49 protein-coding genes, 2 tRNA genes and 1 pseudogene (1 of these 52 running past the window's edge) are annotated in these 57,671 nt (G+C 72.6%); 11 read left to right on the plus strand and 41 right to left on the minus strand.

Annotated elements, in window-relative coordinates; translation table 11 throughout:
- Positions 1-98: 98 nt before the first annotated feature.
- The 3 genes from ACIHCM_RS03425 to leuA all read right to left on the minus strand — a co-directional run bounded on the left by ACIHCM_RS03425 (position 99) and on the right by leuA (position 3,984).
- The gene (locus ACIHCM_RS03425; protein WP_399888347.1) at positions 99-1,298 is read right to left on the minus strand and encodes an exo-alpha-sialidase; all 1,200 of its coding nucleotides are present in this window, start codon (positions 1,296-1,298) and stop codon (positions 99-101) included.
- Positions 1,299-1,394: 96 nt separating this feature from the next.
- The gene (locus ACIHCM_RS03430; RefSeq protein ID WP_399888350.1) at positions 1,395-2,090 is read right to left on the minus strand and encodes a TerB family tellurite resistance protein; all 696 of its coding nucleotides are present in this window, start codon (positions 2,088-2,090) and stop codon (positions 1,395-1,397) included.
- A 172-nt stretch (positions 2,091-2,262) separates the two neighbouring features.
- A complete protein-coding gene (gene leuA / locus ACIHCM_RS03435) occupies positions 2,263-3,984 on the minus strand; it encodes a 2-isopropylmalate synthase (RefSeq protein ID WP_399888353.1) in 1,722 nt (573 codons plus the stop codon).
- Positions 3,985-4,350: 366 nt separating this feature from the next.
- Between leuA and ACIHCM_RS03440 the strand changes: the two genes are divergently transcribed.
- The 4 genes from ACIHCM_RS03440 to ACIHCM_RS03455 all read left to right on the plus strand — a co-directional run bounded on the left by ACIHCM_RS03440 (position 4,351) and on the right by ACIHCM_RS03455 (position 8,341).
- Entirely contained in the window at positions 4,351-5,406 is a 1,056-nt protein-coding gene (locus ACIHCM_RS03440; RefSeq protein ID WP_399888356.1) for a M4 family metallopeptidase, read from the plus strand.
- 48 nt (positions 5,407-5,454) lie between these two features.
- Entirely contained in the window at positions 5,455-5,721 is a 267-nt protein-coding gene (locus ACIHCM_RS03445; RefSeq protein ID WP_399888359.1) for a protealysin inhibitor emfourin, read from the plus strand.
- Between the two features lie 71 nt (positions 5,722-5,792).
- A complete protein-coding gene (locus ACIHCM_RS03450) occupies positions 5,793-7,097 on the plus strand; it encodes a GH1 family beta-glucosidase (protein WP_399888362.1) in 1,305 nt (434 codons plus the stop codon).
- Positions 7,094-8,341, plus strand: coding sequence for an MFS transporter (locus tag ACIHCM_RS03455; RefSeq protein WP_399888365.1), 1,248 nt, complete (start codon positions 7,094-7,096; stop codon positions 8,339-8,341). Before ACIHCM_RS03450 ends, ACIHCM_RS03455 begins: the two co-directional genes overlap by 4 nt.
- 4 nt (positions 8,342-8,345) lie before the next feature.
- On the opposite strand, the gene era is transcribed toward ACIHCM_RS03455, so the two are convergent.
- The 10 genes and pseudogenes from era to ACIHCM_RS03505 all read right to left on the minus strand — a co-directional run.
- Positions 8,346-9,299, minus strand: a complete 954-nt coding sequence (gene era / locus ACIHCM_RS03460) for a GTPase Era (protein WP_399888367.1) — start codon at positions 9,297-9,299, stop codon at positions 8,346-8,348.
- 110 nt (positions 9,300-9,409) lie between these two features.
- On the minus strand, positions 9,410-9,886 hold the full coding sequence (locus tag ACIHCM_RS03465; RefSeq protein ID WP_399888370.1) for a hypothetical protein: 477 nt from the start codon (positions 9,884-9,886) through the stop codon (positions 9,410-9,412).
- Positions 9,887-10,185: 299 nt separating this feature from the next.
- Positions 10,186-10,539: a cytidine deaminase gene (locus ACIHCM_RS03470; protein WP_399888373.1), complete on the minus strand. Its 354-nt coding sequence runs from the start codon at positions 10,537-10,539 to the stop codon at positions 10,186-10,188.
- A gap of 31 nt (positions 10,540-10,570) precedes the next feature.
- Positions 10,571-10,930 (minus strand): MmcQ/YjbR family DNA-binding protein, encoded by a 360-nt coding sequence (locus tag ACIHCM_RS03475; protein ID WP_399888376.1) that lies wholly within the window; start codon positions 10,928-10,930, stop codon positions 10,571-10,573.
- Positions 10,927-12,234, minus strand: coding sequence for a hemolysin family protein (locus ACIHCM_RS03480; protein WP_399888380.1), 1,308 nt, complete (start codon positions 12,232-12,234; stop codon positions 10,927-10,929). The genes ACIHCM_RS03475 and ACIHCM_RS03480 overlap by 4 nt, the downstream gene beginning before the upstream one ends.
- Entirely contained in the window at positions 12,231-12,728 is a 498-nt protein-coding gene (gene ybeY / locus ACIHCM_RS03485) for an rRNA maturation RNase YbeY (RefSeq protein ID WP_399888384.1), read from the minus strand. Before ybeY ends, ACIHCM_RS03480 begins: the two co-directional genes overlap by 4 nt.
- A 12-nt stretch (positions 12,729-12,740) precedes the next feature.
- Entirely contained in the window at positions 12,741-13,817 is a 1,077-nt protein-coding gene (locus ACIHCM_RS03490; RefSeq protein WP_399888386.1) for a PhoH family protein, read from the minus strand.
- Positions 13,818-13,965: 148 nt separating this feature from the next.
- Positions 13,966-15,072 carry a carbohydrate kinase family protein gene (locus ACIHCM_RS03495; RefSeq protein ID WP_399888731.1) on the minus strand — a complete coding sequence of 369 codons (1,107 nt, stop codon included), beginning with the start codon at positions 15,070-15,072 and terminating at the stop codon, positions 13,966-13,968.
- A gap of 263 nt (positions 15,073-15,335) precedes the next feature.
- Complete coding sequence (locus ACIHCM_RS03500) at positions 15,336-16,625, minus strand: glucarate dehydratase family protein (protein WP_399888389.1); 1,290 nt, start codon at positions 16,623-16,625, stop codon at positions 15,336-15,338.
- Positions 16,622-16,896, minus strand: a pseudogene (locus tag ACIHCM_RS03505) (5-dehydro-4-deoxyglucarate dehydratase); the annotation flags it as partial. The gene ACIHCM_RS03500 and the pseudogene ACIHCM_RS03505, both read right to left, overlap by 4 nt.
- 433 nt (positions 16,897-17,329) lie before the next feature.
- Here ACIHCM_RS03505 and ACIHCM_RS03510 point away from each other — a divergent pair.
- On the plus strand, positions 17,330-18,583 hold the full coding sequence (locus tag ACIHCM_RS03510) for an MFS transporter (protein WP_399888392.1): 1,254 nt from the start codon (positions 17,330-17,332) through the stop codon (positions 18,581-18,583).
- Between the two features lie 3 nt (positions 18,584-18,586).
- Here ACIHCM_RS03510 and ACIHCM_RS03515 read toward each other — a convergent pair whose 3' ends face one another.
- The 10 genes from ACIHCM_RS03515 to hrcA all read right to left on the minus strand — a co-directional run bounded on the left by ACIHCM_RS03515 (position 18,587) and on the right by hrcA (position 29,351).
- Positions 18,587-19,579 carry an adenosine deaminase gene (locus ACIHCM_RS03515; RefSeq protein WP_399888395.1) on the minus strand — a complete coding sequence of 331 codons (993 nt, stop codon included), beginning with the start codon at positions 19,577-19,579 and terminating at the stop codon, positions 18,587-18,589.
- A 20-nt stretch (positions 19,580-19,599) separates the two neighbouring features.
- Positions 19,600-20,505, minus strand: a complete 906-nt coding sequence (locus ACIHCM_RS03520; RefSeq protein ID WP_399888398.1) for a ribonuclease Z — start codon at positions 20,503-20,505, stop codon at positions 19,600-19,602.
- A 6-nt stretch (positions 20,506-20,511) separates the two neighbouring features.
- Positions 20,512-20,865 (minus strand): histidine triad nucleotide-binding protein, encoded by a 354-nt coding sequence (locus ACIHCM_RS03525; RefSeq protein WP_399888401.1) that lies wholly within the window; start codon positions 20,863-20,865, stop codon positions 20,512-20,514.
- Between the two features lie 76 nt (positions 20,866-20,941).
- Entirely contained in the window at positions 20,942-24,142 is a 3,201-nt protein-coding gene (locus ACIHCM_RS03530) for a S41 family peptidase (protein ID WP_399888404.1), read from the minus strand.
- Between the two features lie 61 nt (positions 24,143-24,203).
- A complete protein-coding gene (locus ACIHCM_RS03535; protein ID WP_399888407.1) occupies positions 24,204-24,614 on the minus strand; it encodes a hypothetical protein in 411 nt (136 codons plus the stop codon).
- 221 nt (positions 24,615-24,835) lie between these two features.
- Positions 24,836-25,228, minus strand: coding sequence for a VOC family protein (locus ACIHCM_RS03540; protein WP_399888409.1), 393 nt, complete (start codon positions 25,226-25,228; stop codon positions 24,836-24,838).
- 20 nt (positions 25,229-25,248) lie between these two features.
- Entirely contained in the window at positions 25,249-25,989 is a 741-nt protein-coding gene (locus tag ACIHCM_RS03545) for a 16S rRNA (uracil(1498)-N(3))-methyltransferase (RefSeq protein WP_399888412.1), read from the minus strand.
- The gene (locus ACIHCM_RS03550; protein WP_399888415.1) at positions 25,986-27,062 is read right to left on the minus strand and encodes a nitronate monooxygenase; all 1,077 of its coding nucleotides are present in this window, start codon (positions 27,060-27,062) and stop codon (positions 25,986-25,988) included. Before ACIHCM_RS03550 ends, ACIHCM_RS03545 begins: the two co-directional genes overlap by 4 nt.
- A gap of 135 nt (positions 27,063-27,197) precedes the next feature.
- Positions 27,198-28,334 (minus strand): molecular chaperone DnaJ, encoded by a 1,137-nt coding sequence (gene dnaJ, locus ACIHCM_RS03555; RefSeq protein WP_399888418.1) that lies wholly within the window; start codon positions 28,332-28,334, stop codon positions 27,198-27,200.
- A complete protein-coding gene (gene hrcA / locus ACIHCM_RS03560; protein WP_399888421.1) occupies positions 28,335-29,351 on the minus strand; it encodes a heat-inducible transcriptional repressor HrcA in 1,017 nt (338 codons plus the stop codon).
- Between the two features lie 162 nt (positions 29,352-29,513).
- Between hrcA and ACIHCM_RS03565 the strand changes: the two genes are divergently transcribed.
- Both ACIHCM_RS03565 and ACIHCM_RS03570 read left to right on the plus strand, forming a co-directional pair.
- Positions 29,514-30,248 (plus strand): MBL fold metallo-hydrolase, encoded by a 735-nt coding sequence (locus ACIHCM_RS03565; RefSeq protein ID WP_399888424.1) that lies wholly within the window; start codon positions 29,514-29,516, stop codon positions 30,246-30,248.
- 29 nt (positions 30,249-30,277) lie between these two features.
- Positions 30,278-31,096, plus strand: coding sequence for a DUF3097 domain-containing protein (locus ACIHCM_RS03570; protein WP_399888425.1), 819 nt, complete (start codon positions 30,278-30,280; stop codon positions 31,094-31,096).
- Here the strand turns inward: ACIHCM_RS03570 and hemW are convergent, their stop codons facing one another.
- The 4 genes from hemW to lepA form a co-directional block, all read right to left on the minus strand.
- Positions 31,097-32,329, minus strand: coding sequence for a radical SAM family heme chaperone HemW (gene hemW, locus ACIHCM_RS03575; protein WP_399888428.1), 1,233 nt, complete (start codon positions 32,327-32,329; stop codon positions 31,097-31,099). It lies immediately after the preceding gene.
- 215 nt (positions 32,330-32,544) lie between these two features.
- Entirely contained in the window at positions 32,545-34,686 is a 2,142-nt protein-coding gene (locus tag ACIHCM_RS03580) for a SpoIIE family protein phosphatase (protein WP_399888431.1), read from the minus strand.
- 199 nt (positions 34,687-34,885) lie between these two features.
- The gene (locus ACIHCM_RS03585; RefSeq protein WP_399888434.1) at positions 34,886-36,760 is read right to left on the minus strand and encodes an AMP-dependent synthetase/ligase; all 1,875 of its coding nucleotides are present in this window, start codon (positions 36,758-36,760) and stop codon (positions 34,886-34,888) included.
- Between the two features lie 262 nt (positions 36,761-37,022).
- Entirely contained in the window at positions 37,023-38,891 is a 1,869-nt protein-coding gene (lepA, locus tag ACIHCM_RS03590) for a translation elongation factor 4 (RefSeq protein ID WP_399888436.1), read from the minus strand.
- Positions 38,892-39,119: 228 nt separating this feature from the next.
- Here lepA and rpsT point away from each other — a divergent pair, with 228 nt between their 5' ends.
- Complete coding sequence (rpsT, locus tag ACIHCM_RS03595; RefSeq protein ID WP_019074070.1) at positions 39,120-39,386, plus strand: 30S ribosomal protein S20; 267 nt, start codon at positions 39,120-39,122, stop codon at positions 39,384-39,386.
- Positions 39,387-39,808: 422 nt separating this feature from the next.
- On the opposite strand, the gene holA is transcribed toward rpsT, so the two are convergent.
- From holA to leuS, 8 genes are all read right to left on the minus strand, one after another.
- On the minus strand, positions 39,809-40,798 hold the full coding sequence (gene holA / locus ACIHCM_RS03600; RefSeq protein ID WP_399888439.1) for a DNA polymerase III subunit delta: 990 nt from the start codon (positions 40,796-40,798) through the stop codon (positions 39,809-39,811).
- Between the two features lie 437 nt (positions 40,799-41,235).
- Complete coding sequence (locus ACIHCM_RS03605; protein WP_399888442.1) at positions 41,236-41,481, minus strand: hypothetical protein; 246 nt, start codon at positions 41,479-41,481, stop codon at positions 41,236-41,238.
- A gap of 43 nt (positions 41,482-41,524) precedes the next feature.
- Positions 41,525-42,376 carry an arylamine N-acetyltransferase gene (locus ACIHCM_RS03610; RefSeq protein WP_399888444.1) on the minus strand — a complete coding sequence of 284 codons (852 nt, stop codon included), beginning with the start codon at positions 42,374-42,376 and terminating at the stop codon, positions 41,525-41,527.
- A gap of 4 nt (positions 42,377-42,380) precedes the next feature.
- Positions 42,381-45,176, minus strand: a complete 2,796-nt coding sequence (locus ACIHCM_RS03615) for a ComEC/Rec2 family competence protein (protein WP_399888448.1) — start codon at positions 45,174-45,176, stop codon at positions 42,381-42,383.
- Positions 45,173-46,150 (minus strand): helix-hairpin-helix domain-containing protein, encoded by a 978-nt coding sequence (locus ACIHCM_RS03620; protein ID WP_399888451.1) that lies wholly within the window; start codon positions 46,148-46,150, stop codon positions 45,173-45,175. Before ACIHCM_RS03620 ends, ACIHCM_RS03615 begins: the two co-directional genes overlap by 4 nt.
- 268 nt (positions 46,151-46,418) lie before the next feature.
- Positions 46,419-47,264: a DegV family protein gene (locus ACIHCM_RS03625; RefSeq protein WP_399888454.1), complete on the minus strand. Its 846-nt coding sequence runs from the start codon at positions 47,262-47,264 to the stop codon at positions 46,419-46,421.
- 126 nt (positions 47,265-47,390) lie between these two features.
- Positions 47,391-48,125 (minus strand): hypothetical protein, encoded by a 735-nt coding sequence (locus tag ACIHCM_RS03630; RefSeq protein ID WP_399888457.1) that lies wholly within the window; start codon positions 48,123-48,125, stop codon positions 47,391-47,393.
- A 163-nt stretch (positions 48,126-48,288) separates the two neighbouring features.
- Positions 48,289-51,177, minus strand: coding sequence for a leucine--tRNA ligase (gene leuS / locus ACIHCM_RS03635; protein ID WP_399888460.1), 2,889 nt, complete (start codon positions 51,175-51,177; stop codon positions 48,289-48,291).
- A 563-nt stretch (positions 51,178-51,740) separates the two neighbouring features.
- On the opposite strand from leuS, the gene ACIHCM_RS03640 reads away from it, so the two are divergent.
- Positions 51,741-52,979 (plus strand): cytochrome b/b6 domain-containing protein, encoded by a 1,239-nt coding sequence (locus ACIHCM_RS03640; RefSeq protein ID WP_399888463.1) that lies wholly within the window; start codon positions 51,741-51,743, stop codon positions 52,977-52,979.
- Positions 52,976-54,586, plus strand: coding sequence for an NADH-ubiquinone oxidoreductase-F iron-sulfur binding region domain-containing protein (locus ACIHCM_RS03645; RefSeq protein ID WP_399888466.1), 1,611 nt, complete (start codon positions 52,976-52,978; stop codon positions 54,584-54,586). Before ACIHCM_RS03640 ends, ACIHCM_RS03645 begins: the two co-directional genes overlap by 4 nt.
- A 119-nt stretch (positions 54,587-54,705) precedes the next feature.
- On the opposite strand, the gene ACIHCM_RS03650 is transcribed toward ACIHCM_RS03645, so the two are convergent.
- Positions 54,706-54,778, minus strand: a tRNA-Ala gene (locus tag ACIHCM_RS03650).
- A gap of 119 nt (positions 54,779-54,897) precedes the next feature.
- Here ACIHCM_RS03650 and ACIHCM_RS03655 point away from each other — a divergent pair.
- Positions 54,898-56,088 carry a glycosyltransferase 87 family protein gene (locus ACIHCM_RS03655; RefSeq protein WP_399888469.1) on the plus strand — a complete coding sequence of 397 codons (1,191 nt, stop codon included), beginning with the start codon at positions 54,898-54,900 and terminating at the stop codon, positions 56,086-56,088.
- Here the strand turns inward: ACIHCM_RS03655 and ACIHCM_RS03660 are convergent.
- From ACIHCM_RS03660 to rsfS, 5 genes are all read right to left on the minus strand, one after another.
- A complete protein-coding gene (locus ACIHCM_RS03660; RefSeq protein ID WP_003976229.1) occupies positions 56,067-56,300 on the minus strand; it encodes a hypothetical protein in 234 nt (77 codons plus the stop codon). The genes ACIHCM_RS03655 and ACIHCM_RS03660 overlap by 22 nt on opposite strands.
- A gap of 3 nt (positions 56,301-56,303) precedes the next feature.
- On the minus strand, positions 56,304-56,480 hold the full coding sequence (locus tag ACIHCM_RS03665; RefSeq protein ID WP_393112439.1) for a hypothetical protein: 177 nt from the start codon (positions 56,478-56,480) through the stop codon (positions 56,304-56,306).
- 206 nt (positions 56,481-56,686) lie between these two features.
- Positions 56,687-56,759, minus strand: a tRNA-Ala gene (locus ACIHCM_RS03670).
- Between the two features lie 119 nt (positions 56,760-56,878).
- A complete protein-coding gene (locus ACIHCM_RS03675) occupies positions 56,879-57,556 on the minus strand; it encodes a histidine phosphatase family protein (RefSeq protein WP_399888734.1) in 678 nt (225 codons plus the stop codon).
- A protein-coding gene (gene rsfS, locus ACIHCM_RS03680) for a ribosome silencing factor (protein WP_393112441.1) crosses the window boundary here: on the minus strand, positions 57,547-57,671 show its 3' end. The gene runs 322 nt beyond the window's last position; 125 of the gene's 447 nt are visible here — the last part of the coding sequence; the start codon falls outside the window, past its right edge — the gene reads right to left on this strand; the stop codon is at positions 57,547-57,549. Before rsfS ends, ACIHCM_RS03675 begins: the two co-directional genes overlap by 10 nt.

Genomic DNA, 57,671 nt, shown 5'->3' on the forward strand with positions numbered 1-57,671 from the left:
TGCTCTGCCCCCGCCCTTGTCCCGGCACTGCCATGGTTGGCCCTGTTGGGGGGCGGGGGCCGGGCGTCGCGACGGGGCGAACGTTGCCTGTCGCGGCACTAGGAGAGGCCGGCGAGCGGGATCAGCCGGAACTCGATCCGCTCGTACGTCCCCCGGACCCCGGTCTCGTACAGCACACCGAGCGTGCCGGTCGCGACCTGCACCAGGTCGGAGTAGGCCGCCGGCTGCCGGGAGAGCGTCAGCGCCTTGGTGAAGGTCGCACCGGCGTCCGTGCTGCGCCACACCGCCATGGCCTGCCGGGCGGTGGGCACGGAGGGGCCGGAGAAGAACAACGGGGCTCTTGGGCCGCCGGGCTGGAGGACGCTCGCCTGGACGATGGGCACGTCGCTCAGCGTGGGCTGGACGGCGTAGGGCCGGTCCAGGGTCCGGCCGCCGTCGGTGGAGCGGCTGTCGAGGCGGTGGCCGGCGCTGGTGCCGTGCTGGTCGCGGGCCGAGAAGTAGAGCGTGCCGTCGGGGAGTTCGGCGACGGTGCTCTCGTTGGCGTTGTCGTGGCCGTCGTAGGAGGCGTCCACGAAGCCCAGCCGCCAGGTGAGGCCGCCGTTGTCGCTGTAGAGGGCGTGGGCGCCGTAGTACTTGGGTTCCTGACCGGTGTCCGCGGACCCGGCGGGCGGCGCGGCGGAGTGGTTGGCGGGGACCACCAGGCGGCCGGCGTGCCGGCCGTGGGTGAGGGCGACGGCGTGCCCGGGGCCGGTGGCGTACCAGCGCCAGCCGGCCCGTTTCACCGCCCTGGTGATCTCCCGTGGCGGGCTGAAGCTGCGTCCGTCGTCCCCGCTGCGCTGCACGAACACCCGGCGGCTCTGGGCCGGCGTCACCTCGCCGCGCATGATCTGCGCCTCCGTCACGGCGCCACTGTTGTAGGAGGTGAGCAGCACGACGGCGCCGGTGCGCGGGTCGACGACGGGTGCCGGGTTGCCGCGGGTGTCCCCCTGCCCGGCGGCCACGACCGTCAGCGGGCCCCAGGTGCAGCCGCCGTCGGTGGAGCGGCGCACGAGCACGTCGATGTCGCCGGAGTCGCCCGCGCCACCGCGCCGGCCCTCGGCGAACGCCAGGACGGTCCCGGCGCGGGTCGTGACGGCCGCCGGGATGCGATAGGTGTCGTAGCCGCCCTTCCCCGCGGTGTAGGGCACGGAGGAGGTGCAGCGGGCCGCGGACGCGGTGGGGGTGTCGGTGAACGGGCTGGACAGGAGCGGGACGAGAACGGCTGCGGCGGTCAGGAAGGCACGTCTGGGACGACTCATCGGGCGGGCCCCTCGGGGTCGGTGACGTTGTGTCAGTCACATCGTTCCCCGGGACACCGGTTCTCCCCCGCAGGCCGCGACGACCGGTCGCGGGTGTCAGGAGGGCGTGCGGGCCGTCGCCAGCAGGCGGGTCACCTCGTCCGAGGTGATGGTGAGGGCGGCACCGACGGTGGCGAGGACCTCGCGTTCGGCAGCGGTGTAGGGGCCGTCGGCGAGGGCGATGCGGGCGCCCTGGAGGAGGATCGACTCACGGCCGGCGGGGGCCAGGTGCGGGGCGAGCGGGTCGAGGGCCTCGTGCAGCTCTATGGCCAGCCCCGGGCCGCAGGGCTGACCGCAGACCCGGCCGGTGTCCGCGGCGAGCGCCTCGACGAGGGCGTTCAGCTGCTCCTCGGTGCAGTCCTCGAAGCCGGCCGCGCGGACCGTGCCGGCGGCCGCGGTGAGCGAGGGGCGGGTGCGGGTGCCGTCCGCGGCCAGCACCGCGAGGGCGACCGTGTGCACGGCGTCGCGGAGCATCGCGGAGAAGCGGGTCGTGGTGGGGTGGTCGAGGACGTCGGTGCCGAAATGGCTGCGGCAGGCCGCGCACTCCACGACGGGCCCGGTGTCGCCGCGCGGCAGCACGGGCACGCCGAGCAGGGTGAAGCGGCGACGCCCGGTCAGCCGCTGGTAGTTGCGGTCGCCCCCGCACCCGGGGCAGAAGAACTCGCCGTCCCCGACGGCCGTCCACGCGGTACGGGTGCCCAGTACGCGCACACGCCTGGCGGCACGGCCGTTTCGTCCCCGGACTGGCAGCACGTCGCACCTCCGTAACCCCACGGCAACATCGCCGCGCTGGCGTGATGTTAGCCACATCCGTGAGGCGGAGTCAGTACCCCGGACGAGACCTCTCCGTGACCTGGCCGGTAAACGACGGGGTCCCGCCCGCCGGAAATCGGCGGACGGGACCCGAAACGCCCGGTCAGAGGGGTCAGCGAGCCGCCCGGTTGACGGCCGAGACGACCGCCTTCAGTGACGCACGTGTCGTGTTCGCATCGATGCCGATCCCCCAGAGGACCTTGTCGTCGATCGCGCATTCGATGTACGAGGCGGCCTGCGCGGAGGCGCCCTCGCTCATGGTGTGCTCCTGGTAGTCCAGCAGCCGTACGTCGATGCCGATGGACTGCAGGGCGTCGAAGAACGCCGAGATCGGGCCGTTGCCGGTGCCGGACAGGACGGTGTCCTCGCCGTCGACGGTGGCCTCGACGGTGAGCTTGTCCACGCCGTCCGTGTCGGTCGTCGACTGTCCCGTCCTGACCTGGATCCGGCCCCACGGGTTCTCCGGGTTCGGCAGGTACTCGTCCTCGAAGATCGCCCAGATGTCCTTCGGGGTGACCTCGCCGCCGTCGGCGTCCGTCTTCGCCTGGATGATCTTCGAGAACTCGATCTGCATCCGGCGCGGCAGTTCCAGCTTGTGCTCGTTCTTCAGCACGTAGGCGACGCCGCCCTTGCCGGACTGCGAGTTCACGCGGATGACCGCCTCGTAGGAGCGGCCGACGTCCTTGGGGTCGATCGGCAGGTACGGGACCGCCCACTCGATGTCGTCGACGGTGACGCCCCTGGCCGCCGCGTCGGCCTCCATGGCGTCGAAGCCCTTCTTGATGGCGTCCTGGTGGGAGCCGGAGAAGGACGTGTAGACCAGGTCGCCCACGTACGGGTGGCGCGGGTGGACCTCCATCTGGTTGCAGTACTCCCACGTGCGACGGATCTCGTCGATGTCGGAGAAGTCGATCTGCGGGTCGACACCCTGCGAGAACAGGTTCATGCCCAGGGTGACCAGGTCGACGTTGCCGGTGCGCTCGCCCTGCCCGAACAGGCAGCCCTCGACCCGGTCGGCGCCGGCCATCAGCGCCAGCTCGGCCGCCGCCACCGCCGTACCGCGGTCGTTGTGGGGGTGGACGGACAGGCAGACGTGCTCACGGCGGGAGAGGTGGCGGCCCATCCACTCGAAGCGGTCGGCGTGCGTGGAGGGCGTGGAGCGCTCGACGGTGGCGGGCAGATTCAGGATGATCTCTCGGCCCGGACCCGGCTGCCAGACGTCCATGACCGCCTCGCAGACCTCCAGCGCGAAGTCCAGCTCGGTGTCGGTGAAGATCTCCGGGCTGTACTGGTAGCCGAACTCGGTCTCCGCGTCGAGCAGCTTCTCCGCGTACTCCATGACCAGCCGGGTGCCGTCGACGGCGATCTGCTTGATGTCCTCCTTGGAGCCGCGGAAGACGACCCGGCGGAAGACCGGCGCGGTGGCGTTGTACAGGTGCACGGTGGCCCGCTTGGCGCCCTTGAGGGACTCGACGGTCCGCTCGATGAGGTCCTCGCGTGCCTGGGTCAGCACCGAGATCGTGACGTCGTCCGGGATGGCGGTCTCGTCCTCGATGATCGAACGCACGAAGTCGAAGTCGGTCTGGCCGGAAGCCGGGAAGCCGACCTCGATCTCCTTGTAACCCATCCTGACCAGCAGATCGAACATCGCGCGCTTACGGGCCGGCGACATGGGGTCGATCAGCGCCTGGTTGCCGTCGCGCAGGTCGGTGGAGAGCCAGCGGGGGGCAGCGGTGATCCGGTTCTGCGGCCAGGTACGGTCGGGGATGTCGACCTGGTCGTAGCGACCGTACTTGTGGATCGGCAGGGAACTGGGCTGCTGGCGATTTGCCATGGTGGCGTGGGCTCCTCGAGAAATCCGGTGGGATCCGGTGTCCGGAAGGACGGCCGACGACGCAACGCCAAGCTCCGCGGGGAGGGAGTCGGCCTCGACTACAGGCCCTCGCCGCGGCAGCTAAGAAGAAGCAGCCCGAAACGCATGATGCAGAGCATGCTAGTCGAGCCCCTCACAAACGTGCGGTTCTGTATCAGTATGCGGGATCGGGCGGTATGTGCGGGGCGGGGGAAACGCCGCGAGAAGCGCCCACATACCCGCGGCCAATAACACAGCGCAACCACCCCCCACCCGCACATCCCCACATTTCACCAATCAAGGTTGCGGATAGTGACACTCCCCTGACTCGGTGCCAAGGTGCGGAGCATGACTCGCGTCTTCTGCACGATCGTGCCCCCGCACGTCCTCGACGAGCTCGCCCGGTCCGAGGACCCGGCCCTGTCCGGCCCCGCCCGCCGGACCCTCCAGCGTGACGCCTACGAGCGCACCCACCGCCGCCTCACCACGGTCATCGGCGCGCCCACCGTCACCCCGCCCGCCGCAGCCGCCGAAGGCAGACCGCACCGCACGATCCACGACGCCCAGCACCGCACGAGCCTGCCCGGGAAGAAGGTCCGCGACGAGGGTGACGAGCCCGGCAGGGACGCCACGGTCAACCGCGCCTACGCCGGCCTCGGCGCCACCTTCGAGCTGTTCCTCAAGGCCTACGGCCGCGACTCGATCGACGGCGGCGGCCTGCCCCTCGACGCGACGGTGCACTACGACGAGGAGTACAACAACGCCTTCTGGAACGGCGAGCAGATGGTCTTCGGTGACGGGGACGGCGAGATCTTCCTCGACTTCACCCTTCCGATCGACGTCATCGGCCACGAACTCGCCCACGGCGTGACCCAGTACACGGCGAACCTCACCTACTTCGGCCAGCCCGGCGCCCTCAACGAGTCCGTCTCCGACGTCTTCGGCGCGCTGATCAAGCAGTACACGCTCGGCCAGACCGCCGCCGAGGCCGACTGGCTGATCGGCGCCGGCCTGCTCGCCCCGCGGGTGAGCGGGGTGGCCCTGCGCTCGATGAAGGCCCCGGGCACGGCGTACGACGACGACGTGCTCGGCAAGGACCCGCAGCCCGCGACGATGGACGCGTATGTGCGCACCGGCCGCGACAACGGCGGTGTCCACATCAACTCCGGCATCCCCAACCACGCCTTCTACCTCGCCGCCACCGCCCTCGGCGGGCACGCCTGGGAGCGGGCGGGGCAGGTCTGGTACGACGTGCTGACCGGCGGCGAGCTGAAGGAGGACGCCATGTTCGCCGAGTTCGCCGCGCTGACCGTCTCCGCCGCGAAGGCACGCTTCGGCGACGGCAGCGACGAGCTGCGGGCGGTGGCCAAGGCCTGGGAGCAGGTCGGCGTGCGGACGCTGTAGGCGCGTATCCCTCCCCACGGCGGCCGGGCTCGTACTAGACAGGGATCCATGCGTATTCAGGTGCGGCGTACGGGCGGGTTCGCGGGCATCGAGCGGCAGGCCGAGGTGGACACCTCCGGGCGGCCGGACGCCCCCGAGTGGCACGCGCTCGCCGAGCAGGCGCTCGCGGCGGGCCGGGGCGCGCCGCCCGCCGGGGTGCCGGACGGGTTCAGCTACCGGATCACGGTGGACGGCAGGACGGTGTACTGCGCGGACCCCCGGCTGACCGACGAGCAGCGCCGGCTGATCACCAGGGTGCTGAAGGAAGGGGCGTGACGCCTGCCTCACAACTCCCCTTTCACGCGGAGGCGTTGACTTCCGTTACCGGCGGTACCGATGATCCGCGCATGGCGACGAACCCCGTACCCCAGTTCCCGGCCGGCTTCCTGTGGGGCGTCTCGACGTCCGCGCACCAGATCGAGGGCGCGGCCGGGCTGCGCGAACCGTCCGTGTGGGACGCCTTCACGGCCGAGCCGGGACGGGTCAAGGACGGCTCCACCGCACAGGTGGCCTGCGACCACTACCACCGCTACCGCGAGGACGTGGCGCTCCTGGCGGGCCTGGGGGTGGACGCGTACCGCTTCTCGATCTCCTGGCCGCGGGTCCGCTCGGCCGGGGGCCTCGGGTTCTACGACCGGCTGGTGGACGAGCTGTGCGGGGCGGGCGTACGGCCGGTCCCGACGCTCTTCCACTGGGACCTGCCCGCGGGGCTCGACTGGCTGGAGCGGGACACGGCGGCACGGTTCGCGGAGTACGTGGCGGTGGTGGCCGAGCGGCTCGGGGACCGGGTCACGAAGTGGATCACCCTCAACGAGCCCGCCGAGCACACACTGCTGGGTCACGCCCTCGGCGTCCACGCGCCCGGCCGGCGGCTGCTGTTCGACGCGCTGCCGGTCGCCCACCATCAGCTCCTGGCACACGGGCTGGCGGTGCAGGCCCTGCGCGCGGCAGGCGCGGCGGACGTCGGGATCGCCAACTCGCACGGACCGGCCTGGCCCGCGTCCCGGGAGAGCGCCGACGTGGAGGCGGCGGACTTCTACGACACCCTGCTGAACCGGCTGTTCGCGGACCCGCTGCTGCTGGGCGAGTACCCCGCGGGGATCGGGGAGCTGATGCCGGGGGACGTGGCGTCCGACCTGAAGGTGATCTCCGAGCCGGTCGACTGGTACGGGATCAACTACTACGCGCCGACCCGGGTCGGGGCGCCTGAGGGCGCGGAGATCGAGTTCGGCGGGGTGCGGCTGCCGGCCGAACTGCCCTTCTCGGTGCGGGAGATCGAAGGCGTACCGCTCACGGACTTCGGCTGGCCTGTGGTGCCGGAGGCACTGACCGAGCTGCTCACCGGATTCCGGGACCGGTACGGCGAACGGCTGCCGCCAATGGTGATCACCGAGAACGGGTGCTCGTACGAGGGGCTCGACGACCAGGCGCGGATCGCCTATCTGGACGGCCATGTGCGGGCGCTGCACGCGGCGCTGGCGGCGGGCGTGGACGTGCGCGGCTACTTCGTGTGGTCGTTGCTGGACAACTTCGAGTGGGCCGAGGGGTACGCGCGGCGGTTCGGGCTGGTGCACGTGGACTACGAGACGCTGCAGCGCACGCCGAAGGCCTCCTACCACTGGTTCGAAGAGCTGCTGCGGGCCCAGAGATGAAGGTCGTCCCGGCGGCTCTCGCCGAGCCCGTGGCGCCCGTCGGCCGTGGCTGGACGGCCTCCCTGGCGCTCGCCAACGGGGCGATCTGGGTGGGCTGGTACGGCCCCTTGCAGATCCTGCTGGCGATGCAGGCGGAGGACTTCGCGCCCGGCACCGGCATGTCCAAGGAGACGCTGCTGGCGTGGGTGACGGGCGCTGGCGCGGCGGTGTCGCTGGTGGCGAACCCGGTGTGGGGCGCGCTGTCCGACCGGACGACGTCCCGGCTGGGCCGCCGTACGCCGTGGATCGTGGCCGGTGCGGCCGGCGGGGCGCTGTCGCTGCTGGTGCTCGCGGCCGCGGGCGGGCTGTGGGCGATGGTGGCGGGCTGGTGCCTGGTGCAGCTGACGCTGAACGCGGCGTTCGCGGCGGTGACGGCGGCGGTGCCGGACCGGGTGCCACGGCTGCAGCGCGGCGCGGTGGGCGGCTGGCTGGGGGCCGCGCAGATCCTGGGTGTGGTCGGCGGTACGGGGCTCGCGACGGCGGCGGGCGGGGTCGGGGCCGGGTACGTGGCGTGCGCCGTGTTCGTGACGGTGGGGGTGCTGCCGTATGTGCTGGGCCATCCGGATCTGCGGCTCGCGGTGACGGACCGGCCCCCGTGGTCGTGGCGGGGCTTTCTGGCGGGTTTCTGGCTGAGCCCGAGGCGCCACCACGACCTGGGCTGGGCCTGGCTGACGCGGTTCCTGATCAACCTCAGCAACGCGCTGGTGCTTCTCTACCTCCTCTACTACCTGCGCGACCGCCTGCACCACGAGGACCCGGAGGCGGGGGTGCTGATCCTGACCGCGGTGAACGGGGTGACGCTGCTGGCCACGGTCGTCGCCGCGGGTGTGTGGTCGGACCGGGTGGGGCGGCGCAAGCCGTTCGTGATCTGGTCGGGGGTGCTGATGGCGGTGGCCACGGCGCTTCTGGCGGGCTGGCAGACCTGGCCGGGCGCCGTCGTCTCGGCGGCGGTGCTGGGCATCGGCTTCGGCGTGTTCACGTCGGTGGACTTCGCGCTGATGACCGACGTGCTGCCCACGGCGCTGGACCGCGGCAAGGACCTGGGCGTGATCAACGTGGCCAATGCGCTGCCGCAGGTCGCGGCGCCCGCCCTGGCCGCCCCGATCGTCACGCATCTCGGCGGCTACCGGGTGCTGTACCTGGTGGCCGCCGGGATCGGCCTGGCGGGGGCACTGCTGGTGCGCCGGATCAGGGGCGCCGACTGACGGCTCAGAAGCCCAGCTTGCGCAGCTGCTTGGGGTCGCGCTGCCAGTCCTTGGCCACCTTCACGTGCAGGTCGAGGAAGACCGGCGTCCCGAGCAGCGCCTCGATCTGGCGGCGGGACTTGATGCCGACCTCCTTCAGGCGCTTGCCCTTGGGGCCGATGATGATGCCCTTCTGGCTGGGGCGCTCGATGTAGACGTTGGCGTGGATGTCGAGCAGGGGCTTGTCGGCGGGACGGTCCTCACGCGGGAGCATCTCCTCCACGACGACGGCGATGGAGTGCGGCAACTCGTCGCGTACGCCCTCCAGCGCGGCCTCCCGGATCAGCTCCGCGATCATGACCTGCTCGGGCTCGTCGGTCAGGTCGCCCTCGGGGTAGAGCGCCGGGCCCTCGGGGAGCAGCGGGACCAGGAGGTCCGCCAGCAGGTTGACCTGCTTGTCCCCCACCGCCGACACCGGCACGATCTCCGCCCACTCGATGCCCAGCTCCTTGCCGAGCTGATCGATCGCGATGAGCTGCTCGGCCAGCGCCTTGCTGTCGACGAGGTCGGTCTTCGTGACGATCGCGACCTTGGGCGACTTCTTGATCCCGGCGAGTTCCTTGGCGATGAACCGGTCACCGGGGCCGATCTTCTCGTTCGCCGGCAGGCAGAAGCCGATCACGTCGACCTCTGCCCAGGTCGTGCGCACCACGTCGTTGAGCCGCTCTCCGAGCAGTGTGCGCGGTTTGTGCAGCCCGGGGGTGTCCACCAGGATCAGCTGGGCGTCGGGCCGGTGCACGATGCCCCGGACCGTGTGCCGCGTGGTCTGCGGCTGGTTCGCGGTGATCGCGACCTTCTGCCCGACCAGTGCGTTCGTGAGGGTGGACTTGCCCGCGTTGGGGCGGCCCACGAAGCAGGCGAAGCCGGCCCGGTGGACAGTCTCGGCCGGCTGCTCGGATGACGGGATACGAACGCTCATGGCGCCCATTCTCCCTGATCGCCGAAGCCCCGCCGTACCGCGATTCCCGGCGGCCGGGCGGGCGCGGCCCCGGCGCCCGGTCGCGTCCGGGGCCGCGCCCTGCCGAGGGCTCAGTCGAACACGAACGGGCCCGGCGACTGCGGCCCCGTCGCGGTGCAGGTGATGGTGATGCCGAAGACGGTCATCCGCAGCGAGCCGCCGTAGGCCTCCAGGCTGTCGCCGGAGGCCACGGTGCCGCTGAGCGGCCCCACGGTGACGGGGTCGCCGGCGGCCATCGCCGGGTTCTCCGTGCCGCTGAAGACGGTGGTGCCGCCACCGCCCTTGACCAGGGTGAGCGTGGACGCGATCGAGTCGGCCCCGAGACCGATCGGGGCGGTGATCGCGGTGGAGGTCAGGGTCATGGTGGCCGCCGTGCCGTCCTGGGTGGCGGTGAGGGTGGCCTCGCCGCCGCCGAAGCTGGAGCAGTCGGCGGTGAGGGTCGCCGACCCCGGCGTGACGGCCAGGGCCGCGGGCGCGAGGAGGACGCCGGTGACCGCGAGGGCGCCGATCGTCAGTGCCGCACCGGACGCAATGCGCATGCCTTTCATGGGGGGTTCCCTTCCCGTCGGGGGAATGCCATGTGGGGGATGGTCGGGAGGAACGCCGGCGGACCACCCGGACAGCGGGGTGCGGGCGCGCTGCGCGAACTCGGAAGCTGACGGTCCGTCGGAACTTACGGTTCCATTGATGCGCGAGTGGCGCACGACGGCAAGGCGTATTTCCGGCCTCCGTACGGCCAGGCGGAGGCCTGGGGCGAGGCCTGGGGCGAGGCCTGGGGCGAGGCCTGGGGGCGAGGGCGAGGGGCGAGGCCTGGGGGCGGCAGCCCCCAGTGCCGGTTCGGCCTGCTTCAGCCCGCGGAAACAGTCAGCCGCAGGGCTCCGTCCGGTCCGGCCACCAGCACCGGCGTGCCCGCGCCGCCCAGATCCCGTACGGCCGCCAGGTCCTCCGCCGACGCGGCGCCGGCCTCCGTGACGACCGCCGCCGCCTCCAGCGACTTCGCGCCCGACGCCACCGCCATGGCCACCGCCGTCCGCAGGGCGCTGAGCTTCAGCGAGTCCAGGTCGACGGTCCCGGCGACATACGTACGCCCCGTCTCGTCCCGTACCGCGGCCCCCTCGGGGACGCCGTTACGGGCCCGGGCCGAGCGGGCCAGGGTGACGATCTTGCGGTCCTCGGGAGCGAGTGCGTTGCTGTCGGTCATGCCCCGAGCATACGGAGCCACGCGGCCCCGTTCAGGGGCGGTCCAGGCGCAGCCGTTCGGCGCGCGGCAGACCGGCCACCACGAGGTCGTAGGAGTCCTCGATGAGCTCCTCGACCAGCCGCGCGGGGAGCGCGCCGTCCACCGTGACGGTGTTCCAGTGCCGCTTGTTCATGTGCCAGCCGGGGACGATCAGGCCGGGGTGGTCGGCGCGCAGGCGCACCGCGTCCTCGGGGTCGCACTTGAGGTTCACCGTGAGCGGGCGGGCGTCCAGGCCGGTCAGGGCGAACATCTTGCCCAGCACCTTGAACACCGAGGTCTCCGGGCCGAACGGGAACTCCTCGACGGCCGCGGCGAAGGACAGGCAGAAGGCGCGCAGCTCCTGGGGGGTCACTCCGGCTTCGTCTCCTCCTGCGCCGGCTCCGCCGGGGTCACCGGCTCCACCAGCACGGTCACGATCTTGTTCCGGCGTCCGGCTGCTGCCTCGGCGGTCAGCCGCAGTTCCCGGCCGTCCGGCAGCTCGACCACGGACGTGGCCCCGGCGATGGGAACCCGGCCCAGCGCCTTCGCCAGCAGCCCGCCGACCGTCTCCACGTCCTCGTCGTCGTACGACTCCAGCCCGTACAGCTCGCCCAGGTCACCGATGTCGAGACGGGCGGTGACCCGGTAGCGGTCCTCGCCCAGGGGCTCCACGGGCGGCAGCTCCCGGTCGTACTCGTCGGTGATCTCGCCGACGATCTCCTCCAGGATGTCCTCGATGGTGACGATCCCGGCCGTGCCGCCGTACTCGTCGATCACGACGGCGACGTGGTTGCGCTCCTTCTGCATCTCGCGCAGCAGGTCACCGGCGTTCTTGGTGTCCGGCACGAAGACCGCGGGCCGCATGGCCGTCGAGACCAGCTCGGTCTCGGCGTCCCGGCTGATGTGCGTCTTGCGGACCAGGTCCTTCAGGTACACGATCCCGACGATGTCGTCCTCGCTCTCGCCGGTGACCGGGATCCGCGAGAAACCGGACCTGAGCGCGAGGGTCAGGGCCTGGCGGATGGTCTTGTAGCGCTCGATGACGACCAGGTCCGTGCGCGGGACCATCACCTCCCGCACGAGGGTGTCGCCCAGCTCGAAGACCGAGTGCACCATGCGGCGCTCGTCGTCCTCGATCAGGGACTCCGCCTCGGCGAGGTCGACCAGGGCGCGCAGCTCCGCCTCCGAGGCGAAGGGGCCGCGCCGGAAGCCCTTGCCGGGGGTCAGGGCGTTGCCGATGAGGATCAGCAGGGACGGGATCGGGCCCATGATCCGGGCCAGCGGAACCAGGACGTAGGCCGCGGCGGTGGCCGTGTTCAGCGGGTGCTGACGGCCGATGGTGCGCGGGGAGACGCCGACGGCGACGTACGAGACGAGGACCATGACCGCGATGGCGATCAGCAGCGCCTCGGTGGTGCTGTCGAACTCGTTCAGGCAGGCATAGGTGACCAGTGCGGCCGCGGCCATCTCGCAGGCCACGCGGACCAGCAGCGCCACGTTGAGATAGCGGGTGGGATCGGCGGCCACCTGGGCGAGCTTCGCGCCGCCGCGGCGGCCGGAGCGCACCGCCTCCTCGGCGCGGAAACTGGAGACGCGGGCGAGGCCGGCCTCCGCGCAGGCGGCGAGCCAGGCGACGACGACCAGCGCGACGGCGCCGGTGATCAGCGGGATGCTCATGACACGGTGGGGGCCGGGGAGGGGCCGGTGAGGCCCTTCTCGGCACGCCAGCCGTCCACGATGGCTGCCTGGAGGCCGAACATCTCGGCCTTCTCGTCGGGTTCCTCGTGGTCGTACCCGAGCAGGTGCAGCACTCCGTGGACGGTCAGGAGCTGGAGCTCCTCGTCCATGGAGTGCTGCGTCGGGGCCTCGGCCCCCTGCTTGGCGGCGACCTCCGGGCACAGCACGATGTCACCGAGCAGGCCGCTCGGCGGCTCGTCCTCGTCCTTCGCCGGCGGGCGCAGCTCGTCCATCGGGAACGACATGACGTCGGTCGGGCCGGGCAGGTCCATCCACTGGATGTGCAGCTGCTCCATGGCGTCGGCGTCCACGACGATCACCGAGAGCTCGGACAGCGGGTGGATGCGCATCCTCGCGAGCGCGTAGCGGGCGATGTCGAGGATCGCCTGCTCGTCGACCTCGGTTCCGGACTCGTTGTTGACGTCGATCGACATGGTCGTGCTGGTCTACTTCCCTCTGGTTCCCTTGGCGCCGGTCCTGCCACGGCCGCCCTTGTGGGCGCCGTTCTCCGTGCCGTTCTCGCTGTCGAACTTCTCGTACGCGTCGACGATACGGCCCACGAGCTTGTGCCGGACGACATCGTGGGACGACAGCCGGGAGAAGTGGACGTCCTCGACGCCCTCCAGGATCTCCTGCACCTGCCGCAGACCGGACTTGGTGCCGCCGGGCAGGTCGACCTGGGTCACGTCACCCGTGATCACGATCTTCGAGTCGAAGCCGAGGCGGGTGAGGAACATCTTCATCTGTTCGGGGCTCGTGTTCTGGGCCTCGTCCAGGATGATGAAGGCGTCGTTCAGGGTGCGGCCACGCATGTAGGCCAGCGGAGCCACCTCGATGGTCCCCGCCGCCATCAACCGCGGAATGGAGTCCGGGTCGATCATGTCGTGCAACGCGTCGTAGAGCGGGCGCAGGTAGGGGTCGATCTTCTCGTAGAGCGTGCCGGGGAGGAAGCCGAGGCGCTCGCCGGCCTCGACCGCCGGCCGGGTCAGGATGATGCGGTTGACCTGCTTGGACTGCAGGGCCTGCACGGCCTTGGCCATGGCGAGGTAGGTCTTGCCGGTGCCGGCGGGGCCGATGCCGAAGACGATCGTGTGCTTGTCGATCGCGTCGACGTAGCGCTTCTGGTTGAGGGTCTTGGGGCGGATCGTGCGGCCGCGCGAGGACAGGATGTTCTGGGTGAGCACCTGGGCCGGTGTCTCTTCCGCACCCTCGCCGTTCTCCGTCGCCCGGAGCATGGCGATCGAGCGTTCCACTGCGTCCTCCGTCATCGGCTGCCCGGTGCGGAGCACCAGCATCATCTCGTCGAACAGGCGCTGGACGAGGGCGACTTCCGCCGCGGGTCCGACCGCGCTGATCTCGTTGCCCCGGACGTGGATGTCGGCCGCCGGGAAGGCCTTCTCGATCACGCGCAGGAGGGAGTCGCCGGACCCCAGGACGGTCACCATGGGGTGCTGGGCGGGGACGGTGAACTGTGCTCTCGCCTGCCCCTGCGCGGGGGTGTGAGCTGTGGGTGTCTGAGTCATGGGCCGGCGCTGAAGGCCTGCACGTCCTCCTCGATACGACTCGCCTGCCACAAGGGCGGCCTGGCGATTTCCAGAGTACGCCGCGGGACTGACATCGCCGTAGGGCTTTTCCGTGCGCCATGCGGCACACGGGACCTTGGGGACGGGGTCAGGCGGACCGGCCGAAGCCGATCGTGGGGACCGCGCGGCGCAGGGGCCAGGGGCGGGCCGTGGCGGGGATCAGGTCCTCCAGAAAGGCGTACCGGCGCAGTGCCGCGGGCTCCTGGTCGTCGTACGACTGGACCTTGCGCCACCAGGCCGCGATCTCGGGCCAGCCGGGGGCCGAGAGGGAGCCGCCGAACTCCTGGACGGACAGGGCCGCCGTCAGGCCGGCGAAGGCGACGCGGTCGGCGAGGGGCCACTCGGCCAGGGTGCCGGTGACGAAGCCGGCGACGAAGACGTCTCCCGCGCCGGTGGGGTCGAGGGCCTCCACGGCGATCGCCGGGACCGCCGCGCTCTCGCCGGTGCGCCCGTCCACGGCGTACGCGCCGTCCGCACCGAGGGTGACCACGGCGAGCGGCACGTGCTCGGTGAGGGCGTGCGCGGCGGCGCGGGGGCAGGTGGCGCCGGTGTAGCGCATCGCCTCCTCGGCGTTGGGCAGGAACGCCTCGCAGTGCTGGAGGTCGGCGAGGCCCGCCAGGTCCCAGGCGCCGGTGTCGTCCCAGCCGACGTCGGCGAAGATGCGGGTGCCCCTGCTCGCGGCCTGCGCGATCCAGGGGGCGCGCTCGCCGGGGGTGAGCGAGGCGACGGCGGCACGCGCGCGTGGGGGGCAGTCGGGGGCGGGTTCCTCGGGGGGTGGCTCGTGGCCGTGGGAGACCATCGTGCGCTCGCCCTCGTACGCCATGGACACGGTGACCGGGGAGTGCCAGCCGGGCACCGTGCGCGACGCGGTGAGGTCGATGCCCTCGCCCTGTTCCAGGGCGTCCCAGCAGTAGTCGCCGTAGTGGTCGTCTCCGAAGGCCGCCGCGAGGGAGGTCTTCAGGCCGAGGCGGGACAGCGCGGTCGCCATGTTGGCCACGCCACCGGGGCTCGACCCCATCCCGCGCGCCCAGGATTCGGTCCCGCGCACCGGGGCGGAGTCGAGCCCGGTGAAGATGATGTCGAGGAAGACCGTGCCGGTGAGATACACGTCCCACGGCGGTTCGCCCGGCCCGCGCAGGGCGGCGAGTGGGTCGACATGGGCGTGGCAGTACCGGCCTTCCCGGATGGCCGGCATCGCTCTGGTGGTGGGCAGCGGCCCCTCTCCGGCGGACCCGATCACAGTGCGCTCCCTGACGTGGTACTGACCTCGCCAGTGTGCACCACATCACGGCGGGCGGTTTCGCGGCCGCAACGACCGAGGCGCGGGGAGCTGTGTCCGGCCGGCGCGGTCCGCCGTGGCGCGCCGTACCCGGACCCTGCCGCCCCGCCGCAGGTCATGGCTTCGGGGTCGCGTCCGAAGGTCATGCGGCGGCCCCGGTCCCAGGCAGGGGAAGGGGGTTACCAGCGGGGCATGGCGGGCGTGACCCACCGTGGGTCGGCGATCCGCATAGCCGCCGCGTCATCGCGGTCGCGCAGCGCGCCGTCGTCGTCCAGCCAGCGCCGGTGCAGCAGGGCAAGCCGCTCCCGGTCGAGCTCGACGCCCAGGCCGGGGGCGTCCGGGACCTTCACGGCCCCGTCCTCGAAGACCAGCCGCTCGGTGAGCACGTCCTCGGACTGCCAGGGGTAGTGGGAGTCGCAGGCGTGGTGCAGGCCCGGGACGGTGGCCGCCACGTGGGTCATCGCGGCCAGGCTGATCCCGAGGTGGGTGTTGGAGTGCATGGACACCCCGACGCCGAAGGTCCGGCAGACGGCGGCGAGCTGCTGGGTGTTGCGCAGCCCGCCCCAGTAGTGGTGGTCGGAGAGGACGACCTGGACGGCACCCCGTGCGAACGCCTCCCCGATCTCGGCGAACGTCGTCACGCACATGTTGGTGGCGAGCGGCACGCCGGTCCGCCCGGCGACCTCGGCCATGGCGGGCGTGCCCAGCGCCGGGTCCTCCAGGTACTCCAGGAGGTCACCGAGTTCCTCGGCCACCTTGACCGACGTGCCGACGGACCAGGCGCCGTTGGGGTCGAGGCGCAGCGGATGCCCGGGGAAGGCCTCGGCCAGCGCCCGTACGGCCGCGATCTCCTCCTCGGGCGGGAAGACGCCCCCCTTGAGCTTGAACGACGAGAACCCGTACCGCTCCTTGAACCTCCGCGCCTGCTGCACGACCCCGGCCGGATCGAGCGCGGCGCCCCAGTCGTCCCGTTCGGCCTGGACGCCGGGCGGATGCTCGGCCCACTTGTAGAACAGGTAGGCGCTGTACTCGACCGCGTCGCGCACCTTGCCGCCGAGCAGCGCGTGCACGGGCAGCCCGAGCGCCTTGCCCAGCGCGTCCAGGCAGGCCACCTCGAAGCCGGAGACGACGGACAGCCGCAGCTTGTCCGCGGTCTGCACCCCGCGCAGGCCGCCGACGTCCACCGCCTCGGAGACCCGCGAGGCGTCCACGGCCACCTCGTCGGCGACGGCGAACAGCCCGTTGAGGTCGCTGACCTGCCGTCCCTTCAGCTTCTGCGCGAAGGGCCGCGCCAGCTCCAGGTACTTGGTGTCCCCGTACGTCTCACCGACGCCGGTCACACCGTCCGCGGTGACCACCTCCACGATCAGCCGGGGCGTGTACGGCTGGTGAACCCCCTGGGTGTTGAGCAGCGGCGGGTCGGCGACCAGGATCGGGGTCAGTGTTACGTCCGTGACGGTGAGGTTCACAGGGCGGCTCCTACGAGGTCGAGTCCGGTGGTGAGCAGGATCCTCAGCTCGGCGAGGTCGGCCGCGCGGGGGTCGGTGAGCGGGGCGCGGACGGGTCCGGCCGGCCGCGCAGCCGGGCCGCGGCCTTGACCAGCGACACGGCGTATCCGGGTGACCGGTCGCGCAGTTCGACGAAAGGCAGGTAGAAGTCCCGCAGCAGCTTCTCCACCGCCGCTTCGTCGCCGCGCCGCAGGGCGGTGAGGAAGGCGCGGGCGATCTCGGGCGCGAAGGCGTCGAGGGTGCCGTCGTCGTGGAAGGCGGTGAGCGGGAACGACAGCACGCCGCCCGCCATCCCCGCCCGCAGGCTCGCCGCCACACCGCTGTCGAGGCTCACGGCCACCCTCTCCCCCCTGTAGCTGTCGCCATGTCGCTGTCGCCCGGCGTCCATGTATGGAGACGGAGATTAGGTAGATGAACGTGAGCCGTCAATGGCCGCACGCTGCCGACGCCGGGCCGGCCGCCCGGAAACCGGCCGGAAGCCTGCGAGAAGGCGCTCGTCTACCCGGCGAGGACACCCCCAAACAGAAGGTGATCCAGATCACCCACCCCGGCCTCCCGTCGCCCTCCCCCCGCTTGATACAAATTGCCCGCGCGTTCCTGTCCGTCGACGGTCGTCGCCCAATCCCCCTTCCTGTGCCGTCCTTTCGCATGCCCTGGGAACGCCCGTGTTCGCCCCCCGCTCCACCACGCCCTGGCCCCTCGTCGCCCTTTTCACGGCCGGGTACCTCGCGCCCTACCTCCTGCCCACCGTCGTCGGCAGGCTGGACTCCGGCCTTCCCGTGTCCGCCACCCAGGCGGGCGCCATCGGCAGCGCCCTGCTGCTGAGTTCGGCGGCCGCCGGGTTCCTGCTGGCCTCCCGGGGCGACCGGATCGGCCCCCGCACCGTCGCCCGCGCCGGCCTGGCACTCGCGGTCCTCGGCTACGGCGGCGCCACCCTCACCACCGCCGTCCCCGCGGTCGTCGCCGGCGCGATGGCCGGCGGCTTCGGCTCCGGTACGGCAACGGCGGTCGCCGCCACCGGAATCGCCGCCCAGCGCGATCCGCACCGCGTCACCACACTCGGTCTGCTCAGCGTCTCCGCCCTGGCCGGTGCCGTCTATCTGACGGTCCCGCACCTGGGCCCCGGCCACGGCCTCCCGCTGGCCACGATCGCCCTCACCGCGCTGGCCGTCTGGCCGCTGACCGGCCGGCTCCCCGCCCGCACACCGGCGCCCGCCGTGAGCCGTCCCCGCCGGCCCCTCCCCCACCTGCGTTCCGGCCTGCTCCTCGCCGCCACCATGCCGTGCTGGTCCATGGCCCAGAACGCCCTCTGGGGTGTCAGCGGCCGCATCGGTCTCACCCAGGCGCACCTCGGCGAGGCCACCGTCGGCGCGGTCTTCGCCGTGGGCCTCGGGGCGGGTCTGCTGGGGGTCGTCGGCGCCGGAGCGCTCGGCCCCCGGCTCGGGCACGCGGCACCCATCGGCGTCGGCACCGGCCTGATCGCGGGCTGCATCGTGGTCAGCGCGTCCGCGACCGGCCTGACGAGCTTCGCGGCGGGCGAGATCGCCTGGAACGCCCTCTACCCGATCGTCCTGTCGTACGTCATCGGCCTCGCCGCCTCCCTCGACCCGGGCGGCCGCTGGGCGGTGCTGGTCGGCTCGGCGTCCTCACTGGGCACGGCTGCGGGTCCGCTGACCGGCAGCCTGCTGTCGGCGCAGGCCGGATTCCCGGCGATGGGCGTGGTCCTGGCCGCCGGACTGCTGGTGATCGCCGTGCCCATGACCCTGGTGGCACTGCACGCGTCGCGGCGGCCCACGCGGGTCGTCGACGTGCTGGAGATCCCCGTGGACGCCCTCCCGGCCATGCCCGCCCAGCAGCACGCCTACGGCACGGCCGGACCCCGGCAGGCGGCGGCCGCACCGGGGTCCGCGACCGCCTGAGGCCTACGGGAACTCGTACGCCTCGACCTCCGCCAGATACCGGGCCCGCCGCTCCTCGTCGTGCTCCAGGAAGGACGCGGCGAAGGAGTTGCGGGCCAGTTCGCGCAGCTGTTCCTCGCCGAGCCCCAGGGCCGCGCGCACGGCGTCGAAGTTGTCGCCCGCGTACCCGCCGAAGTAGGCAGGGTCGTCGGAGTTGACGGTGCACAGCAGCCCGGCGTCGAGCATGGCGGGCAGCGGGTGGTCGGCGAGCACCTCGACGGCGCGCAGCCGCACGTTGGACAGCGGGCACAGCGTCAGCGGGATCCGCTCCCGCACCAGCCGCTCCACCAGCGCCGGGTCCTCCAGGCAGCGCAGCCCGTGGTCGACGCGCTCCACGCCGAGCACGTCGAGGGCCTCGGTGATGTACTCCGGCGGCCCCTCCTCACCGGCGTGCGCGACCCGCCGCAGCCCGAGGGCGGCGGCGGCCTCGTACACCTCGCGGAACTTCGCCGGCGGATGTCCCACCTCGGCGGAGTCCAGGCCCACCCCGGTGATCCGGTGCAGATACGGCTCGGCCGCCTCCAGCGTCGCCTTCGCCGACTCGGCGGACTCGTCCCGCAGGAAGCACATGATCAGCTGGGTGGAGACGCCGTGCTCACGCTCGCTGTGCTCCAGCGCCCGCCACAGCCCCTCGACCACGGTGCCCATCGCGACGCCCCGGGCCAGGTGCGCCTGCGGGTCGAAGAAGATCTCCGCGTGCCGCACGCCCTGCGCCGCGGCCCGGGCGAGGTAGGCGTGCGCGAGGTCGGCGAAGTCCTGCTCGGTGCGCAGCACGGCCATGAGCTCGTAGTACAGGTTCAGGAAGGACTGCAGATCCTCGAACCGGTACGCGTGGCGCAGTTCCTCGGTGTCCGCGCAGGGCAGCTCCACACCGTTGCGCGCGGCGAGCTCGAAAGCGAGCTCCGGCTCCAGGGTGCCTTCGATATGCAGGTGCAGTTCGGCTTTCGGGAGGGGCATCAGTTCATCGTACGGGCGCTTCACCTGCGCTTCGGAACCGGCACTCTCAGTAGATCGTGTGCCACGCTCAGCTCCCCCTCGAACCCGGCGGCCCGCGCCTGCCGCTCGAACTCCTCCGGCTCCCCGTAGCGCTGGCTGAAGTGGGTGAGCACCAGATGCCGTACGCCGCTCTCCGCCGCCACCCGCGCCGCCTGGCCGGCCGTCAGATGACCGTGCTCCTCGGCGAGCTCCACGTCCTCGTCGAGGAAGGTCGACTCGATGACGAGCATGTCGCAGCCCTCGGCGAGCGCGTACACGCCGTCGCACAGCCGGGTGTCCATGACGAACGCGAACCGCTGCCCGCGGCGCACCTCGCTGACCTCTTCCAGGGTGACCCCGCCGAGCACGCCCTCGCGCTGGATCCGGCCCACGTCCGGCCCGTTGATGCCGTGCGCCGCGAGCCGTTCCGGCAGCATGCGGCGCCCGTCGGGCTCGACCAGGCGATAGCCGTACGCCTCGACGGGGTGCGAGAGCTTGCGGGCCTCCAGGCTGTAGGACGCCGAGGAGGCGAGCACCCCGTCCCGGTCCACCGGCTCCTCGGCTATCCGCACCGTCTCGCGGTAGGCGGTGGCGTACCGCAGCCGTTCGAAGAAGCGCTGCCCGGAACGCGGGTAGTGCGCGGTGACGGGGTGGGGCACCTGGTCGAGGTTGATCCGCTGGATGACCCCGGCGAGGCCCAGCGAGTGGTCCCCGTGGAAGTGCGTGACACAGAGCCGGTTCAGGTCGTGGGCAGCGACCCCGGCGCGCAGCATCTGGCGCTGGGTGCCCTCGCCGGGGTCGAAGAGGATGCCCTCCCCGTCCCACCGCAGCAGGTAACCGTTGTGGTTGCGGTGCCGGGTCGGGACCTGGCTGGCGGTGCCGAGGATCACCAGTTCACGTACGGACACGGCGGTCTACCCGGGCGGCCATTCCAGTCCGCGGCCGCCCAGGACGTGGGCGTGCGCGTGCCAGACGGTCTGGCCGGCGCCGGTGCCGGTGTTGAAGACGATCCGGTAGCTCTCCAGCTTCTCGTCGTCGGCGACCGCCTGCGTCTCGCGCAGGACGTCGGCGGCGAGCGCCGGTGCGGCGGCCGCGAGGGCGGCGGCGTCCCGGTGGTGCGCCTTGGGGACCACCAGGACGTGGGTGGGCGCCTGGGGGTTGATGTCCCGGAAGGCGACGGTCGTGTCCGTCTCACGGACGATCGTCGCAGGGATGGTTCCGGCGACGATCTTGCAGAACAGGCAGTCGTCCTGCGGCTCCCCTGCCATGGTCCCTCCGGGGTTCAGGTGCGTTTCGGGCATCGTATCGTCGCCGGGTGAGGGTCGTGGGGGCCGGCCGCGCTCCTCAGGTGGCCATGCCCGGCGGAGTCCTGGCCGGACGCTCCTCGAGTGCCTCCAAGGCCAGCCTTATCGCCTCGTCCAGTTGGACGTCCCGGTCCGCCGCGTGGTCCTGCGGGCGCTGGACGACCTCCACGTCCGGGTCGACGCCGTGGTTCTCCACTCCCCAGCCGTACCCCTCCAGCCAGAAGGCGTACTTCGGCTGGGTGACCAGCGTGCCGTCCACCAGCCGGTACCGGCTGTCGATGCCGATCACGCCGCCCCACGTCCGTACCCCGACCACCGGGCCGAGGCCGAGCGCCTTGAACGCCGCGTTGACGATGTCGCCGTCCGACCCGGAGAACTCGTTGGCGACGGCGACGACGGGCCCGCGCGGCGCGTCCTGCGGGTAGCTGTAGGGCCGCATCCCACGCGGCACCGCCCAGCCGACGACCCGCCGGGCCAGCTTCTCCACCACCAGCTGGGAGGTGTGGCCGCCGCGGTTCTCCCGGACGTCCACGACCAGTCCCTCGCGGGCCACCTCCACCCGCAGGTCCCGGTGGATCTGCGCCCAGCCCGGTGCCTGCATGTCGGGCACGTGGAGATAGCCGAGCCGCCCACCGGACCGCTCGTGCACGTACGCCCGCCGGTCCGCGACCCACGCGTGGTAGCGCAGCGGCTCCTCGTCGGCGACCGGCACGACGACCGCGTGCCGCACCTCGCCACCGCCGGACGGCGAGACGGTCAGCTCGACCGGCTTGTCCGCCGTGCCGACGAGCAGCGGTCCCGGCCCGGTCACCGGGTCCACCGCCCGCCCTGCCACCGCCACGATCGCGTCCCCGGCACGCACCGCGACCCCGGGTGCGGCCAGCGGGGAGCGGGCGTCCGGGTCGGAGGTCTCCGAGGGCAGGACGCGGTCGATGCGCCAGCTGCCGTCCGGGTGCCGGGAGATGTCCGCGCCGAGCAGTCCCTGCCGGGCACCGTCGCCGTGCCCGCCGCGCGGGACGACGTAAGCGTGCGACGTGCCCAGCTCGCCCTGCACCTCCCACAGGAGGTCCACCAGGTCGTCGTGGGTGGCGACCCGGTCCAGGACGGGCCGGTAGCGGTCCAGGACGCCGTCCCAGTCGACGCCGCTCATGTCCGGCCGCCAGAAGTGGTCGCGCATGATGCGGCCGGTCTCTTCGTACATCTGCCGCCACTCGGCGGCCGGTTCGACGGTCTGGCGGACGCGGGTGAGGTCGACGGTGACGTTCGTGTCGCTGTCGTCGTCGCCGGAGGCGCGCCGGTCGCTGGGTACGACCTTCAGCCTGCCGTCGGTCCACAGCAGCACCCGCTTGCCGTCGCCGCTGACCGCGAAGTGGTCGGCGTCGGCCGCGAGGTGCTCCAGACGCTGCTGGGCGAGGTCGTAGCGCTCCAGCTCGGTCTTGGGGTCGGGGTCGTCCGGGGTGGCCCGCGCGGAGCCCAGGACGCCCTGGACGGGGTGGCGCAGCCACAGCACGCCGTCCTTCGCGGCACGCAGGGTGGAGTAGCGCCCGGCCTCGACCGGGAACGGCACGATCCGGTCGGCGAGGCCTTCGAGGTCGATCCGTGTCGCCGGCGTGCCCTCGCTGTCGGGCGTCTCGTCCTTGTCCGGCGTCTCGAAGGGACGCCCGTGCCGCTGCGGGCCGAACGGGGAGGGCGTCGTCGCGGACAGCGTGATCAGGTGCGGCCGGTCGCCGACCACGAAGGCCAGGTCGAAGACGTGCTCGTCGTAGACCGGGTCGAAGGCGCGGTTGGACAGGAACGCGAGGTGCTTGCCGTCGGCGGTGAAGGCGGGGGCGTAGTCCTGGAAGCGCAGCGGGGTCGCCTCCGTGACCGACAGGTCGGTGGTGTTGGCGAGCTTCAGCTGGCACAGCGGGCGCGGGCCGGGGTGCGACCAGGCGAGCCAGGCGGAGTCGGGCGAGAAGACCAGACCGCGCACGTCGCCGTTCTCGCTGCGGTCGACCTCGCGCACCTCGCCGGACTCCCGCTCGACGAGCAGCAGCCGTCCGTCGTGCGAGGCGACCGCGGCGCGGCTGCCGTCGGGAGCCATGGCGAGCCCGAGGACCCGGCCGAGCTGTCCGGCGGCGAGCCGGCGCGGGACCGAGCCCGGCGTCAGCCCGGTGGCGGGCGCGAACTCCAGCGCGTCCTCGCCCTCGGCGTCCGTCACCCACACCACCCACTCCTCGCCCTCGGCCCGGAAGGTGCGGGGCAGCCGGGCCCGGACGCCGGGTTCGGCGGCGAGCGCGCGGGCGGGCCCGGAGCGGTGGGTCACCCAGTGCACGCCGCCCCGCACGGCGACCGCGCTGCCACGCGCGGTGTGGTCGGGGGACGCCGAGCCGAACCAGCGCGAGGCGTTGACCGGGTAGGGCTGGCGGTCGGTGCGCTGCCCGCCGAGCCGGATGCCGAGGCGGCGCGGTTCGGCGCCGTCCAGGTCGTCCAGCAGCCACAGTTCACCGGCGGAGGCGTAGACGACGCGGGCGCCGTCGCTCGCCGCGTGCCGGGCGTAGAAGCCGTCGAGAGGTGTGTGCCGGCGCAGGCCGGAGCCGTCGGCGAGGGAGGAGTACAGCGCGCCGGTGCCCTCGTGGTCGGACAGGAAGGCGATCCGGTCGCCCGCCCAGGCCGGGTACTCGATGTTGCCGTCCAGGTCCGCGTGCAGCCGTACGAACTCGCCGTCCCCCTCGCGGTCGATCCACAGCTTGCCCGCCGTACCGCCCCGGTACCGCTTCCAGGCGGCGGCCTCGCGGCCCATCGTCGCGGACAGCAGCACGGTGTGCGGGCCGTGGGCGACCTCGCCGACGGGGCCGTACGGCAGCCGCCGCGACGGTCCGCCGTCGAGCGGGACGGCGTGCGCCCAGGTACGGCGGAGGCTGGCCTGACCGTGGGTGGTGAGGGCGAGGACCTCCCCGTCGGGGGTCCAGCCGCGCACCCGGGTCGTCCAGCTGCCCCAGTACGTCAGCCGCCTGGCGGGGCCGCCGTCGACGGGTGCGATGTGCACCTCGGGGGCGCCGTCGCGGGTGGAGGTCCAGGCGACGGTGGTGCCGTCGGGGGAGATACGCGGCAGGGTCACCGGCACGTTGTCGGCGCTGACCCGCCAGGCGCGCCCGCCGTCGAGCGGCGCGAGCCAGACGTCGTCCTCGGCGGTGAAGGCCACCAACTCGCCCTGGACATGCGGAAACCGGAGATACGCGGGCACTGCGGGCTGGGTCACCAGGTCACCCTACGCAGGCACCGGGTCCGCGCACAGGGGTTTGGATCACTTGCCTCAGCTGCTATTTGCCCTCGGGCCAGCACGTGGGCGCGCTGCGGCAGTAGACGGTCTTGGTCACGGTCACCGTGGTGGTGGGGCCGCCGCCCGGCGGTTCCCCGCCCACCGGCGGGGCGGAGGTGGCGTCGCAGTCCCCCAGCCCGGTGGCCCGGAACCGCTCCCTGCCGTCGACCTTCACGGTGAGGTCACCGCGCACACAGGCGCCGCCGACCGCGCGGGTCACCTCTCCGGTGACGGTGATGTCCCGGCCGTCGGTGGTCCGGCCCTCGCAGTCCACGTCCACCACGCCGCGCGCGCTCGCCGACGGCGCCGACGCGCTCCGGTCCCCGGCATCGGCCGTGCAGGTGAGCCACTGCACAGCGATCTCGCGCCGCTCCAGCTCCCGCGTCACCAGCTGGTCGGTCGTCCAGGCCACGGTCGCCGAACTCGTCGCCCCCGGCTCGCAGCCCACCAGCCCCCCCGGCACCGGCCACGAACCCCACCGCCACACCGGCCGCCCGCATCCGGCGCCGGCCCCGAGTCCCTCGCAAGGCCCCCATGCACGGCAGCGTCCCACCCTGCGGGCCGTCGCGACAGGGCGCGTAAGGCCATCGCGCGCCCACCGCGGCTTCGGGGAGCTGTTCGCGGTGGCCGGGGTCAGACGTTCAGGAGCTGCCACTCCTGGAGTTCCACGAGGTTGCCCTCGGGGTCCTTGAGGTGGGCGGTGCGCATGCGGTCGGTCGTGGGGGCGGGGCCGTGCAGGAGGGTCGCGCCGCGCTCCGTGATGCGTGCGCAGTAGCCGTCCAGGTCGTCGACGCGCAGGACCACCAGGGAGCGGTGGCCCGTCGCGGTGTCGTGCACCTCGCCCAGCAGGTCCGCCATCATCGCCCGGTCCTGCAGCGCGATGCCCGCCGAACCCGTCGCGGGGCTGAATCTCTCGTACGGCCCGTCGGTCGCGCCCGACTGCGGCTTGAGGCCGAGGACATCGGCGTAGAAGTGGTAGCAGGTGGTGAAGTCGCTGACCAGGAGTCTGACTTGGGCCAGTTCCATGACGTCCTCCCGCGTGGGGATCAGGACCAGCGTCCGGTACGGCCGAGCAGCAGAGCCGCCGCCGCGGTACCGGCCGTCGAGGTGCGCAACACGGACGGGCCGAGGCGGTAGGCGGGCGCCCCGGCCTCGGCGAAGAGGGACAACTCCTCGGGGGCCACGCCCCCTTCGGGACCGACGACCAGCATGATCTCGCCCTCGGTGGGCAGTTCGGCCCCGGCCAGCGGCTCCGTGCCGCTCTCGTGCAGCACGGCGGCGAAATCGGCCTTCGCCAGCAGCGCGGCGACCTGCTTGCTGGTCGCCGCGTCCGCGACCTCGGGGAAGCGCACGCGCCGGGACTGCTTGCCGGCCTCGCGGGCGGTGGCCCGCCACTTCGCGAGGGCCTTGGCGCCGCGCTCGCCCTTCCACTGGGTGATGCAGCGGGAGGCGGCCCACGGCACGATCGCGTCGATCCCGACCTCGGTCATGGTCTCCACGGCCAGCTCGCCCCGGTCGCCCTTGGGCAGGGCCTGGACGACCGTGATGCGCGGCTCTGCCTCCGGCTCCTCGGCCATCGAGTCCATCTGGACGATCAGCCGGTCCTTGCCCTCGGTGCCGACGACCACGCACTGCGCCCAGCGCCCGGCCCCGTCGGTGAGGACCACGTCCTCACCGGCCCGCAGCCGCTTCACCGAGACCGCGTGCCGCCCCTCGGGCCCGTCCAGGACGTACCGCCCGCCGCTGCCCGCGTCGAGGTGACCGACGACGAACACCGGCGCGGTCATCCGGCACCACCCCGGCCGGACAACGCTGTCCCGGCCGCCGCCAGCTCCGCCGCCAGCACCTCGACCAGCCGCCCGGCGGGCAGCTCACGCGCCATCCGGTGCCCCTGCCCCGCCCACAGCGACATGCCCTGCGCGTCGCCCGCCTTCGTGGCGGCCTTGCGGATCGGGGAGGTCAGGTGGTGGAGCTCGGGGTAGGCGGCGGGAGCGTACGGGCCGTGCTCGCGCATGAAGCGGTTGACCAGACCGCGGGCGGGGCGGCCGGAGAAGGCGCGGGTGAGTTCCGTACGGACGAAGAGCGGGTTCGTCAGCGCCTGCTTGTGCACGGCGTTGGCGCCCGACTCGGCCGTGGCGAGGAACGCCGTGCCGAGCTGGGCCGCGCTCGCGCCGGCCGCCAGCACGGCGGCGATCTGGCTGCCCCGCATGATGCCTCCGGCGGCGACCAGCGGCAGGCCGACCGCCTCACGGATCTGGCCCAGCAGGGAGAGCAGCCCGATGGCCGAGCCGTCGTTCTCGGGGATGTCCCGGTGGGTGCCCTGGTGGCCGCCGGCCTCGGCGCCCTGCACGATCACGCCGTCCGCGCCCGCCTGCTCGACGGCCCGGGCCTCGTCGGGGGTGGTGGCGGTGACCAGGGTGAGGGTCCCGGCCCGGCGCAGGGAGTCGAGGACGTCGCGGGACGGGACCCCGAAGTGGAAGGAGACCACCGGCACGGGGTTGTCCAGCAGCACCGCGAGCTTGGCCTCGTAGCCGTCGTCCCGGCCACCGTCGGGGTCGCCGAGCTCGGTCTCGTACCAGGCGGCCTCGCCGGCCAGTTGCTGGGCGTAGACGTCGACGGCGGCGGGCTCGGCATACTCGGGCTGCGGCATGAACACGTTCACGCCGAAGGGGCGGCCGGTCAGCCCCCGCACCTGCTTGATCTCCTGGTACATGCCGTCGGCCGTCTTGTACCCGGCCGCGAGGAATCCGAGCCCGCCGGCCTCGGAGACGGCCGCGGCGAGCTGGGGTACGGAGACGCCGCCCGCCATGGGGGCCTGCACGATCGGGAGCGGGACGAGATCGGTCAGCGCGGAGGACATGACCGCATGTTGCCACGTCCTTCGAACAAGTCCGAATCGGGCCTGCCGCCTGGCATAGGCCAGGGGCAAGCCGCTCGGCTTCGCGGCCCCACGTCCGCCGGGAACGCCCTGGGGACGCGCCGGCGGCTCCCGCCGTCAGCGCCCGTTGAAGGCGTCCTTCAGCCGCGAGAACAGCCCCTGCTGCCCGGGCTGGAACTGCCCCTGCGGGCGTTCCTCACCGCGCAGCTTGGCCAGCTCGCGCAGCAGGCGTTCCTGCTCCACGTCCAGCTTCGTCGGGGTCTGGACCTCGACGTGCACGATCAGGTCGCCGCGTCCACCGCCCCGCAGGTGCGTGACGCCCCGGCCGTGCAGCGGGATCGACTGGCCGGACTGGGTGCCCGGGCGGATGTCGACCTCCTCCATGCCGTCCAGGGTCTCCAGCGGCACCTTGGTGCCGAGAGCCGCCGCCGTCATCGGGATCGTCACCGTGCAGTGCAGGTCGTCACCGCGGCGCTGGAAGGTCTGGTGCGGCAGCTCGTGGATCTCGACGTAGAGGTCACCGGCCGGACCGCCACCGGGCCCGACCTCGCCCTCACCGGCGAGCTGGATGCGCGTGCCGTTGTCGACGCCGGCCGGGATCTTGACCGTCAGGGTGCGCCGCGACCGCACGCGGCCGTCGCCCGCGCACTCCGGGCACGGGTTCGGGACCACGGTGCCGAAGCCCTGGCACTGCGGGCACGGGCGCGAGGTCATGACCTGGCCCAGGAAGGACCGGGTGACCTGCGAGACCTCACCCCGGCCCCGGCACATGTCACACGTCTGCGCCGACGTACCCGGCGCCGCGCCCTCGCCGCTGCACGTGGTGCAGACGATGGCCGTGTCGACCTGGATGTCCTTGGTCGTGCCGAAGGCCGCCTCGTCGAGCTCGACCTCGATACGGATCATCGCGTCCTGGCCACGGCGGGTGCGCGAGCGCGGCCCGCGCTGCGACGCCGTACCGAAGAACGCGTCCATGATGTCCGAGAAGTTCCCGAAGCCGCCCGCGCCGAAGCCGCCCGCGCCACCGGCGGCGGCCTGCGACAGCGGGTCACCGCCGAGGTCGTAGACCTGCTTCTTCTGCGGGTCGGAGAGCACCTCGTAAGCGGCGTTGATCTCCTTGAACCGCTCCTGGGTCTTCGGATCGGGGTTGACGTCCGGGTGCAGCTCGCGCGCGAGCCGCCGGAAGGCCTTCTTGATCTCTTCCTGCGACGCGTCGCGGCGCACGCCGAGGACGGCGTAGTAGTCCGTGGCCACTTACGACTCCGCCAGGATCTGTCCGACGTACCGTGCCACTGCGCGTACCGCTCCCATCGTTCCCGGGTAGTCCATGCGGGTCGGTCCGACCACGCCGAGCTTGGCAACCGCCTCGCCGCCCGAACCGTAGCCCACCGACACCACCGACGTGGAGTTGAGTCCCTCATGGGCGTTCTCGTGCCCGATGCGCACGGTCATGCCCGAATCCTTCGCCTCGCCAAGCAACTTGAGGAGCACGACCTGCTCCTCCAGCGCCTCCAGCACCGGCCGGATGGTGAGGGGGAAGTCATGTCCGAAGCGGGTGAGATTGGCCGTGCCGCCGATCACCAGCCGCTCCTCCGTCTCCTCGACGAGCGTCTCCAGCAGGGTGGAGAGCACCGTCTGGACCGTACCGCGGTCCTCAGCCTCGAAGGCCTCCGGCAGATCCTGCACCAGTTGCGGCACGTCTGTGAAACGGCGGCCCGCGACCCGGCTGTTCAGCCGCGCCCGCAGATCCGCCAGCGACGCCTCACCGAACGGCGCCGGGCAGTCGACCATCCGCTGCTCGACCCGCCCCGTGTCCGTGATCAGCACCAGCATCACGCGCGCGGGAGCCAGCGAGAGCAGCTCCACGTGCCGCACCGTGGACCGGGTCAGCGACGGGTACTGCACGACCGCGACCTGCCGGGTGAGCTGCGCGAGCAGCCGCACCGTCCGGGTCACCACGTCGTCGAGGTCGACGGCGCCGTCGAGGAAGTTCTGGATCGCGCGCCGCTCCGGCGCGGTCAGCGGCTTGACCTCGGCGAGCTTGTCGACGAAGAGCCGGTAGCCCTTGTCGGTCGGGATGCGCCCGGCGCTGGTGTGCGGCTGGGCGATGAACCCCTCGTCCTCCAGCGCCGCCATGTCGTTGCGGACCGTCGCCGGGGAGACACCGAGGCTGTGCCGTTCGGTGAGCGCCTTGGAACCGACCGGCTCCTCCGTGCCGACGTAGTCCTGGACGATCGCGCGCAGCACCTGCAGCCGTCGTTCACTGAGCATCCGCGCACACCTCCAGTACGTCGTCCCCTTGGCGCTCCCCCTGGCACTCGGCGTACGCGAGTGCCAGCCCTACCGGCCCAGTGTACGGCCGTCGGGTACACCCCGGGCAAGGCCGGTCCCGTGCGGTCGTGCCGGGCGGGGGCGTACGGCTAGCGTCGCCGTATGAGCGTGACTTGGGAAGAGGTGGGCTGGGAGCGGCTCGCGGGCGGCGTCGGGCGGTGCCGGCTGCCCGGCTGGGACTGCACGGTGGGGCTGGTGACGGGCCGGGGCGCGGCGCTGCTGATCGACGCGGGGTCGAGCCTCGCCGAGGGGGCGGCGCTGCGGGCGCGGGCGGAGGCGCTGGTGGGCGGGCGTGTGACTCATCTCGCGCTCACCCACCCCCACTTCGACCACGTCCTCGGCGCGGCCGCCTTCGCCGGCGCGGAGGTCTTCGGGGCGGTCGGCGTGGACGGGGTGCTCGGCGGCCGTCGCGGGCGTGAGGAACTCCGCGCGGACGCCGTCCGCCACGGCCTGGACGCGGCGGCGGCGCAGGAGGCGGCCGACACACTGGTCCCGCCCCGCCACCTCGTGTCCGGCGAGTGGACCCTCGACCTCGGTCCCGGGCGGCAGGTGCTACTGGCGAACGTGGGCCCGGGGCACACGGCGTACGACCTGGTGGTGCTGGTGCCCGGTGACCCGGAGGTGGTGTTCTGCGGCGATCTGGTGGAGGAGTCCGGCGAGCCCCAGGCGGGCCCGGACGCGGTTCCCTCGCACTGGCCGGCCGCCCTCGACCGGCTGCTCGGCCTCGGCGGCGAGGACGCGCTGTACGTGCCCGGTCACGGTGCGGTCGTGGACGCCGCGTTCGTACGGCGCCAGCGCGACGCCCTGGCCGCGCGCTTCGGCGTGTCGCACGGATGACGTAACGGGCTGTCCATATCGTCATGCGAATGCGCCAGTACTCTCCGGACCTGACCCCGCCGTGGAAGAAGCCGACGCCCGTCCCGGAGGTCGCCGCGGAGCCCGGCCTGGTGGTCGAGGAGCCCGGCACCGGTTTCTGCGGGGCCGTGATCCGCTGCGAGGCGGGCACGGTGACCCTGGAGGACCGCTTCGGCAAGCACCGGGTGTTCCCGCTGGAGCCGCGGGGCTTTCTGCTGGAGGGCAGGGTGGTGACGCTCGTACGGCCGTCGACCGGCCCGGCACGCCCCACCCGCACCGCGTCCGGTTCGGTCGCCGTCCCCGGCGCACGCGCGCGCGTGGCCCGCGCCGGGCGCATCTACGTCGAGGGGCGGCACGACGCCGAGCTCGTCGAGCGGGTCTGGGGCGACGACCTGCGCATCGAGGGGGTGGTCGTGGAGTACCTGGAGGGCGTCGACGACCTCCCGGCGATCGTGGAGTCCTTCGCACCGGGCCCGGACGCACGGCTGGGCGTCCTCGTGGACCACCTGGTGCCGGGCACGAAGGAATGGCGGATCGCGCAGGCGGTGACGAGCGAGCACGCCCTGGTGGTGGGCCACCCGTACATCGACATCTGGGAGGCGGTGAAGCCGTCGGCCCTGGGGATCGCGGGGTGGCCGACGGTGCCGCGCGGGCAGGACTGGAAGACGGGGGTGTGCCGGGCGCTGGGGTGGCCGGCGGAGAACACCGGGGCGGTGTGGCAGGCCATTCTGCAGCAAGTGGGGTCCTACAAGGACCTGGAGCCGGAGTTGCTGGGGCGGGTGGAGGAACTGATCGACTTCGTCACGGGCAGCGGTCACCCGCCGGAGTGATCAGTCCACCAGATCCCTGACCACCGCGTCCGCCAGCAACCGCCCCCGCAGGGTCAGCACCGCACGCCCCTCTTCGTACGGCCCCTCTTGGAGCAGCCCCTCGGACAGCGCTCGGCGGGACGCCTCCACGCCCTCCTCGCGGAGGAGGGCCAGCGGCACGCCCTCCCGCAGACGCAGCTCCAGCAGAATCCGCTCCACCCGGCGATCCTCGCCCGTCAGGAGTTCACGTCCGGCGCCCGGCGAGCGGCCCTCCGCCAGGGCGGCGGCGTACGCCCCCGGATGCTTCACGTTCCACCACCGCACGCCTCCCACATGGCTGTGCGCGCCCGGCCCCGCGCCCCACCAGTCCGCGCCCCGCCAGTACAGCTCGTTGTGCAGGCAGCGGGCGGCGTCCGAGGTGGCCCAGTTGGACACCTCGTACCAGTCGAAGCCGGCCGCGGACAGCCGCTCTTCGGCGATCAGGTAGCGGTCGGCGTGCACGTCGTCGTCCGTCATCGGCACCTCGCCCCGGCGGATCCGGCGGGCGAGCTGCGTGCCCTCCTCGACGATCAGGGCGTAGGCGCTGATGTGGTCCGGGCCCGCGCCCAGCGCCGCGTCCAGGGAGGCCCGCCAGTCGTCGTCGGACTCCCCCGGGGTGCCGTAGATCAGGTCCAGGTTCACGTGGTCGAAGCCCGCCGCGCGGGCCTCCGCCACGCACGCCTCCGGGCGCCCCGGCGTATGCGTTCGGTCCAGGACCTTCAGAACGTGCTGCCGCGCGCTCTGCATCCCGAACGACACCCGGTTGAAGCCGCCGTCGCGCAGGGCCGCGAGGTACGCCGGGTCGACCGACTCGGGGTTCGCCTCCGTCGTGACCTCCGCGTCGGCCGCCAGCCCGAACTCCTCGCGGATCGCCCCCAGCATCCGTACGAGATCGTCCGCGGCCAGCAGCGTCGGCGTACCGCCCCCGACGAAGACCGTGCGGGCCTCGCGCGGGTCGTCGCCGAGCACCTTGCGGGCCAGCCGGATCTCGTCGATCAGGGTGTCGGCGTAGTTGTCGCGCGAGGCGAGCACGCCGCCGGTGCCGCGCAGCTCGGTGGCGGTGTAGGTGTTGAAGTCGCAGTAGCCGCAGCGGGTGGCGCAGTACGGGACGTGCAGATAGAACCCGAGGGGTCGGTCCGCCGCCCCGGCGAGCGCGGCCGGGGGCAGCGCGCCGTCGTGCGGGACGGGCTCGCCGTCGGGAAGTGCGGAAGGCATGTCCTCCATTGTCCCGTACGCCGGACGTCACTCGGCCCGGAGCACCAGCGGCGCCGGATCGTCCTGCGGCGGCCACCCCAGATCGTCCTTCGGGGGCCACCCGCTGCCCGCCCGCCCGGCCTCACTCGGCCCGGAGCACCGGCAGCGCCGGATCGTCCTGCGGCGGCCACCCCAGATCGTCCTTCGGGGGCCACCCGCTGCCCGCACGCCCGGCCTCACTCGGCCTGGAGCACCAGCAGCGCCAGATCGTCCTCCGGGGGCCGGCCGCCGAAGTCGTGCACCAGCCGCCTGATCCGCTCGGCGATCGCCTCGGCACCCAGTCCCGCACACCCCGCCAGCGCCGCCGCCAGCCCGTCCCCGTCGTCGAACTGGCGTGAGCCGCTGCGCCGCTCGGTCACTCCGTCCGTGACGCACAGCAGGGTGTCCCCGGGCTCCAGCTCGAAGCTCTCGCTGATGTACGTCTCGTCCTCCACGACCCCGAGCAGGGTCTGCGGCCGGGCGGCCGTACGGACGTCGCCGCCGGGCCCGAGCAGCAGCGGCAGCGGATGCCCGGCGGAGGCGACGGTGCAGCGGACGCCCCCGTCGAAGGGGGTGAGTTCGCCGTAGAGGAGCGAGAGGAAGCGGGTCTGCGGGCCGTCACCGGGGCCGGAGGGGCCGACCAGGGCGCGCGCGGCCGCGTCGGCGGCCTCCGTGGCGTCGTCGAGCAGGAGCTGGTTGAGGCGGTCGAGGACGTCGGCGACGCGGTAGCCCTCGCGGGCGAGCAGTCGCAGCCAGGGGCGTGCCAGCCCGATCACGACGGCCGCCTCCGGCCCCTTGCCCTGCACGTCCCCGATGGCGAAACACCAGCGCCCGTCGCCGGCCGGGAACAGGTCGTAGAAGTCACCGCTGGGCCCGCCCTTGTCGCAGGGCTCGTACACGAGGGCGCTGCGCATGCCGGGGATCTGGGCGACCGCGCCGGGCAGCAGCCCGCGCTGGAGCACGGCGCTGATGGTGGCCTGCCGGGCGTACTGCCGGGCCGCCCCGATGGCCAGCGCCACCCGCCGGCTCAGGTCCTCGACGAGCCCGGTGATCTCGTCCGGGAACTCCGTGACGCCGGCCCGCCCGATGACCAGCGTGCCGAGCGGCCTGCCGCCGGCGACCAGGCGGTAGGCGAGTGCGCTGCCGCCGGGGGGCGGGTAGGGAGCGGCGCGGGCGAGGGGCGGGGTCCCGTCCGGGACGGACATCCCCGGCGCCCGGCCACGCGCGGGCGCGCCGGCCCCGGCAGCCGTACCGTGTCCCGTCCCCCCGGCCCCGGCAGCCGCACCTTGGCCCCTCCCCCCGGCCCCGGCAGCCGCACCTTGGCCCCTCCCCCCGGCCGCGGGAGACGCGCCGGCGGCCCGTCCCTCCCCGGCCCACGAGTCCGCTCCCCAGGCGTCCGACGGCCAGGGATGGACGACCGGCCCGGACGGGACGGCCCCCGGTTCCGTCATCCGCGGAGGCTCCTTCTCCAGGCACCGTCGCAGTTCCTCGATCCGTTCCTCGCTGGCGTGCCACACCCGGGCCAGGCGCGCCCCGGCCGGCGCGCCGCCGTCGGCCCACCCGGTCCGGCCGCCCAGGGCCTCGTCCTCCAGCCAGACCGCGCACCAGTCGGCGAGCCGGGGCACGATCAGCTGGCCGGTGAGCGCGGCGACCAGGTCCTCGTCGAGCTGCCCGGCGAGCAGGTCGGACGCCTCGGCGAGAAAGGACAGCGCGCCCCGGCCGAGCCAGTCCCGGTCCCGTTCGGCCCGCTGCGGCGCGGGCGCGAGCAGCTCGGCGCCGAAGAAGCCCGTGTGTTCCGCTTCGTGGTCCGCCGCATCCGGGCACGCCTCGGCGGACATCCGCGCCCATACCGACTTGGCGCCGCGCCGATACGTCACGCCCCAGGTCTCAGAGAGCGCGGCGACCAGCCGCAGACCGCGCCCGTACTCCGGTGTCTCGCCGGCCGGGACGGCCTCCGCGTCCCGCGGCGGCCGGGACGGGTGGTGGTCGCAGACCTCGACGACGACGGCACCGGTGTCCGGTTCCAGCCGGCAGATCAGCTCGACATCGGTGCCGGCGTGCACGACGGCGTTGGTGACCAGCTCGCTGAGGACGACCATGGCGTCATGTGCCAGCCGGTCGGTGAGCCGCTCGGCGCCGGGCAGTCCGAGGGCGGTCCACTCCTGGAACGCCGTGCGCAGCAGTCCACGGGCGGTGCCGGGCGCGAGGGGGCTTCCGCCCAGCGCGGCGCGCACCTGTGCGCCGGGGCGCACGGGGGCAAGGGACGCGGACTCCCTTTGTGCCGGAACGGCCCCCGTCCACTGCTCCCCGAGCGGCTCGGACCAATACGCCTCGATCACGTCCGACAGGGTGACAGACAGACCTCACACATAAGCGTGGAGTTACCCAAGTGGCCAATTTCGACCAGAAAGCGCCAGCCATGGGCATCGGGGAGGCGCAAACCAACCGGGGGCGCGGGGATGCACGACACATATTGCTCCCGCGCGCGTGCGCGGCCGGCCGCCACGACGACCGGCCGCGCACGCCCCCCGGCGCCCCCTACGCCTCGCGCGTCCCCGCGTACATCTCGTCCAGCAGGTGCCGGTACTCCCGCTCCACGACGGGCCGCTTCAGCTTCAGGCTCGGCGTGATCTCGCCGTGCTCCACGTCCAGATCCCTGGGCAGCAGCCGGAACTTCTTGATCGTCTGCCACTTCTGCAGCCCGGCGTTCAGCTCCTGCACATAGCCCTCGACCATCGCCACGGTCGCCGGCGCGGCCACGACCTCGGCGTACGGCTTGCCCGCCAGCCCGTTCTCCTGGGCCCACTGCATGAGGGACGCCTCGTCGAGCGCGATCAGCGCGGTGCAGAAGTTCCGGTCGGCGCCGTGCACCAGGATGTTGGACACGTACGGGCACACCGACTTGAACGCGCCCTCGATCTCGGTCGGCGCGACGTACTTCCCGGCCGAGGTCTTGAACAGGTCCTTCTTCCGGTCGGTGATCCGCAGGTACCCGTCGGGCGACAGCTCACCGATGTCCCCGGTGTGGAACCAGCCGTCCGGCTCCAGCACCTCCGCCGTCTTCTCGGGCAGCCCGTGGTACCCCTCCATGATCCCGGGCCCGCGCAGCAGGATCTCGCCGTCCTCGGCGATCCGCACCTCGGTCCCGGGCAGCGGCTTGCCGACCGTACCGGTGCGGTACGCCTCACCGGGGTTGACGAAGGACGCCGCGGAGGACTCGGTCAGGCCGTAGCCCTCCAGGATGTGGATGCCGGCACCGGCGAAGAAGTAGCCGATCTCGGGTGCCAGCGCCACCGACCCCGACACACACGCCCGCAGCCGGCCGCCGAAGGCCTCCCGCAGCTTGGAGTAGACGAGGGCGTCGGCCACCTTGTGCTTGGCGGACAGACCGAACGGCGCCGAAGCGGTCCCGGTCCGGCGGAAGTTGTCCTGCGTGACCTTGGCGTACTCGCGCGCGACACCTGCCGCCCACTGGAAGATCTTGTACTTGGCGGCCCCACCGGCACGCGCCTTCGCGGCGACGCCGTTGTAGACCTTCTCGAAGATCCGCGGCACGGCCGCCATGTACGTCGGCTGCACCACCGGCAGATTCTCGATGATCTTGTCGACCCGCCCGTCGACGGCGGTGATGTGCCCGACCTCGATGTGCCCTGAGGTCAGCACCTTGCCGAAGACGTGCGCGAGCGGCAGCCACAGGTACTGCACGTCGTCCGGGCCGAGCAGCCCGGTCGAGGCGATCGCCTTCGCCATGTACGACCAGTTGTCGTGCGGGAGCCGGACACCCTTGGGCCGGCCGGTCGTACCCGAGGTGTAGATGAGGGTGGCCAGCTGGTCCTTGGTGATCGCGCCGACCCGCTCCTTCACCAGGGTCGGGTCCTTCTCCAGCCGGGCCGCGCCACGGGCCTCGAGCTCGGCGAGGCTGAGCACCCAGTCGCCGGTCTGCACCCCTTGCGCGTCGATGACGACGACATGCGTGAGGTCGGGCAGCTCGGCGCGCCTGTCCTGCACCTTGGCCAGCTGCTCGGCGTTCTCCGCGATCAGCACACGGCTGCCGGAGTCGGCGAGGATGTACGCCGACTCGTCGGCGTTGGTCTGCGGGTAGATCGTGGTGGTGGCCGCGCCCGCGCACATGATGCCGAGGTCGGCGAGGATCCATTCGATCCGGGTCGCGGAGGCCAGCGCCACCCGCTGCTCCGGCTGGACGCCCAGCTCGATCAGCCCGGCCGCGATCGCGTGCACCCGCTCGGCGGCCTGCCCCCAGCTCAGTGACTTCCAGTCGTCCGGCCCCTGCCCCGAGGCCGGTGGGACCGGATAGCGGAATGCCTCGGCGTCCGGGGTGGCCGAAACGCGCTCCAGGAAGAGGCCCGCGACGGACGGCGGACGGTTCTCGATCAAGGTCTGTGTGTCGCTCACGACATCCTCCGGGGCCCGCGACGGTGCGGCTGCTCAGGGCGTCTTGCGCCTTCGGTGCGGCAGTTTTCACTCGCGTGCCGTTGTTTAACTCGCGAGTAACTATCGAGCAGGCATCAGGTTAGATGCCGTCCGGCCAGTGCGTAAGAGTCCGCGCTTTGTCACTTCCTCCAAAGGAAGGGCCGTACACACGCCACAGGGGCCCGTCGTCCGGTGCGACAGGCCCCCGTTTGCGCGGTTTGCGATGATCCCGCGTCGGCGGCGACTACTTCTTGCTCTTGCCCGACGCCGCGCTGTCATCGCTGGAGAGCACCGCGATGAAGGCCTCCTGCGGAACCTCCACGGAACCGACCATCTTCATCCGCTTCTTGCCCTCCTTCTGCTTCTCCAGCAGCTTCCGCTTACGGGAGATGTCACCGCCGTAGCACTTGGCGAGGACGTCCTTGCGGATGGCGCGGATGGTCTCGCGGGCGATCACGCGGGAGCCGATGGCGGCCTGGACCGGCACCTCGAAGGCCTGCCGCGGGATCAGCTCCTTCAGCTTGGCGACGAGCCGCACGCCGTACGCGTACGCCTGGTCCTTGTGGGTGATCGCCGAGAAGGCGTCCACCTTGTCGCCGTGCAGCAGGATGTCGACCTTGACCAGGCTGGAGGTCTGCTCGCCGGTGGGCTCGTAGTCCAGCGAGGCATAGCCGCGGGTCTTGGACTTCAGCTGGTCGAAGAAGTCGAAGACGATCTCGGCCAGGGGGAGGGTGTAGCGGATCTCGACGCGGTCCTCGGACAGGTAGTCCATGCCTAGCAGCGTGCCGCGCCGGGTCTGGCACAGTTCCATGATCGAGCCGATGAACTCGGTCGGCGCGAGGATCGTGGCCCGCACGACCGGCTCGTAGACCTCGTTGATCTTGCCCTCGGGGAACTCGCTCGGGTTGGTGACGGTGTGCTCGCCGCCGTCCTCCATGACCACCCGGTACACCACGTTCGGCGCGGTGGCGATCAGGTCGAGCCCGAACTCGCGCTCCAGCCGCTCACGGACCACGTCCAGGTGCAGCAGGCCGAGGAAGCCGACGCGGAAACCGAAGCCCAGGGCGGCGGACGTCTCCGGCTCGTACACCAGCGCCGCGTCGTTGAGCTGGAGCTTGTCCAGCGCCTCGCGCAGCTCGGGGTAGTCGGATCCGTCCAGCGGATACAGTCCGGAGAAGACCATGGGCTTGGGGTCCTTGTAGCCGCCGAGCGCCTCCGTGGCCCCCTTGTGCTGCTGGGTGATGGTGTCACCCACCTTGGACTGGCGGACGTCCTTCACCCCGGTGATGAGGTAGCCCACCTCACCGACACCGAGCCCGTCGGCGGCCAGCATCTCCGGCGAGTTGGTCCCGATCTCCAGCAGCTCGTGCGTGGCCCCGGTCGACATCATCCGGATCCGCTCACGCTTGTTGAGCTGGCCGTCCACGACCCTGACGTACGTCACGACACCGCGGTAGGAGTCGTAGACGGAGTCGAAGATCATGGCGCGGGCGGGGGCGTCGGCGACGCCGACCGGCGCCGGGATCTCGGCGACCACCTTGTCGAGCAGGGCCTCCACCCCGAGCCCGGTCTTCGCGGAGACCTTGAGCACGTCGCCCGGCTCGCACCCGACGAGGTTCGCCAGCTCCTCGGCGAACTTCTCCGGCTGCGCGGCCGGCAGGTCGATCTTGTTCAGTACGGGGATGATGGTGAGGTCGTTCTCCATCGCCAGGTACAGGTTGGCGAGGGTCTGGGCCTCGATGCCCTGGGCGGCGTCGACGAGGAGGATCGTCCCCTCGCAGGCGGCGAGCGACCGCGAGACCTCGTAGGTGAAGTCGACGTGCCCCGGGGTGTCGATCATGTTGAGGATGTGCGTGTTGCCCGGGTCCTGGGTGGGAGCCCAGGGCAGGCGCACGGCCTGGGACTTGATCGTGATGCCGCGCTCGCGCTCGATGTCCATCCGGTCGAGGTACTGAGCACGCATCTGCCGCTGCTCGACCACACCGGTCAGCTGGAGCATCCGGTCGGCGAGAGTGGACTTGCCGTGGTCGATGTGCGCGATGATGCAGAAATTGCGGATCAGAGCCGGGTCGGTACGGCTCGGCTCGGGCACATGGTTAGGGGTCGCGGGCACGCAGGGTCCTGTCTCTTGAGGCGCCTTATGCCTCGGGTCGGATCGTTACGTAGCCTCCATGGTCCCACGGGCGGCGACCGGGGACCGGTTTGGGCCACCACGAGGGCCACTGGTAGCCTGGGTGGCTGTGCCTCATGCCCTCTCAGCGCGAGGCGCGTCCTAAGAAATCACCTGGCGCGGGTCCCGGAATCACTCCGGTCCCGTGCCTGAACCTGAAAAGGCTCATTCGTGGCGAACATCAAGTCCCAGATCAAGCGGATCAAGACCAACGAGAAGGCCCGGCTGCGCAACAAGGCCGTCAAGTCCTCCCTGAAGACCGCGATCCGCAAGGCCCGTGAGGCTGCTGCCGCGGGTGACGTCGAGAAGGCCACCGAGTACCAGCGCGCTGCCGCGCGTCAGCTCGACAAGGCCGTCTCCAAGGGCGTCATCCACAAGAACCAGGCCGCCAACAAGAAGTCGGCGCTTGCTTCCAAGGTCACCGCGCTCAAGGGCTGAACCCCTCAACTGATCTGATCGCCGGAAGGACCCAGGGCGGGCCCTCTCTCTTCCGCCCCCGACCGGCACCCCCGGATTCGCGCGCGGCCTGCGTTCGCCACGCGGGCGCGAATCCAGCAGCTTGAACCGCAAGGCCCCGGCACCCGCTCTTCCCCAGAGCGGTGCGCCGGGGCTTTCGGCATACCCCGCTAACGCTCGCTGGCCCCGACCAGAGGCCCGGCCTCCGCCTGGCACCGAGCGAGGCCCGATCGCTGTCGGCACCGAGGCCCGCTCGCTGCCCGGTGCCGACCAGAGGCCCGATCACTCCCCGGCAGCGACCAGGTGTCCCACGGCGCTCACCGGCACGGTGCCGGTCCGGCGCCGTCCGCTCTCGGGGATCCGGCCGAACGAAACGATGCCGGACGCGAATTGTCCGGCAGGTCCTAGCCCCGCCCTCGTGACCGTGCCGCCCGGGCGATCGTCACGACCGCCTTCTCCAAGGCGTACTCGGGGTCGTCGCCGCCGCCCTTCACGCCCGCGTCGGCCTCGGCGACCGCCCGCAGCGCCAGCGCCACCCCGTCCGGCGTCCATCCGCGCATCTGCTGCCGCACCCGGTCGATCTTCCACGGCGGCATCCCCAGCTCCCGCGCCAGATCGGCCGGACGGCCACCCCGCGCCGCCGACAGCTTGCCGATCGCCCGCACTCCCTGCGCCAGCGCGCTGGTGATCAGCACCGGCGCCACCCCGGTCGCCAGCGACCACCTCAGTGCCTCCAGCGCCTCGGCCGCCCGCCCCTCGACCGCCCGGTCGGCGACCGTGAAGCTCGACGCCTCGGCCCGCCCGGTGTAGTACCGCCCGACGACCGCCTCGTCGATGGTGCTCTCGACGTCCGCGCACAACTGGGACACGGCGGACGCCAGCTCCCGCAGATCGCTGCCGATGGCGTCGCAGAGCGCCTGGCAGGCCTCCGGCGTGGCCGACCGCCCCAGCGTGCGGAACTCGCCCCGCACGAACGCCAGCCGGTCTGCCGGCTTGGTCATCTTCGGGCACGCCACCTCCCGCGCACCCGCCTTGCGCGCCGCGTCCAGCAGCCCCTTGCCCTTGGCCCCGCCGGCGTGCAGCAGCACGAGCGTGATCTCTTCGGCGGGCGCCCCCAGATACGCCTTCACGTCCTTGATCGTGTCGGCCGGCAGATCCTGCGCGTTGCGTACGACGACGACCTTGCGCTCCGCGAACAGCGAGGGGCTGGTCAACTCCGCGAGCGTGCCCGGATGGAGCTGGTCCGGCGTCAGGTCACGCACGTCCGTGTCGGCATCGGAGGCCCTGGCGGCGGCCACCACCTCCTGCACGGCGCGGTCGAGCAGGAGATCCTCCTGACCCACGGCAAGCGTCACGGGGGCGAGGGCGTCGTCTTGAGCAGTCTTCCTGGCCATCCCGCACAGCATCCCACGCGCCACTGACAACGCCTTTCGGCGACGGACCCCGGCGCCGGTCGGCGACCGGCAGCCCAGCTGCGGACCGAGGCCGCGGGCCCACCGCGGGCCCACCGCCGCCCCCGGCACCACCCCCGGCCGGCGACCACCGCCTCCCGGCGACGGACCCCCCGCAACGGACTCCGCGGGCGACCACCGCTGCCTCCACCGAACCGGTGCCCTTCACCAACCGGAGACCACAACCCCACCCGCCCCGCCGTCAGACAAGGAACCCGCAAACCCCCACCCGCCCCGCTGTCAGACAAGGAACCCGCAAACCCCCACCCGCCCCGCCGGGCAGCCTCACCACCCGCCGACCCGCCGACCCGCCGCCCCGCCGGGCAAGCCACCCCTCCCACCGAGGCAAGCGACGCCACCCGCACACCCGAGCCCCAGGCCTACGGATCCTCCCGCCACCCCTCCCACTCCGCCACGAACTCGTCCAATGCCCCCGTGTCCAGCCGCCCGTCCTCGTCCCGCAGGACGACCAGCCACTGCGCGTCCTCGGCGTCGTCCTCCCCGGCCAGCGCGTCCCGCACCAGCAACGGCTCCTCGGCCAGGCCGAACCGCTCCCCGAGCGCCTCCACCACCTCCTCCGCGGCATCGCGGTCCGGCAGCACCAGCACATGTCTCACATCACTCACGGCAGCCATCTTCCGGCACCGCCCGGCCCCGCCGGCAAGCAGGTCACCCGCCCCCACCCGGCGTCCCCCGCACGACCGGCACCCGGTCCAGCCCGATCCCGAAACGCTCCCGGTAGACCTCAAGCACCTCCTCGTCCGTCTCCAGCTCCCGCGCCTCCCGCGTCCCGTCCGGAGCCGTCAGCTTCAGCTGCCGCCCGCTGAGCGTGATCCGGCCGCCGTCCTGCGTGAGCCGGGAGCACACCAGCGACTGCACGAAGTGCGACTCCGGCGACGTGCAGTGCCACCAGGCCCCGCCCGCGAAGTCCTGGAGCGCCCGCGGCCGCGCCTCCAGCCGGTACACGGGGATGCCGTCCCTCAGCAGGTCGAGATCAGTCGCTCCGGCCCCGGCGCCGGCCCGGCCGCCACCGCGCACGCCCGCCGCGTCCGGCCCCGCCTCGGCGATCCGGAACGCGCCCCCGGGATCCTCCTGTTCCCCCTGCTCCTCCATGGCCAGCGGACCGTGACTGAGCGCGCCGAATCCGACGTCGGCCAGCCACTCCCCCGCGTCCACCGTCCGCACCCGCAGCGCGAGATGGTCGAACGGGATCCCGAGCCGGCCGCCCTCCCCGTACACCCGCCCCGCCAGCAGCGAGACGTCATAGCCCAGCACGGCGAGCAGCGCCCCGAAGGCCCCGTTCAGTTCGTAGCAGAACCCGCCACGGCGTGCCCCCACCACCTTCTCCAGCAGCCGCTTCTCCTCCAGGACGATCTCCTCACCGAGATGGATCGAGAGGTTCTCGAAGGGGACCGTCTGCAGATGGCGCAGTTGCAGCTCACGCAGGACGTCGATGGTGGGCCACGCCGGGTTCCGGACCCCGAGGCGGCGGAGGTAGGCGTCAGCCTGTGCGGCGTTCATGGTCTCAGTCTCGCGCCACGCGCAGACCCGTGCCCGCCCCGGCAACGGCCATCGCCCCGTCCACATCCGTCCGCAGTACGGTCGCGCCTGCGTCCCGCAGTGCCGCGACCGTGCTGGGGGCGGGGTGACCGTACGGATTGTCCGCGCCGCAGGAGATCAGCGCCAGCCGCGGCGCGGCCCGGCGTATCAGCTCCGGGTCCTGGTAGGCGGAGCCGTGATGCGCCACCTTCAGCACATCCACGCCACCCACCAGCGCCGCCGCCGGTGTCCGCAACAGTGCCTGCTGGGCCGGGGGTTCGAGGTCCCCGAGCAGCAGCATCCGCAGGCCCGCCGACCGTACGAGCATCGCGACGCTCGCGTCGTTCGGGCCCTCCGGCGCCGATGCCTGCCCCGGCGGCCACAGCACCTGCCAGGACAGGTCCCCGGTACGCCGCCGCTCCCCGGCCATGGCGCGCGTGACCGGAATCCCCCGTGCCGCCGCCTCCCCGTGGACGAACTCCACCTGCTCCACCGGCTCTTCGAAGCCGGTCGTCTCGATCGCCCCGACGGCACGGCCCCGCAGTACGCCGGGCAGCCCGGCCACGTGATCGGCGTGGAAGTGGGTGAGGACCACCAGCGGGACGCGGGTGATGCCGAGGTCGCGCAGGCACCGGTCGACCAGCCTCGAGTCGGGTCCGGTGTCCACCACGACCCCGGTGCCCGGACCGGCCGCGAGCACGGTCGCGTCGCCCTGTCCCACGTCGCACATCGCCAGCCGCCACCCCGGCGGCGGCCAGCCCGTGACCACTCTGGCCAGCGGCGGCGGCTGCACCACCGCCAGCACCAGCAGCACCCCGCAGCCCGCGCACAGCCACGGGTGCCGCAGCAGGCGCCGGCCGGTGACCACGACGGCCGCCGTGACGAGGGCCAGCAGCGCCGCCCCGCCCCAGCCACCCGGCCAGTCCACCCCGGCGCCGGGCAGCGCCGCCCCGGTCCTGGCGACCTCCGCGATCCATCCGGCGGGCCAACTCGCGCACCACGCCAGCGCCTTGGCCACCGGCATCGCCACCGGCGCCACCGCCAGGGCCGCGAAGCCCAGCACGGTGGCCGGCGCGACCGCGAACTCCACCAGCAGATTGCACGGCACCGCGACGAGACTGACCCGCGCCGACAGCACCGCCACCACCGGCGCGCACAGGGCCTGCGCGGCCCCCGCCGCGGCCAGCGCCTCCGCGAGCCGCGGCGGCACCCGACGCCGGCGCAGCGCGCCGCTCCACCGGGGCGCGAGGGTGAGCAGCGCGCCGGTGGCCAGCACGGAGAGCAGGAAGCCGTAACTGCGGGCGAGCCACGGGTCGTAGAGCACCAGCAGCAGCACCGCCGTGGCCAGCGCCGGGATCAGCGACTTCCGGCGGCCGGTGGCGAGGGCGAGCAGTGCGACGGCACCGCAGGCCGCGGCCCGCAGCACGCTCGGGTCCGGTCTGCAGACGACCACGAACGTGAGGGTGAGGGTCCCGCCGAGCACCGCGGTCGCCCGCAGCGAGATGCCCAGCCGGGGCGCGAGACCACGCCGCTCGCTGCGCTGGGCCAGCCCTGGCGGGCCCAGCAGCAGGGCGAGGACGATCGTGAGGTTGCTCCCGGACACGGCGAGCGTGTGGGCGAGGTCGGTCTCCTTGAAGGCCTCGTCCAGGTCCGGCGTGATCCGCGAGGTGTCCCCGACGACCAGCCCCGGCAGCAGCGCCCGCGCGTCCGCCGGCAGCCCGTCGGTGGCCTCCCGGAGGCCGGCCCGCAACCGTCCCGCGAACCGTTGCGGCCCCGACGGTTCCTCCACCACCTCGGGCCCGGTCCGGTCCCGTACCCGCAGCACGGCGGCGATGCGGTCGCCGCCCACCAGGGCGGGCGCGAGGCGCCCGGTCACCCTGACCCGGGTGGAGGGCAGCAGTCCGAGCCACTCCCGCCGCCCGGCCGCACCCGCGTCCACGATCACCAGCACCGGCGTCCGCGTCACCGTCCTCGTCCCGGACGGCTCCTCGACGCTCCGCACCTCCGCCTTCGCCAGCACGGACACCGTCGCAAGCCGGTTGCCGGTGACCCTCGGCCGGGTGAGCCGGGGATCGGAGGTGACCTCGGCCTCGACGGTCACCGTGGCGAACCGCTCCGTCAGCCCCGGCACCGGCCCCCTGCGCAGATCGGCTCCGTGCAGGCCGGCCGAGGCGGCGGCCGCCGCGACGCAGAGCAACACGGCGGCGAGGCCGGCACGCGAGCGGACGCCCCCCGCGGAGGCGGCGTCGACGGGGGCACGCGAGCGAGCGCCCAATGCGGGACCGGTGGCTTCGGCGACACCCGAGCCGACACCCCCCGCCGGACCGGCGGCAACAGGGACACGCGAGCGAGCGCCCAATGCAGGACCGGCGGCTTCGGCGACACCCGAGCCGACACCCCCCGCCGAACCGGCGGCAACAGGGACACGCGAGCGAGCGCCCAATGCAGGACCGGTGGCTTCGGCGACACCCGAGCCGACACCCCCCGCCGAACCGGCGGCAACAGGGACACGCGAGCGAGCGCCCGCTGCCCGACCGGCACCGACCAGCAGCCCGCACGCCACGACCAGGCCTGCGACGGCCACGCCTGTCACCAGACCCGGCGAGGCGTCCAGCGTCAGGGCGGCCGTCGCCCAGGCGGCCAGGGCGGGAGGTACGAGCCGTAGGTCCGCCGGGCCCTCCTGGCGTGGATGGGCGACGCCGAGACGGCCTCGGGCAGCCGCGTGCACGGGCGAGCGCGCACCCGGGACGCGCGGGCCCGGGAGGTCCTGGGAGCGCCTCATGGCCGTACGAGGTCCCGCAGGTCGGCGAACCGCCGTTCACCGATGCCGTTCACCTCGCGCAGTTCGTCCACCGAGCGGAACCCCCCGTGCCGGGCGCGGTAGTCGAGGATGTGCTGCGCCAGCACGGGTCCGACGCCGGGGAGGGTGTCGAGTTGCTCGACCGTGGCGGTGTTGAGGGAGACGGGCACCGCGGGCGCACCCGCCCCGCCGGCCGGGACTCCCCCGGCCAGCGGCGGGACGGGGGCTGCGGGCGCGGGGCCACCGACGACCACCTGCTCCCCGTCCACCAGGAAGCGGGCCCGGTTGAGCCCTTCGACGTCCGTGCCCGGCCGCACCCCTCCGGCCGCCGTCAGGGCGTCCGCGACGCGCGATCCGGCGGGGAGACGATGGATCCCCGGCTCGCGCACCTTCCCGCTGACGTCCACGACGATCTCGGCGGCGGGCGTGCCGGCGCCGCCGGGCTGAGCGGGCACCGCGCCCGGCGCGGCGGACGGCTCGTCCTCCCGCTCCTCCACGGGCGCCGCCCCGACCACCTCGGGTGCCCGCACGGACTGTGTCCGCCCGGCCCAGAAGTGCTGCACGGCGAAGCCCGCGACGACGACGAGCAGCACGGTGAGCGCCACCACGCTTCTGCGCTCCAGGCCGCACCGCGCCTGCAACCACACCGGCATCCGCTCCCGCAGGGCCGGCACGGCCCGGTCCCGCAATCGCTCCACGGCGGCGGGCACAGCAGCGGTGTCGTTCGCGTCGGCGTCGCCCGGCGGCCCCGCTCCCGGCTCCCGCCACTCCCCCGCGCGCTCGCCGAAGAGCACCTCGGCGCGGCGCCGTAGTTCCGCCGCCGACGCATGCCGGTGCCGGGCCCGGGCCAGGGTGGGAGGGCGGCGACGGCGGTGCGCCGTACGGCTGTCGGAGGCAGGTCCGCGGCCCGGGCCGCTGGTGACGGATGCTGCGCGCGTGCGTGATCGAAGTGCCATGCGACGAGGATGCGACGCCCCGCCACCCCCGCGATGATCTTGCTCGATTCCCGGGGACTACCGTTGAGTTGTGGAAAACCCCGCCACCTGAACGAGTGAACCGCGACGGTCACGGCACACCCCGACGGTCACGGCACACCGCGACGGGAACGGCACACCCCGACGGTCACCACACACCCCGACGGGAACGGCACACCCCGACAGACACGGCGCCCCCCGACAGACACCGCACACCCCGACGGTCACGGCACCTCGGCAAGCAGCCGCCTCACCGCGCCGACACCACAACCCCCAGCAGCCCCGGTCCCGTATGTGCCCCGATCACGGCCCCCACCTCACTCACATGCAGGTCCGCCAGTCCTGGCACCCGCCCGCGCACCCGGTCCGCCAGCGCCGACGCCCGGTCCGCCGCGCTGAGATGGTGCACCGCGATGTCCACCGGCGCGTCCCCCGCCCGGTCGGCCACGATCTCCTCCAGGCGGGCGATCGCCTTGGACGCCGTCCGGACCTTCTCCAGGAGCTCGATCCGTCCCCCGTCCAGCTGCAGCAGCGGCTTCACGGCCAGTGCGGACCCGAAGAACGCCTGCGCGGTACCGATCCGGCCGCCTCGTCGCAGATAGTCGAGGGTGTCGACGTAGAAGAAGGCGGAGGTGCCGGAGGCCCGCTTCTCCGCGGCCGTGACCGCCTCGTCCACCGTGCCGCCGGACTGTGCCACCTCGGCCGCGGCCAGCGCGCAGAAGCCCAGCGCCATCGCGATCATGCCGGTGTCCACCACCCGCACCGGCACGGGCGCTTCGCGCGCCGCGAGGACGGCCGCGTCGTACGTGCCCGACAGCTCGGCCGACAGATGCAGGGAGACGATGTCGGTGGCGCCCGCCTCGGCGGCCTTGCGGTAGGTCTCGGCGAACAGCTGGGGGCTGGGACGCGAGGTGGTGACGGGACGTCGCTTCTGGAGCGCCTGGGCCAGCGAGCGGGTCGAGATCTCGGTGCCCTCCTCCAGCGCGCGGTCGCCGAGGACCACGGTCAGGGGAACCGCTGTGATGCCGTGGCGCTCCATCGTCCGGTGCGGCAGGTAGGCCGTTGAATCGGTGACGATCGCGACATGGCGGGACATGAGCTGGAGGTTACCTGCCGTAGCGCCTGGGCGGCAGCCCGGGCCATACGCCTGCCCGGAACATGTGCCCGCAAGCCACCCGGAACCCGCTCCCACCACGCGGGCGCCCGGGACAGCGGCGCATGTTCAGGTCGTGCTCTCGGGGCGCGGCTTCTTCTGCCAGGGGTACGCCGGGCGTGGTCCCGGCGGGGTGATGGCGGGCCGCGTCGGCTCCTCGGCCGTGCGGGACTGCGGCGTGTCCGGCCAGGTCTGCTGGGCGCTCGGGGCGTCGGCGGGCGGGGCCTCGGGCCACGGCGGCGGGGTCGCCGCGGAGTTCGACGCCGTCCAGTGCCGCAGTGCCCCGCTCTCCACGTCGATCTGCGCGCTCAGCGCGTCCAGGTCGTCGTCGGCGAAGTGGCCGGCGCGGTCCCGGGCCGCCCAGCGCAGCGACTCCGCCGAGTGTGTGATGCGCTGGGTGCGGTCGCGCAGCTCGGGCAGCCGCTCGGCGAGCGTCGCGCGGTCCGGCTCGGACTCCAGGCGCCTGAGCTCGGCGTCCAGTTCGTGCCCATGGGCACTGAGACGCTGGAACAGGCCGAGCGCCTCCTTGAGGGACTCGTCCTCGGCGGCGCTGGCCTGCAGCGTGTCCTGCGTGGCCCGCATCGAGGTGCGCAGCTTCAGCCGGAGCTGGGCGATCTCGCCCACGGGGCCGGGCTGGGTGAAGGACCTGGCCCGCAGTGTGTGGTCCTCGACCGTGCGGCGGGCCTGTGTGACGGTGCGGTCCACTCCGCGCTTGGCGGCGCCGACCACCTTGACCGTGGCGTAGGCGCCCAGGCCCAGGAAGAGGACGAAGAGCAGGGCGAACACCATGATCACTGCTTCCACGAGGCTCCTCCTCCGAACCGGCCGCGGCACGCACCGCGCCGCTCTTCCACGGTAAACGCCACAGGCAGGTCCGGAGTTCCGGACGAACCCCGAACCTGCCCGCAGAGCACCCCCCACCAGCCCCTAGGGGACGCGCCGGAACAGGCGCACGCCGCGCCGGCGGCTACGCCGGAACGATGTTCACCAGCTTCGGCGCCCGCACGATCACCTTCCGGATGCCCGCCCCGTCCAGCGCCGCGACCACCTTCTCGTCGGCCAGCGCCACCTTCTCCAGCTCCTCCTCGGAGATCGACGGCGACACCTCCAGCCGCGCCTTGACCTTGCCCTTGACCTGCACCACGCAGGTCACGGTCTCGTCCACGACGTAGGCGGGGTCGGCGACGGGGAAGTCGGCGTGGACGACCGAGCCGGTGTGTCCCAGCCGCCGCCACAGCTCCTCGGCGATGTGCGGCGCCAGCGGCGCGACCATCAGGACCAGTGCCTCGGCCACCGGCCGCGGTACCGCCCCGCCCGCCTTGGTCAGGTGGTTGTTCAGCTCGGTGATCTTGGCGATCGCGGTGTTGAAGCGCAGGCCCTCCAGGTCCCCGCGCACCCCGTCGATCGCCTTGTGCAGCGCGCGCAGCGTCACGTCGTCGATGGCGGCGGGCTCCACGTCGGCCACGGTGACCTCACCGGTGGTCTCGTCGACGATGTTGCGCCACAGCCGCTGCAGCAGCCGGAACTGACCCACCACCGCGCGCGTGTCCCACGGCCGCGACACGTCCAGCGGGCCCATGGCCATCTCGTACAGCCGCAGTGTGTCCGCCCCGTACTCGGCGCAGATCTCGTCCGGAGTGACCGCGTTCTTCAGGGACTTGCCCATCTTGCCCAGCAGCCGGGTGACCTGCTCGCCCTGGTAGTAGTACGCGCCGTCGCGCTCCTCCACCTCGGCGGCGGGCACCGCGATGCCGCGGCTGTCGCGGTAGACGTAGGCCTGGATCATGCCCTGGTTGAACAGCCGGTGGAACGGCTCCGGGGACGAGACGTGCCCCAGGTCGTACAGCACCTTGGACCAGAAGCGCGCGTACAGCAGGTGCAGCACGGCGTGTTCGGCGCCGCCCACGTACAGGTCGACACCGCCGTGCGGCATGCCGTCGCGCGGACCCATCCAGTACCGCTCGATCTCCGGGTCGACCAGGACCTCGTCGTTGTGCGGGTCCAGGTAGCGCAGCTCGTACCAGCACGAACCGGCCCAGTTGGGCATGGTGTTGGTCTCGCGGCGGTACTTCTTCGGGCCGTCGCCCAGGTCCAGCGTGACGTCGACCCAGTCCTCGTTGCGCGACAGCGGCGTCTCGGGCCGGGTGTCGGCGTCGTCCGGGTCGAAGGTGCGCGGCGAGTAGTCCTCGACCTCGGGCAGCTCCAGCGGCAGCATCGACTCGGGCAGGGCGTGGGCGATGCCCTCCTCGTCGTAGACGATCGGGAACGGCTCGCCCCAGTACCGCTGCCGGCTGAACAGCCAGTCGCGCAGCCGGAAGTTGACGGTGCCCTCGCCGATGCCCTCGCGCTCCAGCCACTCGGTGATGCGCGCCTTGGCCTCGACGACGCCCAGGCCGTCCAGGGAGATGTCCTCACCGGACGAGTTCACGATCTTGGCGTCGTACGACGCGAACGCGTCGTCCCAGGTCGAGGCGTCGGTCCCGCGGTCGTCGGAGGGCTCGACGACACACCGCATGGGCAGCTCGAAGGCGCGGGCGAAGGCGAAGTCGCGGCTGTCGTGCGCCGGGACGGCCATGATCGCGCCGGTGCCGTAGCCCATCAGGACGTAGTCGGCGATGAAGACCGGGATCCGCTCGCCGTTGACCGGGTTGGTCGCGAACGTGCCCGTGAAGACGCCGGTCTTGTCCTTGGCCTCGGCCTGCCGCTCGACGTCGGACTTGGCGGCGGCCTGCGCGCGGTAGGCGGCGACGGCGTCGACCGGGGTCCGGTGACCGCCGGTCCACATCTGGTGGGTGCCCTCGGGCCACTGGGCCGGGGTGAACTTCTCGACCAGCGGGTGCTCGGGTGCCAGCACCATGTAGGTCGCGCCGAACAGGGTGTCCTGGCGCGTGGTGAAGACGGTGATGTGCTCGCCGTCCACGGGGAAGTCGACACGCGCGCCCTCGGAGCGGCCGATCCAGTTGCGCTGCTGCAGCTTGATGGCCTCGGGCCAGTCCAGCGCGTCCAGGTCGTCCAGCAGCCGGTCGGCGTAGGCGGTGATCCGCATGTTCCACTGGCGCAGCTTGGCCTTGAAGACGGGGAAGTTGCCGCGCTCGGAGCGGCCGTCGGCGGTGACCTCCTCGTTGGCCAGGACGGTGCCCAGGCCGGGGCACCAGTTGACCGGCGCGTCCGAGGCGTACGCCAGGCGGTACTCACCCAGCACGTCGGCGCGCTCGGCCGCGCTCAGCTCACCCCAGGAGCGCCCGCCGGGCAGCGCGCGCTCACCGCTCTCGAACTGCGCGACCAGCTCCGCGATCGGGCGGGCCCTCTTCGCCTCGTCGTCGTACCAGGAGCCGAAGATCTGCAGGAAAATCCACTGGGTCCACCGGTAGTAGTCCGGGTCGATCGTGGCGAACGACCGGCGCTTGTCGTGGCCCAGGCCCAGCCGGCGCAGCTGGACCTTCATGTTCTCCATGTTGGCCTCGGTGGACACGCGCGGGTGCGTGCCGGTCTGCACGGCGTACTGCTCGGCGGGCAGGCCGAAGGCGTCGAATCCCAGGGTGTGCAGGACGTTGTGGCCGGTCATCCGGTGGAACCGGGCGTAGACGTCGGTGGCGATGTAACCCAGCGGGTGGCCGACGTGCAGGCCCGCGCCGGAGGGGTAGGGGAACATGTCCATGAAGAACTTCTTGGGCCTGGCGACCGTCTCGGGGTCGCCCGCCAGGTCACCCTTGGGATTGGGTGCCGCGTAGGTGCCGTCGGCGTCCCAGAAGTCCTGCCAGCGTGCCTCGATCTCGGCTGCCATGGCGGCCGTGTAGCGGTGCGGCGCTGCATCCACCGACAGGCCGGCGGTGGCTGCGGGGTTCGTCTCGCTCATGATCCTCAAAGCTCCATCGATCGTCTCTGCCAGCGGCTGTGATTCTTCGGAAACGAAAAATCCCCTCGCACAGGAGGGGACGCCGCGCCGACTCCGGCCACTCGACTCACCCGGTGGCCGGGACTGATCAGCGCGGCCCGCTAAGCAGAAGGCGTACGGCACGCATGGCGTCAGGGTACCGCAGCGCCGGAGCGGGTCGCGACGGGCTTCCGGCCGGATCACACATGAACAACGGCGCCCCTGATTCCGTACCTGAGGGTTGTGAAGAACTGGAAAAGCTGAGCAACGTTCAATTGTTACCTGGCGTAACGGCCGCTAAGGGGACAACACAAGCCCCTCGCGGCCCATTGATAACAACGCAATAACTCAAACGCCGTACCCCCCGGTATGGAGCCACTTAGAGTGCGGCAGCGGGACCGCCTTCCCGAACCGTTCGGAGTTGCCCCCATGAACCCTCGTCCCCTCAGCAGCTCGCCGCCCGCACCGGGCCCCTCGGCCCCAGGGACGGCGGCCGCCGGCAGTCGGCCGTCCATATCCCGCCCCGTCACGCCGGGAGGCAGGTCGTGAGCACGGACCCGAACGACAGCACGGTGGACGACGCGTTCCTGGAGTTCCTCAACTTCGGCGTCGGCGTCCTGTGTCTCGTCTGCCTCACCTGCTCGGTGATCTGGGGGCTCGTCGCCCAGGACCGGATGATCCTCAGCACCCGGCAGAGGATCGCCGCGCAGGCCATCCACCGGATCACGTCCGTCGCGTCCCTCGCGTTCCTCGTCGTGCACATCGTCGCGAAGCTGGCACTGGAGCACACCAGCTGGATCGCCGCGTTCATCCCGTTCGGGCTCCTCGTCACCGGCGGCGACCAGTTCACGGGCACCGCCTTCCTGATCGGCCTGGGCACCCTTGCCGCGCTGCTCATGATCTTCGTCGGGGTCACCGGGGCGATGCGCAACCGGTTCGCGGCCCCGGGGCCCGTCGCGGCCCGCTGGCGGGCGATGCACATGCTGGCCTATCCGGCCTGGTGCGCCGCCCTGATCCACGGGCTGTTCGCGGGCCGCCCCGCGAAGCCGTTCTTCATGCTGTGCTACGAGCTGTGCGTGGTGGCGGTCGCCGCGGCGCTGGCCCTGCGCGCGGCACCGCGCCCCGTCAAGCGAAAGGTCGCCGACCTGATCGCACGGTTCATGGGCGGCGCCGGGCCCGCCGTCCGTGAGGCGCTGGACGCCAGCCGGGCCAGGGCGGCGGAGTCCTCGCTGCCGGGCTACGAGCGGCAGGCACGCCACGACGCGACGGGATCCCAGCCCCGTGTGCCGCCCTCGGCCGGCCCCCTGTATCAGTCCCCCGCGCCACCCCCCGCCCAGGAGCCCGCCCCCGGCTTCGCCGCCGCCTACCGCGCGGTGTCGTCTCCTTCACGCGCGCGGGGGGCCTTCCCGGCCGACCGGAACGCCCATGTGGAGCAGCTGACCGACCTCCAGCCCACAGAGGCCCTCCCGCGCGTGGAGAGCACGTCAGGCTCCTGGCCGATCCCGTCCCCGCCCCCGGTCGGCGAGGCACCCCCGTCGGCGTACGACCCGCTCCAGGACACGGGATACAACATCCCCGCCTATGGCAATCCGGGCGCGTCCGGCTACGGGTCGAGTGATGTGTACGACACCGGTGAGATGAACGCCGCGTTCGGCACGTACTACCCCGACGACACGTACAACAACAGCGGTCCCGCCACCGAAACACTGCCCGGTGCGTCCTACGACTTCGACGCACCGGGTTCGGGCGAACCTTGGAACGCGCCTTCCGGAGGCTTTAAGTGAACGAGGCCCTGCCCGACGTCCCAGAAGTCCGCGTCGTCGGCCTTCCTCAGCTCACGTCGGGCTTCGACCTTGTCGAACGGCTCGATCTGCCCATGCATCTGAAGGTGCACGGGCCGCTCGAACCGCTGGGCGGCGAGCAGCTCGCCCAGCTCGCCGAGCGCATCAACCTCAGGGGCCGCGGCGGCGCCGGCTTCCCCTTCCACAAGAAGCTGCGCTCGGTCGCCGAAGCGGCGATCAAGCGCGGCGTCCGCCCCGTCGTCGTCGTCAACGGCAGCGAGGACGAACCGGCCTGCCGCAAGGACACGGTGCTGATCAACCGTGCTCCGCACCTGATCCTGGACGGCGCCCTGCTGTGCGCCGAGGCCCTGGGTGCCCGCACGCTCGTGGTGGGGGTCACCCGTGAGTCCACGCAGCGCTCCATGGAGGCCGCGCTCGCCGAACGCGGCCTGAGCAACGGCCGTCGCTCGGCCCTGCGCGCACGCGTGCAGCGCAACCCGGTCCGCATGGTCACCGGCGCCGCCGCCTCCCTGATCCGCTCGATCGACGGCGGCCCGGCGATCCCGCCCGGCCGCAAGATCAGCGCCTCGCAGAGCGGCGTCGGCGGCGCACCCACGCTGCTGTCGAACGCCGAGACGTTCGCGCAGCTGGCGATCGCCGCCCGCATCGGCCCGGAGCGCTACGGCAACACCGGCCTGTACGACGAGCCGGGCACCGTCATGCTGACGGTCTCCGGCGCCGTCGCCCGCCCCATGGTCATCGAGGTGCCCACCGGTGTGCCGCTCCGCTACGTCCTGCAGCTCGCCGGCGGCCCGCCGGTCCCGCAGGGCGTGCTGACCGGCGGCTACCACGGCAAGTGGATCGACGCGGCAACGGTGAACGAGGCGATCGTCTCCCGCAACTCGCTGGACGCGGTGGGCGGTTCGCTGGGCGCCGGCGCGATCCTGCCGATCAGCCAGGACACCTGCCCGCTGGGCGAGTCGCTGCGGGTCGCCCAGTGGCTGGCCGAGGAGAGCGCGGGCCAGTGCGGCCCCTGCTACCTCGGCCTGCCCGCCGCCGCGCGCGGCCTGGAGGACATCCTGGGCGGCGGCGGCCCCGCGGCCCTGGAAGCGCTCAAGCAGGTCGCCAAGAACGTCAAGCGGCGCGGCGCCTGCTCGCACCCCGACGGCTCCGCGATGTTCCTCGAATCCACCGTCAAGGCCTTCACGGACGACCTGGCGGCCCACGTCCTCGGCAACGGCTGCGGGCGGCCCGTGCACGGCGTGCTGCCGCTCTTCGAGGGCGGCCAGACCCCGACGGGCATCCCGGGCGGCGGCGGCTCCGGGGACAACGGCCCCAGTCGCCAGAAGATCTACGTCGACTGGACGCTGTGCCGGGGGCACGGCCTGTGCGCCGACATCCTCCCGGAGGTCTTCGAACTCGGCGCCGACGGCTTCCCGACCGTCGCCCAGGCCCAGGTGCCGCGCCGCGCGGAGGACAAGGCGCTGCGCGCGGTCCGCCGCTGCCCGGCGCTCGCCCTGCGGATCGAGGAGCAGGCGGAGCGGCCGCCGGCCCGCAACACCCTCCCGGTCCTCTCCCAGGGCCGTGGGCGGCGCGCCCTGGGCCGCTGACCCCGACGCAGACGAAGGGGCCGCCAGGGACCGGCGGCCCCGCCCGCATCGGAATTCCGGGGAAACACGAAGATCCCACCGAGTCGCACTCGGTGGGATCCGCAAGATGATTCCGATTGTGGAGCTAAGGAGAATTGAACTCCTGACCTCCTGCATGCCATGCAGGCGCTCTACCAACTGAGCTATAGCCCCTTGCAGTCATCGACCGCTCCGCCGGTCCCCCGGCGGCGACGCCAACATTACACGGTCGACCGGGCACTCCACCAAATCGTTTCCTGTCTGCGCCGATACGACCGATATGGTCGGCCCTCGTGACCGTGATCACGTCCACCGCAGTCCACCGCCGGACGCCCGTCGCACTCGGCGTCTGCCTGCTCTCCTTCGCGGCGTTCTGGATCGCCCAGCGGGCCGCGCACGTCTCGATGGTCGACCTGCTGGTGTACCGCGCCGAGGGCGCCACCGTGCGCGCGGGCGGCGACCTGTACGCCCTGCGCGCGACCACCGCCCAACTGCCCGCCACCTACCCGCCCTTCGCCGCCCTGCTGTTCACCCCGCTGACGCTGCCGGACACGGGGTCCCTGCGCACCCTGGCCACCGCCGGGAACCTCGCCCTGCTGGTCGTGTTCGTGCGGCTCTCCCTGCGGCTCGTGGGGCACACGCGCGCGGAGGCCGTCTGGTGGGCCTCGGCGGTGGCCGTGTGGTGCGAGCCGGTGTGGACGACCCTGCGCTACGGCCAGGTCAACCTGCTGCTCGCCGTCCTCGTGCTGTGGGACCTCTCCCGGCGCCCGGGTGAGCGCTGGGCGGGTGTGGGCATCGGCATCGCGGCCGCCGTGAAGCTGACCCCGGCGCTGTTCGCCGTCTTCCTGCTCGCCACCGCTCTCGTGGCACGCCGCAGGAACCGGGAGGGCCCCTGGCTGCGGCACGCGCGCGGGGCCGTCACCGCCTTCGCCGGGGCGACGCTGCTCGCGGCGGCCGTCCTCCCGTACGACTCCTGGCGGTTCTGGACCGCCGTGGTGTTCCGGGCGGACCGGGCCGGGCATGCCGAGGAGACCGCGAACCAGGCCCTGCGTGGCGTTCTGGCGCGTCTGCTGCACACTCCCGACCCGGGGGCGCTCTGGGTCGCCGTGGCGGCTCTCGTGGCCGCCGCGGGGCTGGCGGTGGCGGTGCGGGCGGAGTTGCGCGGCGAACGGGCCTGGGCGGTGGCCGGGTGCGCCGTCACGGCACTGCTCGTCAGCCCGGTGTCGTGGTCGCACCACTGGGTCTGGTGCGTGCCGCTCGTCCTGCTCCTCGCGGCCCGCCACCGCCGGGCGGCCGCCGCCGGCGTGCTCCTGGTGTTCTGCTCGTACGCCCTGTGGTGGGTACCGCACACCCCCGGTCGGCCCGAACTGCACCAGAACCCGGCCGAGTTCGCCCTGTCGGGGCTCTACGCCGCCACCGGCTGCCTCGTCCTGGTGATCGCCGCCACCATCACCCGGAGAGGTCAGGCCGTCACGAACGAGTAGAACCGCTTGAGCGTGCAGTGCTCTTCGAGGAGCCGCCCGTAGATCGGCTCACCCTCCAGTTCGCGGTACGTCTCGATCGGGTCGCCTTTTATGATCAGCGCCCGCGCGCATTCCTCGCACCAGTACTGGTAGTCGGGGTTCACCGGTTCCATGTCGCGGACGATCGGCGTACCACTGCCGCACCAATCGCACTTCCGCCTGTGTGCACCCATCGATCAGCTCCAGCTGTGGCCGCAGGCCGTGCACACGTAGGAGATCCCGCCGTTGTCGCCGAGCACCTGGGCGACATGCGCGGAGCCGCAGGAAGGGCAGCTGAGCCGGGTGGTCGTGTCCCGTATCAACGCCGCTCCGCCAAGGAGGTGGCCGACCTCCCCGAGGATGCTCGCAGGCATCGGTACTCCCTCCCGTCGGGCCGCGCCCCCTTCCGGCCGTTTGATTCTGCCACGGCCGGGCCAATACGGTCAGCGACGCCTTGGTACCAGTCCGGCCACGCGCAGCAAGGGACGCCTCCACAGAGGTATACGCCTGCTGGACCAGGACTGCTCAAACGTGTGACGACGAAAAATCCCGCCCCCTCGACGGGGACGGGATTCGTCCGTGGAGCTAAGGAGAATTGAACTCCTGACCTCCTGCATGCCATGCAGGCGCTCTACCAACTGAGCTATAGCCCCTGGCCCCCACGCGGCGGAGCCGCATGGTGTTTCGCCCCGCTCGGCGGGGCGAACAAGAAGAACTTTAGCCTGCGACCTGCCGGAAAGTGAAATCCGGGCCCCCGCGGTGCCGACAGCGCTCAGTCGTCGTCGCCGAGCACCGGCTCCGGGAGCGTGCCGGCGTTGTGCTCCAGCAGCCGCCAGCCGCGCGCGCCCTCGCCGAGGACGGACCAGCAGCAGTTGGAGAGGCCGCCGAGGCTCTCCCAATGGTGGGGTTCCAGGCCGAGGAGACGGCCGATGGTGGTGCGGATCGTGCCACCGTGGCTGACGACCACCAGGGTGCCGTCGTCGGGCAGCTTGTCGGTGTGCCGCAGCACGACCGGGGCGGCCCGGTCGGCCACCTCGGACTCCAGCTCGCCGCCGCCGCGGCGCACCGGCTCACCGCACTTCCACGCGGCGTACTCCTCGCCGTGGCGGGCGATGATCTCGTCGTGCGTCAGGCCCTGCCAGACGCCCGCGTACGTCTCGCGCAGGGCCTCGTCGCGGTGCACCTCCAGACCGGTGAGCGCGGCCAGCTCGGCGGCCGTGTGCGCGGCGCGCATCAGGTCGGAGGCGATGATCGCGTCCGGCTTGAGGGAGGCGAGCAGACGGGCGGCACGGCGGGCCTGGGCGACGCCGACCTCGGTGAGTTCGACGTCCGTGGAGCCCTGGAAGCGGCGCTCCACGTTCCAGGCCGTCTGCCCGTGCCGCCACAGGATGATCCGCCGCCCGCGGCCCGGCTTGGCGGCGCTCACCTCGCCGGTGGCGCTCACCGCCAGTCACCACCCGTTTCGGCGGCCTCCTCGGCGGCCTGCAGCCGGGCGTGCTCGGCGGCCTTGCCGCGGGTGGCCTTGGCGTCGGCGGGCAGTTCGAGCTCGGGGCAGTCCTTCCACA

Source organism: Streptomyces sp. NPDC052023 (assembly GCF_044548465.1).
Taxonomy (GTDB): domain Bacteria; phylum Actinomycetota; class Actinomycetes; order Streptomycetales; family Streptomycetaceae; genus Streptomyces.

Bases quoted from the DNA above. Each gene is read 5' to 3' on its own strand.
- ACIHCM_RS03470 (WP_399888373.1), bottom strand. From the start codon at position 10,539: ATGACCGACAGCAACGCACTCGCTCCCGAGGACCGCAAGATCGTCACC.
- ACIHCM_RS03550 (WP_399888415.1), bottom strand. From the start codon at position 27,062: ATGTCCTCCGCGCTGACCGATCTCGTCCCGCTCCCGATCGTGCAGGCC.
- ACIHCM_RS03545 (WP_399888412.1), bottom strand. From the start codon at position 25,989: ATGACCGCGCCGGTGTTCGTCGTCGGTCACCTCGACGCGGGCAGCGGC.
- ACIHCM_RS03565 (WP_399888424.1), top strand. From the start codon at position 29,514: ATGAGCGTGACTTGGGAAGAGGTGGGCTGGGAGCGGCTCGCGGGCGGC.
- ACIHCM_RS03495 (WP_399888731.1), bottom strand. From the start codon at position 15,072: ATGCCGGCCATCCGGGAAGGCCGGTACTGCCACGCCCATGTCGACCCA.
- ACIHCM_RS03665 (WP_393112439.1), bottom strand. From the start codon at position 56,480: ATGCCTGCGAGCATCCTCGGGGAGGTCGGCCACCTCCTTGGCGGAGCG.
- ACIHCM_RS03490 (WP_399888386.1), bottom strand. From the start codon at position 13,817: ATGACTCAGACACCCACAGCTCACACCCCCGCGCAGGGGCAGGCGAGA.
- ACIHCM_RS03610 (WP_399888444.1), bottom strand. From the start codon at position 42,376: ATGAACGCCGCACAGGCTGACGCCTACCTCCGCCGCCTCGGGGTCCGG.
- ACIHCM_RS03660 (WP_003976229.1), bottom strand. From the start codon at position 56,300: ATGGGTGCACACAGGCGGAAGTGCGATTGGTGCGGCAGTGGTACGCCG.
- hrcA (WP_399888421.1), bottom strand. From the start codon at position 29,351: ATGCTCAGTGAACGACGGCTGCAGGTGCTGCGCGCGATCGTCCAGGAC.
- ACIHCM_RS03525 (WP_399888401.1), bottom strand. From the start codon at position 20,865: ATGGCAGGGGAGCCGCAGGACGACTGCCTGTTCTGCAAGATCGTCGCC.
- ACIHCM_RS03570 (WP_399888425.1), top strand. From the start codon at position 30,278: ATGCGCCAGTACTCTCCGGACCTGACCCCGCCGTGGAAGAAGCCGACG.
- ACIHCM_RS03480 (WP_399888380.1), bottom strand. From the start codon at position 12,234: ATGAGCATCCCGCTGATCACCGGCGCCGTCGCGCTGGTCGTCGTCGCC.
- ACIHCM_RS03425 (WP_399888347.1), bottom strand. From the start codon at position 1,298: ATGAGTCGTCCCAGACGTGCCTTCCTGACCGCCGCAGCCGTTCTCGTC.
- ACIHCM_RS03540 (WP_399888409.1), bottom strand. From the start codon at position 25,228: ATGGAACTGGCCCAAGTCAGACTCCTGGTCAGCGACTTCACCACCTGC.
- holA (WP_399888439.1), bottom strand. From the start codon at position 40,798: ATGGCCAGGAAGACTGCTCAAGACGACGCCCTCGCCCCCGTGACGCTT.
- hemW (WP_399888428.1), bottom strand. From the start codon at position 32,329: ATGCCTTCCGCACTTCCCGACGGCGAGCCCGTCCCGCACGACGGCGCG.
- ACIHCM_RS03625 (WP_399888454.1), bottom strand. From the start codon at position 47,264: ATGTCCCGCCATGTCGCGATCGTCACCGATTCAACGGCCTACCTGCCG.
- ACIHCM_RS03615 (WP_399888448.1), bottom strand. From the start codon at position 45,176: ATGAGGCGCTCCCAGGACCTCCCGGGCCCGCGCGTCCCGGGTGCGCGC.
- ACIHCM_RS03440 (WP_399888356.1), top strand. From the start codon at position 4,351: ATGACTCGCGTCTTCTGCACGATCGTGCCCCCGCACGTCCTCGACGAG.
- leuA (WP_399888353.1), bottom strand. From the start codon at position 3,984: ATGGCAAATCGCCAGCAGCCCAGTTCCCTGCCGATCCACAAGTACGGT.
- ACIHCM_RS03465 (WP_399888370.1), bottom strand. From the start codon at position 9,886: ATGAAAGGCATGCGCATTGCGTCCGGTGCGGCACTGACGATCGGCGCC.
- leuS (WP_399888460.1), bottom strand. From the start codon at position 51,177: ATGAGCGAGACGAACCCCGCAGCCACCGCCGGCCTGTCGGTGGATGCA.
- ACIHCM_RS03450 (WP_399888362.1), top strand. From the start codon at position 5,793: ATGGCGACGAACCCCGTACCCCAGTTCCCGGCCGGCTTCCTGTGGGGC.
- ybeY (WP_399888384.1), bottom strand. From the start codon at position 12,728: ATGTCGATCGACGTCAACAACGAGTCCGGAACCGAGGTCGACGAGCAG.
- ACIHCM_RS03445 (WP_399888359.1), top strand. From the start codon at position 5,455: ATGCGTATTCAGGTGCGGCGTACGGGCGGGTTCGCGGGCATCGAGCGG.
- ACIHCM_RS03455 (WP_399888365.1), top strand. From the start codon at position 7,094: ATGAAGGTCGTCCCGGCGGCTCTCGCCGAGCCCGTGGCGCCCGTCGGC.
- era (WP_399888367.1), bottom strand. From the start codon at position 9,299: ATGAGCGTTCGTATCCCGTCATCCGAGCAGCCGGCCGAGACTGTCCAC.
- ACIHCM_RS03620 (WP_399888451.1), bottom strand. From the start codon at position 46,150: ATGGCACTTCGATCACGCACGCGCGCAGCATCCGTCACCAGCGGCCCG.
- ACIHCM_RS03515 (WP_399888395.1), bottom strand. From the start codon at position 19,579: ATGCCCCTCCCGAAAGCCGAACTGCACCTGCATATCGAAGGCACCCTG.